This window comes from Paenibacillus sp. GM2, assembly GCF_900069005.2.
Lineage (GTDB): Bacteria > Bacillota > Bacilli > Paenibacillales > Paenibacillaceae > Fontibacillus.
Genome location: NZ_LN831279.1, coordinates 2,326,930 through 2,384,600 on the forward strand (window position 1 = coordinate 2,326,930; position 57,671 = coordinate 2,384,600).

At 49.0% G+C, this 57,671-nt stretch carries 55 protein-coding genes (1 of these 55 running past the window's edge); 9 read left to right on the forward strand and 46 right to left on the reverse strand.

Annotated features, from left to right (window positions below):
- Positions 1-391: 391 nt before the first annotated feature.
- The 6 genes from BN1360_RS20210 to lepB form a co-directional block, all read right to left on the reverse strand.
- Positions 392-1,822 carry an N-acetylmuramoyl-L-alanine amidase family protein gene (locus BN1360_RS20210; protein ID WP_068781674.1) on the reverse strand — a complete coding sequence of 477 codons (1,431 nt, stop codon included), beginning with the start codon at positions 1,820-1,822 and terminating at the stop codon, positions 392-394.
- Between the two features lie 196 nt (positions 1,823-2,018).
- Positions 2,019-2,609 (reverse strand): GerMN domain-containing protein, encoded by a 591-nt coding sequence (locus tag BN1360_RS20215; RefSeq protein WP_068781675.1) that lies wholly within the window; start codon positions 2,607-2,609, stop codon positions 2,019-2,021.
- Between the two features lie 51 nt (positions 2,610-2,660).
- Positions 2,661-4,265 (reverse strand): N-acetylmuramoyl-L-alanine amidase family protein, encoded by a 1,605-nt coding sequence (locus BN1360_RS20220; RefSeq protein ID WP_324254280.1) that lies wholly within the window; start codon positions 4,263-4,265, stop codon positions 2,661-2,663.
- 304 nt (positions 4,266-4,569) lie between these two features.
- The gene (gene leuD / locus BN1360_RS20225; protein ID WP_068781676.1) at positions 4,570-5,160 is read right to left on the reverse strand and encodes a 3-isopropylmalate dehydratase small subunit; all 591 of its coding nucleotides are present in this window, start codon (positions 5,158-5,160) and stop codon (positions 4,570-4,572) included.
- Between the two features lie 73 nt (positions 5,161-5,233).
- Positions 5,234-6,661 carry a 3-isopropylmalate dehydratase large subunit gene (gene leuC, locus BN1360_RS20230; protein WP_068781677.1) on the reverse strand — a complete coding sequence of 476 codons (1,428 nt, stop codon included), beginning with the start codon at positions 6,659-6,661 and terminating at the stop codon, positions 5,234-5,236.
- A 983-nt stretch (positions 6,662-7,644) separates the two neighbouring features.
- Complete coding sequence (gene lepB / locus BN1360_RS20235) at positions 7,645-8,199, reverse strand: signal peptidase I (protein WP_068781678.1); 555 nt, start codon at positions 8,197-8,199, stop codon at positions 7,645-7,647.
- A 200-nt stretch (positions 8,200-8,399) separates the two neighbouring features.
- On the opposite strand from lepB, the gene BN1360_RS20240 reads away from it, so the two are divergent.
- Positions 8,400-9,311, forward strand: a complete 912-nt coding sequence (locus BN1360_RS20240; protein ID WP_068781679.1) for a LysR family transcriptional regulator — start codon at positions 8,400-8,402, stop codon at positions 9,309-9,311.
- On the opposite strand, the gene BN1360_RS20245 is transcribed toward BN1360_RS20240, so the two are convergent.
- A complete protein-coding gene (locus BN1360_RS20245) occupies positions 9,299-10,081 on the reverse strand; it encodes a carbon-nitrogen family hydrolase (RefSeq protein ID WP_068781819.1) in 783 nt (260 codons plus the stop codon). The genes BN1360_RS20240 and BN1360_RS20245 overlap by 13 nt on opposite strands.
- A gap of 162 nt (positions 10,082-10,243) precedes the next feature.
- On the opposite strand from BN1360_RS20245, the gene BN1360_RS26050 reads away from it, so the two are divergent.
- Positions 10,244-11,149, forward strand: coding sequence for a cupin domain-containing protein (locus BN1360_RS26050; protein WP_229521064.1), 906 nt, complete (start codon positions 10,244-10,246; stop codon positions 11,147-11,149).
- 214 nt (positions 11,150-11,363) lie between these two features.
- On the opposite strand, the gene BN1360_RS20255 is transcribed toward BN1360_RS26050, so the two are convergent.
- On the reverse strand, positions 11,364-11,588 hold the full coding sequence (locus BN1360_RS20255; protein WP_148466627.1) for a hypothetical protein: 225 nt from the start codon (positions 11,586-11,588) through the stop codon (positions 11,364-11,366).
- Between the two features lie 416 nt (positions 11,589-12,004).
- Between BN1360_RS20255 and proB the strand changes: the two genes are divergently transcribed.
- The 4 genes from proB to mtnB all read left to right on the forward strand — a co-directional run bounded on the left by proB (position 12,005) and on the right by mtnB (position 16,650).
- Positions 12,005-13,111, forward strand: coding sequence for a glutamate 5-kinase (gene proB / locus BN1360_RS20260; protein ID WP_068781680.1), 1,107 nt, complete (start codon positions 12,005-12,007; stop codon positions 13,109-13,111).
- Positions 13,112-13,144: 33 nt separating this feature from the next.
- Positions 13,145-14,392 carry a glutamate-5-semialdehyde dehydrogenase gene (locus BN1360_RS20265; RefSeq protein WP_068781681.1) on the forward strand — a complete coding sequence of 416 codons (1,248 nt, stop codon included), beginning with the start codon at positions 13,145-13,147 and terminating at the stop codon, positions 14,390-14,392.
- 457 nt (positions 14,393-14,849) lie between these two features.
- Positions 14,850-15,719 (forward strand): pyrroline-5-carboxylate reductase, encoded by an 870-nt coding sequence (gene proC, locus BN1360_RS20270; protein WP_068781682.1) that lies wholly within the window; start codon positions 14,850-14,852, stop codon positions 15,717-15,719.
- 283 nt (positions 15,720-16,002) lie between these two features.
- Positions 16,003-16,650 carry a methylthioribulose 1-phosphate dehydratase gene (mtnB, locus tag BN1360_RS20275; protein WP_068781820.1) on the forward strand — a complete coding sequence of 216 codons (648 nt, stop codon included), beginning with the start codon at positions 16,003-16,005 and terminating at the stop codon, positions 16,648-16,650.
- 210 nt (positions 16,651-16,860) lie between these two features.
- On the opposite strand, the gene dhaK is transcribed toward mtnB, so the two are convergent.
- Together dhaK and BN1360_RS20285 are read right to left on the reverse strand one after the other, a co-directional pair.
- Entirely contained in the window at positions 16,861-18,621 is a 1,761-nt protein-coding gene (gene dhaK, locus BN1360_RS20280) for a dihydroxyacetone kinase subunit DhaK (protein ID WP_069188391.1), read from the reverse strand.
- Position 18,622: 1 nt separating this feature from the next.
- A complete protein-coding gene (locus BN1360_RS20285; RefSeq protein WP_068781683.1) occupies positions 18,623-19,759 on the reverse strand; it encodes a glycerol dehydrogenase in 1,137 nt (378 codons plus the stop codon).
- Positions 19,760-19,961: 202 nt separating this feature from the next.
- On the opposite strand from BN1360_RS20285, the gene BN1360_RS20290 reads away from it, so the two are divergent.
- The gene (locus BN1360_RS20290; protein ID WP_068781684.1) at positions 19,962-21,014 is read left to right on the forward strand and encodes a PocR ligand-binding domain-containing protein; all 1,053 of its coding nucleotides are present in this window, start codon (positions 19,962-19,964) and stop codon (positions 21,012-21,014) included.
- A gap of 42 nt (positions 21,015-21,056) precedes the next feature.
- Here BN1360_RS20290 and BN1360_RS20295 read toward each other — a convergent pair whose 3' ends face one another.
- The 12 genes from BN1360_RS20295 to BN1360_RS20350 all read right to left on the reverse strand — a co-directional run bounded on the left by BN1360_RS20295 (position 21,057) and on the right by BN1360_RS20350 (position 31,054).
- On the reverse strand, positions 21,057-21,395 hold the full coding sequence (locus tag BN1360_RS20295; protein ID WP_068781685.1) for a DUF1801 domain-containing protein: 339 nt from the start codon (positions 21,393-21,395) through the stop codon (positions 21,057-21,059).
- A 41-nt stretch (positions 21,396-21,436) separates the two neighbouring features.
- Entirely contained in the window at positions 21,437-21,841 is a 405-nt protein-coding gene (locus tag BN1360_RS20300; protein WP_068781686.1) for a VOC family protein, read from the reverse strand.
- Between the two features lie 157 nt (positions 21,842-21,998).
- Positions 21,999-22,412, reverse strand: a complete 414-nt coding sequence (locus BN1360_RS20305) for a YciI family protein (protein ID WP_068781687.1) — start codon at positions 22,410-22,412, stop codon at positions 21,999-22,001.
- 231 nt (positions 22,413-22,643) lie between these two features.
- Positions 22,644-23,510, reverse strand: coding sequence for an undecaprenyl-diphosphate phosphatase (locus tag BN1360_RS20310; RefSeq protein WP_068781688.1), 867 nt, complete (start codon positions 23,508-23,510; stop codon positions 22,644-22,646).
- 51 nt (positions 23,511-23,561) lie between these two features.
- Entirely contained in the window at positions 23,562-24,176 is a 615-nt protein-coding gene (locus BN1360_RS20315) for a DedA family protein (protein ID WP_068781689.1), read from the reverse strand.
- A gap of 69 nt (positions 24,177-24,245) precedes the next feature.
- The gene (locus tag BN1360_RS20320; RefSeq protein ID WP_229521065.1) at positions 24,246-26,171 is read right to left on the reverse strand and encodes an ABC transporter permease; all 1,926 of its coding nucleotides are present in this window, start codon (positions 26,169-26,171) and stop codon (positions 24,246-24,248) included.
- A 4-nt stretch (positions 26,172-26,175) separates the two neighbouring features.
- Positions 26,176-26,949 (reverse strand): ABC transporter ATP-binding protein, encoded by a 774-nt coding sequence (locus BN1360_RS20325; RefSeq protein WP_068781691.1) that lies wholly within the window; start codon positions 26,947-26,949, stop codon positions 26,176-26,178.
- A 123-nt stretch (positions 26,950-27,072) separates the two neighbouring features.
- Entirely contained in the window at positions 27,073-28,053 is a 981-nt protein-coding gene (locus tag BN1360_RS20330) for a sensor histidine kinase (protein ID WP_068781692.1), read from the reverse strand.
- Entirely contained in the window at positions 28,050-28,751 is a 702-nt protein-coding gene (locus tag BN1360_RS20335) for a response regulator transcription factor (protein ID WP_068781693.1), read from the reverse strand. The genes BN1360_RS20330 and BN1360_RS20335 overlap by 4 nt, the downstream gene beginning before the upstream one ends.
- Before the next feature lie 161 nt (positions 28,752-28,912).
- Positions 28,913-30,022: a DUF6677 family protein gene (locus BN1360_RS20340; RefSeq protein ID WP_068781694.1), complete on the reverse strand. Its 1,110-nt coding sequence runs from the start codon at positions 30,020-30,022 to the stop codon at positions 28,913-28,915.
- A gap of 40 nt (positions 30,023-30,062) precedes the next feature.
- Entirely contained in the window at positions 30,063-30,518 is a 456-nt protein-coding gene (locus BN1360_RS20345; protein ID WP_068781695.1) for a hypothetical protein, read from the reverse strand.
- A complete protein-coding gene (locus BN1360_RS20350) occupies positions 30,518-31,054 on the reverse strand; it encodes an RNA polymerase sigma factor (RefSeq protein ID WP_229521066.1) in 537 nt (178 codons plus the stop codon). Before BN1360_RS20350 ends, BN1360_RS20345 begins: the two co-directional genes overlap by 1 nt.
- Positions 31,055-31,677: 623 nt before the next feature.
- Here BN1360_RS20350 and BN1360_RS20355 point away from each other — a divergent pair.
- A complete protein-coding gene (locus tag BN1360_RS20355) occupies positions 31,678-32,511 on the forward strand; it encodes a lytic polysaccharide monooxygenase (protein ID WP_068781696.1) in 834 nt (277 codons plus the stop codon).
- 85 nt (positions 32,512-32,596) lie between these two features.
- On the opposite strand, the gene BN1360_RS20360 is transcribed toward BN1360_RS20355, so the two are convergent.
- The 22 genes from BN1360_RS20360 to BN1360_RS20465 all read right to left on the reverse strand — a co-directional run bounded on the left by BN1360_RS20360 (position 32,597) and on the right by BN1360_RS20465 (position 54,572).
- Positions 32,597-33,286: a DnaD domain-containing protein gene (locus BN1360_RS20360; RefSeq protein ID WP_082790148.1), complete on the reverse strand. Its 690-nt coding sequence runs from the start codon at positions 33,284-33,286 to the stop codon at positions 32,597-32,599.
- 14 nt (positions 33,287-33,300) lie between these two features.
- Positions 33,301-34,596 (reverse strand): asparagine--tRNA ligase, encoded by a 1,296-nt coding sequence (gene asnS, locus BN1360_RS20365; RefSeq protein WP_068781697.1) that lies wholly within the window; start codon positions 34,594-34,596, stop codon positions 33,301-33,303.
- 47 nt (positions 34,597-34,643) lie between these two features.
- Positions 34,644-35,849 carry an acetate/propionate family kinase gene (locus BN1360_RS20370; RefSeq protein WP_068781698.1) on the reverse strand — a complete coding sequence of 402 codons (1,206 nt, stop codon included), beginning with the start codon at positions 35,847-35,849 and terminating at the stop codon, positions 34,644-34,646.
- Positions 35,846-36,718, reverse strand: a complete 873-nt coding sequence (locus BN1360_RS20375; RefSeq protein WP_068781699.1) for a 3-hydroxyacyl-CoA dehydrogenase family protein — start codon at positions 36,716-36,718, stop codon at positions 35,846-35,848. The genes BN1360_RS20370 and BN1360_RS20375 overlap by 4 nt, the downstream gene beginning before the upstream one ends.
- Before the next feature lie 136 nt (positions 36,719-36,854).
- A complete protein-coding gene (locus BN1360_RS20380) occupies positions 36,855-38,357 on the reverse strand; it encodes an AAA family ATPase (RefSeq protein WP_068781700.1) in 1,503 nt (500 codons plus the stop codon).
- Positions 38,350-38,883 (reverse strand): hypothetical protein, encoded by a 534-nt coding sequence (locus BN1360_RS20385; RefSeq protein ID WP_068781701.1) that lies wholly within the window; start codon positions 38,881-38,883, stop codon positions 38,350-38,352. Before BN1360_RS20385 ends, BN1360_RS20380 begins: the two co-directional genes overlap by 8 nt.
- Positions 38,884-39,155: 272 nt before the next feature.
- Positions 39,156-39,641 (reverse strand): cell wall elongation regulator TseB-like domain-containing protein, encoded by a 486-nt coding sequence (locus BN1360_RS20390; RefSeq protein ID WP_068781702.1) that lies wholly within the window; start codon positions 39,639-39,641, stop codon positions 39,156-39,158.
- A gap of 38 nt (positions 39,642-39,679) precedes the next feature.
- Positions 39,680-40,978 carry an amidohydrolase gene (locus BN1360_RS20395; protein ID WP_068781703.1) on the reverse strand — a complete coding sequence of 433 codons (1,299 nt, stop codon included), beginning with the start codon at positions 40,976-40,978 and terminating at the stop codon, positions 39,680-39,682.
- Entirely contained in the window at positions 40,968-41,618 is a 651-nt protein-coding gene (locus BN1360_RS20400) for a redox-sensing transcriptional repressor Rex (RefSeq protein ID WP_068781704.1), read from the reverse strand. Before BN1360_RS20400 ends, BN1360_RS20395 begins: the two co-directional genes overlap by 11 nt.
- A 33-nt stretch (positions 41,619-41,651) precedes the next feature.
- The gene (dinG, locus tag BN1360_RS20405; RefSeq protein WP_068781705.1) at positions 41,652-44,516 is read right to left on the reverse strand and encodes an ATP-dependent DNA helicase DinG; all 2,865 of its coding nucleotides are present in this window, start codon (positions 44,514-44,516) and stop codon (positions 41,652-41,654) included.
- Between the two features lie 210 nt (positions 44,517-44,726).
- Positions 44,727-45,356: a tetratricopeptide repeat protein gene (locus tag BN1360_RS20410; RefSeq protein ID WP_068781706.1), complete on the reverse strand. Its 630-nt coding sequence runs from the start codon at positions 45,354-45,356 to the stop codon at positions 44,727-44,729.
- Positions 45,357-45,486: 130 nt separating this feature from the next.
- The gene (gene panD / locus BN1360_RS20415; protein ID WP_068781707.1) at positions 45,487-45,870 is read right to left on the reverse strand and encodes an aspartate 1-decarboxylase; all 384 of its coding nucleotides are present in this window, start codon (positions 45,868-45,870) and stop codon (positions 45,487-45,489) included.
- On the reverse strand, positions 45,863-46,777 hold the full coding sequence (panC, locus tag BN1360_RS20420; RefSeq protein WP_068781708.1) for a pantoate--beta-alanine ligase: 915 nt from the start codon (positions 46,775-46,777) through the stop codon (positions 45,863-45,865). The genes panD and panC overlap by 8 nt, the downstream gene beginning before the upstream one ends.
- Positions 46,774-47,643, reverse strand: coding sequence for a 3-methyl-2-oxobutanoate hydroxymethyltransferase (gene panB / locus BN1360_RS20425; protein WP_068781709.1), 870 nt, complete (start codon positions 47,641-47,643; stop codon positions 46,774-46,776). The genes panC and panB overlap by 4 nt, the downstream gene beginning before the upstream one ends.
- 369 nt (positions 47,644-48,012) lie before the next feature.
- Positions 48,013-48,990: a biotin--[acetyl-CoA-carboxylase] ligase gene (locus BN1360_RS20430; RefSeq protein ID WP_068781710.1), complete on the reverse strand. Its 978-nt coding sequence runs from the start codon at positions 48,988-48,990 to the stop codon at positions 48,013-48,015.
- A 1-nt stretch (position 48,991) separates the two neighbouring features.
- A complete protein-coding gene (locus BN1360_RS20435) occupies positions 48,992-50,320 on the reverse strand; it encodes a CCA tRNA nucleotidyltransferase (RefSeq protein WP_068781711.1) in 1,329 nt (442 codons plus the stop codon).
- 150 nt (positions 50,321-50,470) lie between these two features.
- Positions 50,471-51,628: an N-acetyl-alpha-D-glucosaminyl L-malate synthase BshA gene (bshA, locus tag BN1360_RS20440; RefSeq protein WP_068781712.1), complete on the reverse strand. Its 1,158-nt coding sequence runs from the start codon at positions 51,626-51,628 to the stop codon at positions 50,471-50,473.
- 45 nt (positions 51,629-51,673) lie between these two features.
- Positions 51,674-52,387 carry a bacillithiol biosynthesis deacetylase BshB1 gene (gene bshB1, locus BN1360_RS20445; RefSeq protein WP_068781713.1) on the reverse strand — a complete coding sequence of 238 codons (714 nt, stop codon included), beginning with the start codon at positions 52,385-52,387 and terminating at the stop codon, positions 51,674-51,676.
- Positions 52,387-52,806 carry a methylglyoxal synthase gene (gene mgsA / locus BN1360_RS20450; RefSeq protein WP_068781714.1) on the reverse strand — a complete coding sequence of 140 codons (420 nt, stop codon included), beginning with the start codon at positions 52,804-52,806 and terminating at the stop codon, positions 52,387-52,389. The genes bshB1 and mgsA overlap by 1 nt, the downstream gene beginning before the upstream one ends.
- A 13-nt stretch (positions 52,807-52,819) precedes the next feature.
- A complete protein-coding gene (dapB, locus tag BN1360_RS20455; protein ID WP_068781715.1) occupies positions 52,820-53,626 on the reverse strand; it encodes a 4-hydroxy-tetrahydrodipicolinate reductase in 807 nt (268 codons plus the stop codon).
- A 22-nt stretch (positions 53,627-53,648) separates the two neighbouring features.
- Positions 53,649-54,182: a tetratricopeptide repeat protein gene (locus BN1360_RS20460; RefSeq protein ID WP_068781716.1), complete on the reverse strand. Its 534-nt coding sequence runs from the start codon at positions 54,180-54,182 to the stop codon at positions 53,649-53,651.
- A gap of 57 nt (positions 54,183-54,239) precedes the next feature.
- On the reverse strand, positions 54,240-54,572 hold the full coding sequence (locus BN1360_RS20465; RefSeq protein WP_068781717.1) for a nucleotide pyrophosphohydrolase: 333 nt from the start codon (positions 54,570-54,572) through the stop codon (positions 54,240-54,242).
- A gap of 319 nt (positions 54,573-54,891) precedes the next feature.
- Between BN1360_RS20465 and BN1360_RS20470 the strand changes: the two genes are divergently transcribed.
- Positions 54,892-55,749: a YitT family protein gene (locus tag BN1360_RS20470; RefSeq protein ID WP_068781718.1), complete on the forward strand. Its 858-nt coding sequence runs from the start codon at positions 54,892-54,894 to the stop codon at positions 55,747-55,749.
- Between the two features lie 46 nt (positions 55,750-55,795).
- On the opposite strand, the gene BN1360_RS20475 is transcribed toward BN1360_RS20470, so the two are convergent.
- Both BN1360_RS20475 and BN1360_RS20480 read right to left on the reverse strand, forming a co-directional pair.
- On the reverse strand, positions 55,796-56,683 hold the full coding sequence (locus tag BN1360_RS20475; RefSeq protein WP_148466628.1) for a sporulation protein YpjB: 888 nt from the start codon (positions 56,681-56,683) through the stop codon (positions 55,796-55,798).
- A 562-nt stretch (positions 56,684-57,245) separates the two neighbouring features.
- On the reverse strand, positions 57,246-57,671 hold the 3' portion of the coding sequence (locus BN1360_RS20480) for a DUF1405 domain-containing protein (RefSeq protein WP_068781720.1). It continues 201 nt past the right edge of the window; 426 of the gene's 627 nt are visible here — the last part of the coding sequence; its start codon lies off the right edge, out of view; the stop codon is at positions 57,246-57,248.

The following is a 57,671-nucleotide window of genomic DNA, read 5'->3' on the forward strand; positions in this document are numbered from 1 at the left end:
AGAAGTGACTCGACATCGAATCTTGAATTCACCCGGTTCTTCCGGTGCTCACGTACCCACTTCGTACGCTCCGCTCCTCATAACCTAGCTTCATCCAACCTTCTCGGTGCTGAAATTCAGTCGTTTTGAACATTTATTTAATCTGGTAGTTCAAAAAGTCCGATTTTGTCTCAAAGCGAATCAAGAAGTGGCTCGACATCGAATTTTGAATTCACCCGGTTCTTCCGGTGCTCACGTACCCACTTCGTACGCTCCGCTCCTCATAACCTAGCTTCATCCAACCTTCTCGGTGCTGAAATTCAGTCGTTTTGAACATTTATTTATCTAGGTAGTTCAAAAAGTCCGATCACGATCGAACTTTTTGAACTCAGACTATAAGTAATTCGTATGATTACATGCCGAAATACTCTTTAATTCCTTTTACAATCCCGTTAGCTACACTATCCTGAAATTGCTCCGTATACATCTTGGATTCATCACTGCTATTGCTAAGGAATCCACATTCCAGCAGTACGGCTGGCATCTTCGTTTCCCGGGTTACATGCAGACTTTGCGTTTTGACTTTACGATCTGCGAGCCCACTGGACTCCAAGAGATACTTATGCATAATATTAGCAAGCTGTGCGCTATCTGAGCGTGTATAATACGTCTCTACGCCTGACGCTGTTGAAGGTCCTGAGTTGCCATGAATAGATATAAAGATATCCGCATTCAGCTTATTAGCAAGATTGGAGCGATCACTCAAGGTCGGATATGTATCGCTATCCCGCGTCATAACCACTTCAATTTGCGATTCCTTCTCAAGCAACGCCTGTACCTTCAGGGCAACAGCCAGGGTAAAGTCTTTCTCATTTTTCTTGGTTATACTGATTGCTCCCGGATCGCTTCCTCCGTGGCCAGCATCAATGATAACTAGCTTCTTACCATTGTCACCGCCCCCCGGGGTAGTTCCCGGAGATGTAGAATCATCAGCATTAAGATCAATAATGACAAGTCCATCATTGTTGTTCACAAGCTTATATTTCTTGGCACTGTCCATATCCATTACAACCCTTACGGTCGAAGGATTGTCGCTAAACAACGAATAGCGTATTCGTGATATCCCCGGATAATCGCTCACTTCCTGTGATCCGTTCTTGTTGCTGTCCAGGTTCTGCCCATTCGCAAAGCTGTCGCTGAAGCGAGCATTCGGAATATCGATCACGATCCGATCCGGGCCATTCATCGTGAACACACTTGGCTTCACATTCTTGTCCACTGCAATCATAAGCTGATTGTTACTAAAGCTGATTCCATTGATGTTGGCCAAATTCTCTACCTGCCCAGGATTGGACGGTTGATTGCCACTGCCGGCGTTTCCACCGCTTCCTGAGCCTGATCCGGAATTTGGAGATACAAGATATGCGGTTTTCGTTTTATTATCCCAACTTACCTCTAGACCCATCTGCTCCCCTACAAAGCGAAGCGGAACGATCACCGTGTCACTCACTAGCTTCGGAGCCATCGGCAGGCTTACGCTATCACCATTGACGATAGCCGTGCTCTGATCCACGACCAGTTTCAATACAGTATCTAATTGCTGTATGGTTACCGTGCGCGTCTTTTTCTCCCAATTGACGTCAAAACCCAGTTCCTCCGAGACGACACGAATTGGAATCATTACATTGCCCTTTAGATTCTGAACCTGACCGTTCGCCGGCAAATTCAGCGTTTTTCCATCCAAGACGATGCTTGTACCACCCGAGGCGGCATGTCCAGTCTGTGGAAGGACTAACATAAACATTACAAAAAACATCAACACACCGAAGCCAATTTTTTTCATCCTTCACCCCTACCATTCAAGTATTTTGACTTATGATGTCGGGCAACTGACAACAGCCCCGGCCACCATCAGACGAAATATTAGACGTCCAAAACTCACAAAAGTTGCGATAATATGCCAATTTTCTTATTTTGCAAAATACAAAAAAATAGTTTCCGAGATTCTCGGAAACTATTGCTATCAGAATTTGGGACGATCATCTAATAATTGGATGGTCTAAGTCAACATGCCCCATCAGCGACTCAAGCTGCTCTCCATCCACCGTCACTTCGATGCTCTCCACCTCATCGAATTGGAACATCGTCTTCTTCAAAGCTTCGATCGCAAGCGATTCTCCACCAGCACCAAGCCTCGCCTCAGGCGGAAGTGTAATATCAATCACGAGCTGCCCTTTTGAGAAATCTAACGCATTCAGTTCAACCTTATCCCACAGCGATATCAATCCCTCATCGGCCATCTGCAGAGCTTTAAAGGCTGTCTCATACTTATCATTTGCATCAGTATATGTGATTTCACGCTTAATCGGCTTCAAATCCATAATATCCTCATCGGTAAAATACACCGTTATATCAGCCTGCAATTGCTCCGGGGTGCCCGGATCGGTAATCCCGCTCTGGCCGTTCTGCCCGGCATCGTCCCCACCGCCATTTGAATCCGGAGTCGCAGCTACCGGGTCCTGGATTGATGAGGTTTCATTTCCTTGCGGCGAAGTCCCCGGTTTCTGTCCACAACCAACAGCCGCGATAATTAATATTGCCAGCAATCCTGAAAGCCATAATTTCTTCATCCTACATTCCCCCTTTGGGACTTACGCATTTTCAAATATCTAAGTGAATAATTACAGTCCTAAATATTCCTTAATACCTGCAACGATTCCCTCGGCAACATTTTGCTGGAAATCCTCAGTATACATCAGAGCTTCATCCTTATCATGACTCAAATACCCCACCTCAAGCAACACCGCAGGCATCTTTGTCTCTCTCGTAACATGAAGACTGCTGTAGCGCACCTTACGATCAGCAAGCCCTGTCGCCGCTACCAAATGCTTATGCATAACATTTGCTAAAGGGATACTCTCTTCTCTAGTATAGTACGTCTCGGAGCCGCTAGGGTTAGCGGGCGGATCAATGCTGTTCCCATGAATTGATATAAATATATCCGCATTCAGGTCATTCGCTAGCTTGGCTCTGTCCTGCAGGCTTACTGTGATATCAGTTGTTCTCGTTAGAACGAAATCGATATCCGGCTCTTGTTCCAGCAGAGCTTGTACTTTTAACCCGACCGCCAAGGTGAAATCCTTCTCCTGCTTCTTGCTCTTGCTTATAGCCCCTGGTTGAGTCCCGCCATGGCCAGGATCAATAACAACGATTCTCTTTCCGCTGCCACCAACAGGGGGCGGTGTAACTCCCGTAGATTCCGTCAAATCTATCGTGATCAGCCCAAGTCCATCTCTAGTAACCGAAAATGGGCTTGGTGCCTTGAGATCAAGCACGATGCGAACCGTATCGGGATTACGGGTAAATAGAGCATAGCGAATCTGAGATACGCTAGGATGATCCGTAACAGCAAATTCCCCGCGCATGGTATCATCCAGCGGCAAGGCACTTGCGAACTGTTCGGAGAAAGAGGTCTGCGGCAGATCGATGACGATCCGATCAGGCCCGTCCATTTTGAACACACTTGGCTCAATATCGCTAGAAGCCGAAAGTTGCAGACGATTATCGCTGAAGCTGATCCCATTCAGCATCGCATGGGGAGCTGAAGGGACAGCGCTTCCTCCATTGTTTGAATTACCTTGCTGCGGAACATTCTCCGGAGTCCCGCCCGCCTCATTAGGATTCGAAGCGGATTTGCCTCCTCCGACGCCCGAACCCGATCCGCCGTCAGGACTATGTAAATGAGCCGATTTCGTCTTATTATCCCAGCTTACCTGAAGCCCCATCTCTTCGCCTACGAAGCGAAGCGGGATGAGGGTAGTATTATTCTGCAGAAACGGTGCCGCCTTTAGAGGGATCTCCCGATCCCCGGATTGTGCCAGCTTCTCGCCAATTACGAATTTAAGAGTAATGTCAGCCTGAGAGACCATAACGCTTCCTGTCTCCTTCTCCCACGCAACATCGTATCCAAGTCCCTCCAACACAACGCGCAATGGTACCATCACATTCCCATCAACGATGCCGGCCTGCGCCTTCTCAGGCTGCGCCAACTCGTGACCGTCAAGGTAAATATGGGTGCTGACCGGGGATGCCGCCTGGCTGATTCCCGGAATAGCGAACAAACAGAGCATGAACAGTACTATGAACCTCAATTTCTTCATCATCTTATCCCTACCATTCTCGTAATTTACCGCGAGGTCGCAGCAAGTGCGAGCAGCACCAACAACTTCTGCAGCAAGATTCTGACAAAGCAAATTTCCGGCATCCGACATTCCATCACACGACATCCATCCGACCTACGACAAATTCCTGACAACCGTCCGACAAACCAATAATCAATAACCGCACAGTTTGCTAATAACTTCCATGATATCAGATAATAGCGTTTTCTGATAGACTCCTATTTCATAGAATGACAAATGCATACAAAATTCATAACGAACTTCTCATGAAGAAAGTTTCATGTTGAAGGGTATTCTTACCCAATCCACTTGTCGTTAAATTCGGGGCATTCTATTAACATAAAAAAGCCGACTCCCTTCTTCTCCGGAATGGAGGGAAGGGGAATCGGCTATCGCTGGAATGATCAGCTTAAGCGAATTTGCGCTGCTCGTAGGCCGTGATCAGTTCTTCATGCTGCAGTGTCAGACCGATATCGTCCAGCCCTTGCAACAGAAATTGTCTACGGTGCTCGTCAAGATCAAAGGAGAGGCTTAACCCGAACTCATCAGTAATCGTCTTGCTCTCCAGATCGACGCTCAGCTTGTAGCCTTCATGCTGTGCTGTGCGCTGGAACAGTTCCTCCACTTGCTCCTCCGACAATTTAATCGGCAGAATACCGTTCTTGAAGCAGTTATTATAGAAAATATCCGCAAAAGAAGGTGCAATTACACAACGGAACCCATAGTCAAGGATCGACCATGGCGCATGCTCCCGGGAGGAACCGCAGCCAAAATTGGCACGGGAGATCAGAACCGATGCGCCGCTATAACGCGGCTTATTGAGTTCGAACTCCGGGTTCACATTGCCTTCTGTGTCGAAGCGCCATTCATAGAACAGAAATTGTCCGAATCCAGTACGCTCAATACGCTTCAAAAATTGCTTTGGGATTATCGCATCCGTATCCACATTCACCCGGTCTACCGGACCAACGATACCCGTTACTTTATTAAATGCATCCATGATAATGCTCCCCTCTTACTTATAGTACATGTTCAAAAAATTCGATTTCCGCACCGAGTTTGAACAAACTATTTTAGCTCACGATTTCGCTGTTGACATTCCACTCACGTACATCCACGAAGCGGCCTTTAATCGCCGCAGCTGCAGCCATTGCCGGAGAGACGAGGTGAGTTCTGCCACCGCGGCCCTGACGACCTTCGAAGTTGCGGTTCGAAGTAGAGGCACAGCGCTGACCTGGCTGCAATACGTCCGGGTTCATCGCCAGGCACATGCTGCATCCAGCTTCACGCCATTCAAATCCGGCTTCAGTGAAGATCTTATCCAGTCCTTCCTTCTCAGCCTGCAGCTTCACGCGACCGGAACCCGGCACAACAATTGCCGTAACTTTATTGGACACCTTGTAACCGCGGGCGATTTCCGCTGCTGCACGCAGGTCCTCAATCCGACCGTTCGTACAAGAACCGATAAACACATAATCGATCTCAATTTCTGTCATTGGGGTGCCTGGAGTAAGCCCCATATACTCAATCGCCTTTTCGGCTGCTTTGCGCTCATTATCTGTAGTAAATTCAGCCGGATTAGGTACAGTTGCATTCACATTAGTACCCATTCCCGGGCTCGTTCCCCAAGTTATTTGCGGAACCAATGAATCCACGTCAAATTCAACAACACGATCATACGCAGCACCTTCGTCCGTGTTCAAAGCAGACCAATCAGCTACCGCGCGATCAAAATCCGCTCCTTGCGGTACATGCTCGCGTCCACGCAAATAGTTGAAGGTCGTCTCGTCAGGTGCGATTAATCCCGCTCTTGCTCCGGCCTCGATCGACATGTTGCAGACCGTCATCCGCTCTTCCATTGTAAGCGAGCGGATCGCTTCACCGGTATACTCAATAACATAACCCGTTGCAAAATCGGTTCCGTACTGGGCGATGACGCCGAGAATCAGGTCTTTGGCTGTAACGCCCGGCTTACGCTTGCCGACGAAACGTACTTCCAGCGTCTTCGCCTTCGCTTGCTGCAGACATTGGGTTGCCAAAACATGCTCAACCTCGCTCGTGCCAATCCCGAAAGCCAGCGCACCGAAGGCGCCATGTGTTGAAGTATGGCTGTCTCCGCACACGATCGTCTTGCCCGGATGTGTCAAGCCAAGCTCAGGTCCCATAACATGAACGACACCTTGGTCGATCGTATCCAGATCATATAGCGTAACACCGAATTCCTTACAGTTCTGCGACAGCGTGTCGATTTGCTGCTTGGAGATAGGATCAGTAATATTGTAACGGTCCTTCGTAGGAACGTTATGATCCATGGTTGCGAATGTCAAATCCGGCCGACGCACCTTGCGTCCATTCAATCTCAAGCCTTCGAAGGCTTGCGGTGACGTTACCTCGTGAACGAGATGCAAATCGATGTACAAAATGCTAGGCTTGCCTTCTTCCTGATAAATTACGTGATTGTCCCAAATTTTCTCATACAACGTTTTCTTTTGGTTGCTCATTAAAATTCACCCCACACAAGGATTCGAACATTGAACAAGTCAGCTACGGCACTTCTGCCACTAGCCAGCGACTTGTATATTGAAATCAATATATCACTTAATTCTTCATTGTTCCAAGATATTATAACTATAATGATGATAGGTTTAACCTATAAGCAAGGACTGGATAAAGCAGGTTAATCTGCACTTGAGCAGTGGTTGAGAGGAAGGTTCTTAGGCGTAAGGGAGTTACCAATTGCTAATGACTTCTAAATGAAACTGAGGATCGTCTTGGAACGGATAGGAGCAGGTTGCTAAGGAATTAGGAATCGTCACTTGTGCAGATATGGGCTGTCCTGACTTCGAACAAAACTCAGGATTCCTATTAGTGCGGATAAGATCCATCCTGATTGCTAATCAAACTGGTTATCGCTATTGATGATAAGTGCCCATCCTGGTTGCTAATGAAATTGAGGAACGCTATATTAGTGCTAATAAGTACTATCCTATTGCTAACGAAACTGGGGATCGTTATTAGTGCCGATAGAGTCTGGCCTATTGCTAACGAAACTAGGAATCGCCACTAGTTCTATATGGGCTATCCTGACTTAGAACCAAACTCAGAATTCCTATTAGTGCTGTTAAGAGCCATCCTGATTGCTAATCAAACTGGTTATCGCCATTGGTGCTTTTAAGAACAACAAAACTAGGGATCGATATTGGTGCTTTTAAGAGACATCCTGACTTCTAACGAAACTAGGGATCGCTATTAGTGCTAATAAGGGCCCTCCTGATTTCTAACGAAACTGGGGATCGTTATTTCACCAAATTAATGGCTTTCAGACTGAATTTAGCCCAATTAACGTTATGGTGTTTCGTTAAAAATAAATTATCGTGGTTTATGGCGAAATAGCGATATGGTGTTTCGTTACAATCATAAGCGCATAGGCACCTGGAAAATCAAAACAGGCACCCCAACGGATGCCTGATAAAAGTTTCAAAGTCTACTTAAAATCAATTCCCATCACATGATCCAGCGGTACGGGGCCGATGCTGCGGCTGTCATTGCTATGATTGCGGTTATCGCCCATCACAAAAACATCACCTTGCGGGACGTCCCAGGATTGAGCCGGACCCAGGTTCATTTGTTCTTTAATGTAAGGCTCGCTGAGCTGAACCCCGTTGCGATACACATAGCCGTCCTTAACCTCGATCGTATCCCCCGGCAGTCCGATAACTCTCTTGACATAAAAAATTTCATTATCCGCTTGGCCGGAAAATAGATTAATGATCGGATGCTCTAATAAATCGTCCATAAAAGTACGGCTCCGGTCCACGCGACTGTCTACAATAACGATATCTCCATACTTAGGCAGCTTATCTAGCGTATGCTTGATCTTCCAGGCATAGATCCGTTGACTGTCCTTCAGCGTAGGCTCCATGGAATGTCCATCCACTTTATAGGGTTGAATCACGAAAATTCCAATTAATATGCTAAGCACAAATCCAATGATGATTGAAATGCCCCAGCCTCGAACCTCTTTCCATACTTTTTGCACACAAAATACCTCCCATGAGTTCTACTATCCCTATTATACATAGAATGAATCGCCTATAACAAACATGATCGACATTTATTACCGGAACAGGATATTCTATCTGACTAATCAAGCCTATATATCATATAATAGTTATAGGTAAAACAAATAAGACAGCAAATCCGCACAACGCTAAATCTATAAATCAGGAGAGATATCGGATGGAACTAAGACAATTGCAATATACCCTACAAATTGCTGAGGAGAAAAATTTCTCGCGGGCGGCCGACAAGCTGCATATCGCCCAGCCTTCGCTAAGCCAGCAGTTATCGAAACTGGAGCAGGAGCTCGGTGTCAAATTGTTTCAGCGCAATACTAGTACGGTGGAGTTGACCTATGCTGGAGAAAGCTTCATTGAGCATGCCCGAAAGATAATGGATGCCGTGAAGGAGCTGCGCCAGGAAATGGACGATATCTCCCAGCTTCGCGCCGGCCGCGTTGTCATCGGCAGTATGCCGATTACCGGCTCGCATCTGCTTCCGTATGTACTGCCCGCGTTCAAGGCCGCTTATCCGGATATTGACATCGTACTGCGAGAAGACACTTCGCTCCATTTAGAGAAGCTGACGGCTGGCGGCGGTACGGATCTGAGCCTGCTCTCTCTGCCGCTGCAGGAGCCGACGCTAACCTATGAGCCGATTGGCGAGGAGCCAGTCGAACTGGCGGTCCCCCCCCAGCATCCGCTGGCAAGCAGGGCCGGAGAACGCGATGGAATCCCATTGACGGAGTTGAAGGATGAGCCTTTCATCGTCCTGAAGAAAGGACAAGGCTTCCGAAAAATGACGATAGATCTGTGCCGTCAAGCCGGCTTTGAACCCAACGTCGTATTTGAGAGCAATAATATAGAGACCATCCAGTCTTTAGTGGCTGCCGGGATGGGAATTACACTCGTCCCCCACTTCATAGCGAGAGCCCGGCGCAGTGAGCTGATTCCTGTATATCTACCGTTGGCCGCCCCGCAACCTAGCCGGACACTCGTGATCGCCTATCGTAAAGGACGCTATTTATCAAAAGCCGCGGAGGCCTTCATCGAGACATTTAAGCAAACGCTAGCAGAACGCTACAATTCATAAGCCGACGGTCGACGATCCTTGAACACGGGAATCCGTTCTCGCACCTGCTGGACGAGGGTTAAATCAAGATGGCCGGTAATGATCCCCTCTGCCTCCCCGCCCTCGGCGATCCACTCCCCCCACGGATCAATGATCGCCGAATGTCCGAAGAAATGGTCATCGCCATTTCTCCCTGTCGTATTGCAGGCGATCACATACATTTGATTCTCGATCGCCCGCGCGGTCAACAAAGTGCGCCAGTGCTGCAGCCGTGGGTGCGGCCACTGGGCCGGCACGAACATAATCTGCGCCCCATTCAGCGACAATGTACGAGCCAGTTCGGGGAAGCGGATATCATAACAGATCGCCGCCCCGGCTCTTATCCCGTCCAATTCAAAGGTAACCGCCTGATCTCCTGCCGCCAGGTACTTGTCTTCATGCATCAGCCCGAACAAATGAATTTTGGAATAGGCCGCGACTTCCTCGCCCGTCCGATCGAAGACCAGCATCGTATTATATACCTTATTTCCTCTCTTCTCAGCTATGGACCCGGCAACGATATGAACCTTGAATTTGCGTGCAAATTCTGAAATCCAGCGCCGGCTTTCCCGCCCCTCTGGGTCGGCAAGCTCCCCCATTTGCTCAAGCGCATACCCCGTATTCCACATTTCAGGCAGAACGATCATATCGGGCTTTAAGGCGGCTTCCGCAGCCTGCTGTATTTTACTTTGCAACATTTCCCGGTTTCGATCCGGCTTCCCTGCCATGATGTCCGTTTGAATTAGAGCCATTTGCCACTTGGTCTTAGCCTCCACTTTTTTATCCCCCTTATATAAGGAATCTGCCAACAAAGCAATCCATGATTCTATCAAAATAAAGCCCAATCACTCTTCTCTGGGCGAATGCATAGAATACTCCATCAATCTCAACCGGAAGGATGGAGAGAACATCGTATGTCGATCTCCTACATGGATTATACCTCACCTAATGTCCAATTTACTTATGACTTGAAGAACAACCCGTTCTTTAAAAAAGACAATCAGAATTATATTAATGTCCTGTCAATCAATCAGTTGAATACGCTTGGGGACAACTCACTGCTCGATATATTCCTTAGCAATGGCGGGACGGTAGAGCCCCATTATCATCAAAATGCTTCCGAATTAGTCTATTGTATTGCCGGCTCGGCTGTCGTCTCACTAATCAATCCTTTCACGAGCCAATTGTTGCATTTTCCAATCAGACCGGGTCAGGTTGCCAATGTGCCGCAAGGCTGGTGGCATTATGAAATTGCAACGAGGGATAACACCCATCTGTTAGCCGTGTTTGATGCACCGATTCCTGAGGTTATTTTTGGTTCGGATATTCTCAGATTAACTCCTGCCAATGTGCTTGCCGACACGTACTGTCTGAATGAAGCCGAGGTCAAAGAGACGCTGGCTCCTATCACTTCAACCGTCATTGTTGGCCCGCCCAAAGATTGTAAACCTACTGGCCCTTCAAGCTCTTCAAACAATCAGAAACGAAGCACCCCGCCCACACAAACGGTACAATTCCAGCAGGTGCCAGGCTCAACTCAACGACACGCAGAACGAGCCAGGTCTCAGTGGAGCCAGCCAAACCAAGCTAACGGCGTTCCGGAACTTTCTCAACCCGTCACTCCCAGGTTCCCCTCCCCATACCAGACTATGCCGCAGCAAATGCAGACCTATCCGATATCAGTTAGGCCTGGATGGACAGTAATGGCAAGCAGTTATCCGGCCTATGGAAATCCGCAAGCAGGACAACAATCGCAGCAAGCAGCCCCGCCCCCATTCCCGACTTATCCGGGTCTCCCGATGCAGTCATTCCCACGCTAAACGGAAGTAAGATCATATACTCTACTCCAGACATAAATAGAAAATAGCTGCAAGTGAGCAGCTTTTTTCTATGTTCAAGTAAAGTAATGCTCTCTAGTGAAGTATAGAGCTAGTAGGCTAACTTCAACGTAGAGGCGGAGGCTAAAGGGCTTGCAGATGCATCCCAGGAGGAGCCCGGTCTGTGCTCTACCTCTAAAGACTTCGGGTGACCGGATCAAGCAGCCAACACATATCTACCATGATTACAAGTCCCACAGCCAGCAATCACTGTTGAATCTACCGCGATTCCCCTCAGACTGCCGTCACCCGGACGGTCGAGCGGCATCACCTTACCGCTTATAGCTGAGGACGCTTCGCAAACAGTACCCAGACTTTTCTCCGCACGCCTTCTTGCAGCACTAATGACCCTGATTTTCCCAATCGTCAATAGACCCTTCAAAAAATATCACATCCGTAAAATCTAAGTGTGTTCAGGAACAGTTTGGCCAGCGCTTCTTTTCAAGCCCGGCGACACATGGTATTCTAGCATTAACAAGAAAACCTCTCCCGGATATTCTCCGGAGAATGACCGACTACATACGTAGAATATATAAACGTGTTGACGGGACCAAGTACAAGAGCGATGCGAACCATAGAGAGCAGATTCCTCGGCTGCAAGAATTTGCACTTCGCACTCTTCGAAACCTACCCCCGAGCGGCCGCCTCGTCAAGAGCGGACAGCGCCCCTGTTACCGGGTAATCAAGTTGGATGAGCAATCATCAATTAAGGTGGTACCGCGGAAGTGAAACTTTCGTCCTTTGCAAGCAAAGGCGGAAGTTTTTTTGTATATTAACTTATCTTTGGGAGTGAACTCCATGCTAAGACGCATCGTTGTCAAAATAGGCAGCAGCTCATTAACCTCTTCGGAAGGGGAACTAAACCGGAAAGCAATCGACTTCTTCTCCTCCGAGCTGGCTGCCCTGAAAGCTGAAAATTATCAGATTCTGCTCGTCACCTCCGGAGCGGTCGCAGCGGGATTCCGCGAAATCGGATATGCCGAGCGGCCGAAGCTGCTGCATGAGAAGCAGGCCGCGGCAGCTGTCGGCCAAGCGCTGCTGATGCAGAACTATCGCGAGGCCCTGACTGTACACGGCGTATCAGCCGCACAAGTTCTGCTGACACGCTCCGATTTTCAGAACCGCAAGCGGATGGGCAACGCCAGCATGACGCTGGAGGAACTGCTTGGCCGAGGCGTCCTCCCCATTATCAATGAGAACGATACGGTCTCTATCGATGAATTGAAATTCGGTGATAACGATACGTTATCTGCCCTGGTCGCCAATTTGATTAAGGCCGATCAGTTGATCATCCTGACGGATATGAACGGATTATATACGAAGGATCCACGTATTGATCCGTCAGCTCGGCGTATTGACCGTGTGCAGGAAATCGATGATGACATTTATAAAATCGCTGGCGGTGCCGGAACCGCTGTCGGAACCGGCGGCATGCGCTCCAAGATCGATGCGGCCAAGATCGCCTCGCGCGGCGGGGTTCCTGTCTTCATCGGCAAGATCAATCAGCCGGGGCAACTGGCGCAAACTGTAAACGGGCAAGGACAGGGAACCTACTTCGAAGCCAATGACTCGGCGCTGCCGCGCAAGAAGCAATGGCTTGGCTTCCTCTCGATTCCGATCGGCACATTGACGGTCGATGCCGGCGCAGAGGAAGCGCTGATACATGGAGGGCGCAGCCTTCTGCCAGTCGGGGTACGTGAATCGACCGGACATTTCCAGGCCGGGGATGTCGTGGAAGTAGTGAACCCCGACGGCGAGGTTCTAGGGCGCGGCATTGTGAACTATGATGCTGATCAAATGCAGGACATCATGGGATTGCCCAGCTCGGAGGTGGTGAAGACGATGAACAGCGTCCATCGTCTGGAGGTTATACATCGCGACGAGTGGATTTCATTGAAAGCTTGATCATCATATATAAATACTGAGGAGGTATTTCAAATGAGTGAAGTGAGACAGAAAGCACAACTTGCAGGCAAGGCCTGCTCCGCCCTGAGCGGACTGACTACCGCGCTGAAGAACGAAGCGCTGCTTGCCGCCGCCAATGCGCTGGTGGAGAACAACGAGGCGATCATTGCCGCCAACCGGGAGGATCTTGACCGCGGACGCGACAATGGAACCAATGAATCTCTGCTCGATCGGCTTGCTCTGAATGAACAGCGCATCGAAGCTATCGCAGAAGGATTGAGACAAATTGTCTCGCTTCCGGACCCCATCGGTGAATTGCTGGAGACATTTGAACGCCCAAATGGATTGCATATTGCGAAGCGCCGCGTTCCCCTCGGCGTCATCGGAATGATCTATGAAGCGCGGCCAAACGTGACGGTTGATGCCATCGGCCTCTGCCTGAAGACGGGCAACGCCGTTGTCCTCAGAGGCGGATCAGCGGCCATTGCCTCTAACCGCAAGATCGTCGAGATCATTCATGAAGCATTGGATTCGACGTCTATTCCGCGCGATGCGGTGCAATTGATCGAGGATTCCAACCGTTCCTCGGTGGACGAGATGCTGAAGCTGAATGGCCTGCTTGACGTCGTTATTCCTCGCGGCGGCAGCTCGCTTATCCAGAACGTTGTCAACAACGCCACCGTTCCGGTCATTGAGACAGGCGCAGGCATCTGCCACACTTATCTGGATGCCACCGCAGATGCAGCGATGGCGACAGACATTGCGCTCAACGCCAAGGTACAGCGCCCTTCCGTGTGCAACTCGATGGAGACGATGCTCGTTCATCAGAATTTCGCCGCTGCGCATCTGCCTGCTTTGGCGCAGCGCTTCAGCGAAGCAAACGTGGAGCTCAGAGGCTGTGAACAGACGAGAGCTCTCGTCGATTGGGCTAAACCGGCAACCGATGAGGATTATGCCACTGAATACAACGACTATATTCTTAATGTCAAGATCGTCAAGGATCTGGATGAAGCGCTGGCCCATATCGCCCGCTTCAGCACGAAGCACTCCGAGTGCATCGTAACCGAGGATCTGCAGCATGCCGAACGCTTCCTGCAGGAAGTAGACGCGGCTGCTGTCTATTATAACGCCTCCACTCGTTTCACGGATGGCTTCGAATTCGGCTTCGGCGCCGAGATCGGCATCAGCACACAGAAGCTGCATGCCAGAGGTCCGATGGGGCTTCCAGCCTTGACATCAACCAAATATATCATTCACGGCAATGGTCAAATCCGTGGATAATGACATGGGCTGCAGCCGTGTTGTCCAATTTCAATCATAGATTGACATCGGATAATCATAGCTATGATTAATAGGAAATCTCTCTTCTTCTGGACAGAACGTTTAACAATGATATGGAGTTGTCAGGCTCAGCGCGGCTAAATGGATCTATCTGATAGGTAACGGAAATACGGTACGTTATGGTTGCTGAAAAGCGAGTTAAGACAAATCTAACGGAAATTGGGGACCTTATTACAAAACAATAATGCTAAAATCATCTGTTGGAACAGCGAATAGCGGAACCTATTTCCGTTACTTTTCCGAAAGGCCTGAAATTTGCAATATAGCGGCTGTCTGTTCCGTTAGAGGTCGGAAATCAAGTCCAAGCTACGCTGATGCTGCTCCTCCGCTTTACTTAGCCCCACTTCGGGCATACTTAGACAATATCAATCCAGTAATCCACAGTGGAGGTCATACCATGGTCACTAACGAAAACAAAAACTCTTCGAAGCCAGGTACGATCAGCTTTTATGGCGCAGGTTCCATGGCTGAAGCGATCGTCCGCGGACTCATTCATAAGCAGGTAGCCAAGCCTGCCTCGATATCGATGCTGAATCGCAGCAATCAGGAGCGTCTGGCCTATCTGACGAATCAATATGGAGTGGTCACGAGCAATCAGGAGGAACAAAAGAACCAACTGTTGGAAGAAGCTTCAATCATCGTACTAGCGATGAAACCGAAGGACGCCAAAGACGCGATTACTGCGATCGCTCCTCACCTCTCGGAGAAGCAGCTGCTCGTCTCCGTTATCGCTGGCTTGTCCATCGAGACGATTCAGCAGCTGCTTGGCTTCGCCGCCCCGATCGCCAGAACGATGCCGAACACTTCAAGCTCCATTGGTTACGGGGCAACTGGGATCGCCTTCTCTGACGAAGTCAGCGAAGAACAGAAGCAGCAGGTGCTGACGATGTTCGAAGCGGTCGGAACCGTCTCGGTCATTCCGGAAGAGAAGATGGAAATTCTGACCGGTGTTTCAGGCAGCGGCCCGGCTTATGTCTACTTCATGATGGAAGCGATGATCGCTGCCGGGATTGAGGGCGGACTGTCGCCAGAGCAAGCGCGGGAATTAACGATACAGACCGTGCTCGGCGCGGCTGTCATGATGCGCGAGACCGGCGAGGAACCGGCCAAATTGCGCGCAGATATTACATCTCCAAATGGCTCGACCCAGGCCGCATTGGATGTTCTGCGTGAGGGCGGTTTTACAGAAGCGGTTAAAGCCGCCGTCCGCAGAGCAGAGGAACGCTCGCGTGAGATGGGGCAAGCTGTGAAGGACACATTGCAATAAGCTGCTCCGGATGACTGGCAGCTTGCCGCATCTGCAAGGCCAAGCCAGTTCCAGGCTTGTGCTAAGGAATGGCCGAACCCTGAAGTCGGCTCGATGATGCTGTCCTGGCGGATCGGGCCAGCTTCAGGGTATTATGGCCAGCAGGAATACATAAACGCTGGCTACTATGCATTCACTTCAAATCAGCTAGGGCCTTGGCGCGCAGACAGCTATGCGTACAGGCCTATATTGGATCCTGCGAGTTAGAGGAGAATGGCACTTTAAGGAGGGACATTAGTCCATGATGGCCTTTGCACAAATTGCCTTGGAAGAGAAGCAAGCCAGGCTTGCCGAGCTTAAAGAAGTGAAAGAACTATTGGCTGCCAAGGGCTGGTTCCCGGGTACAAGCGGCGATTTATCCGCTCGTGTCGGCAAGTATGCGCCAGACGAATTTTATTTTGCGATCACTTCCCGTGGCAAGGATAAAGCGATGCAGCACACACCGGAGGATTTTCTGTTCGTTGACGCTGGGGGCAATGCTTGTGAGACAACCTCTCTTAAGCCAAGCAGGGAAAGCTTGATCCACGCTAAAATCTACCGAATGACCGGCAGCAGCGCTATTTTTCATGTACATACAGTGTTTAATAATTTGATTAGCGAAGTTTACGGAGATCAGGGATTTATTCCGGTTCACGGCAACGAACTGATCAAAGAGCTCGGAATCTGGGAAGAGCGTGCAGCGATTGAAATTCCCGTACTGCCTAATTATGCAGATATTCCTTCCGTCGCCAAGCTGGTGCCCGGAGCGATCCATCCCGATATTCCCGGTTTCGTATTGCGAAATCATGGCATTTATGCCTGGGGCAGCAGCATTCTTGAAGCCAAACGGCACCTGGAAGCCTTTGAATTTATGATCGAGCTGGAATATCGACGCCTCGCCCTGCTTCGATAATCGCTATCAAGCACCTCTTTTTTTTAGCGGTACACAACTGTAGATACATCTTTACATAACTTCGAAGGAAATAGGCAAAGAGGCTTGCCCTTTGTCCCATCTGTATAGCTAACAGAACAGCCCTCGCTGGATGACTCCCAGCGAGGGCTGTTCTGTTAGCTATACAGGTATTCATTGGAACTAGGCGAAGCTTCTCAAGGACAATTCGTATTACTTCATTGCCTTCGCCAACTCCGTGAAAATAACGCCTAGCGCGTACGCCCCCGCATCCGGGTAACCGATGCTCCGTTCGCCTACCGCACCGGCCCGGCCCATCCGCGCTACGATTTCCGCTGTCTGCTGCGCGCCTTGAACCGCAGCCTCGGCCGCCTTAACCGCCGCTTGCTTCAGGTTATCGCCTTGCTCAGCGCTTTTCGTCCACTCGTCAGCGAGCGGCGCCAGCGCATCGATAAGCGTCTTGTCGCCAACGACGGCTCCCCGGCCAAAGGACCTTTCCCCCGTATCCTGGATTCCTTTGACTACGGCATGCATCATTTCAGCAACCTCGCTGATGGACAGCTCCTGCTTCTGCTGAGCATACTTGCTGGCAGCCCGGAAGCCCGATCCCCAGATCGGTCCAGAGGCACCACCGCAGTGCTCCATAATAACGAGCGAGCAGGCATCGAGGAAATCACCGATATTCTGCTTATGATGAGTGATAATCTCTTTCCATTCCACTTTCAACTGCTTGAAACCTTTGGCCACGCTCATTCCGAAGTCGCCGTCCCCTGCGTGAGCGTCGAGCTCACAGAACGGAACTTCATTTTCGATAATGACCTCACTCATTTGATCGACGAGGTAGACGATATTTTGCAACGTTAGCCGATCTTTCTGAATAACCGCTGCCGCAGGGTCGGTCTCGTTCTTATACGATACCTCGTCTGCCGCTTTCTCCTCACGAATGACCTCGGTATAATTTACCGGTTCGAACGGAGCTTTAACGGCTAACGCCAACGTGTCGCAGGGGGCAGACAACCATTTCTTCAGCGTATCATCGAGCTTCATTAGGGTCACGGAGGCACCCGCCATATCGATGCTTGTCATGTAGTTGCCGACAAACGTCTTGAACACCCGCTTGTTCTTCGCGGTTAATTCCCGAATCACCGAATTGTTCAGCAGATACAGCTCTTGAAGCGGCGTGGCACCAAACCCGTTAATTAATACGGCAACCTCCTGCTCCGTCGAATCACTCAGCTGCAGATTGTCCAATAACGATTCGATCATGCGCTTTGCCAATTCATCCGCAGACACCAGCTCTTCCCGGCGAATGCCCGGCTCACCGTGAATCCCCACCCCGTATTCCATCTCATGATCTTCGATTTGGAAGGTAGGTGTACCTTTGGCTGGAACCGTGCAGGAGGTAAAAGCAAAGCCGAGACTGCGCACATTATCAATCGCATGCTGCGCCGCTTCCTTTACTTCAGGCAATGACAAGCCTGCCTCCGCTGCCGCTCCAGCAACTTTATGAACGAGTATCGTTCCGGCGACGCCCCTTCTCCCTACCGTATAGAGACTATCCTTAACAGCGATATCATCGTCCACCTTGACATAATCCACCTCAAGGCCGTCTTCGCTGGCAAGATGAGCTGCATTTTTAAAATTCATAACATCGCCGCTATAGTTCTTAATAATTAGCAGCGTTCCTTTGCTGCCTGCCGTATTCTTAATCGCCTGATATACCTGGATTTGCGATGGAGAAGCGAATACGTCGCCGCATACAGCCGCATCCAGCATTCCGCTGCCTACAAATCCGGCATGAGCGGGCTCATGCCCGCTCCCGCCGCCACTGATCAGCGTCACTTTATCAGGATTGTTTTTCTTTTTGGAAATGACCTTGAATTTGTAGTTGAAATCCAGCTCAGGATGCGCTAAGACAAGCCCATTGCACATTTCCCGAACCAAGGTTTCAGGCTTATTCATTATTTTTTTCATCTTAAATCTCCTTGGTTAATTTATATTGGCGTCCCAAATGGTCCGCAGCCATAATCGCCGACGCAACCGCATCCTCGGAAATCGGGAACGGCATCGAGTGGATGGACTCTTCAGCGATACATGCTTTTTTAGCCACCTCAAGCAATTCCTCATAGCTCACATGCTCTACACCGATATCTGCCAGACATACCGGCAGACCGATAGAGAGGGAGAAATCCAACACTTCTTTCATTTCGGCCCGATCGGCATTTTCTAGTACCAATTGGGCAATCGTACTGAAGGCTACCTTCTCCCCATGATAATAATGATGCGTTCCTTCCAGAGCTGTTAGGCCGTTATGAATGGCGTGAATCGCAGCCAGCCCGCCGCTTTCAAAACCTAATCCGGATAGCAGAATATTCGTCTCGACGATATTCTCCAAAGCCGGAGTTACAATGTTCTGATCACAGGCCAGCTTGGCTTTATATCCGTTCTCCAGCAAGGTCTCATAACATAGCTTGGCGAGTCCCAGCGCTGTAATCGTCCCTTTGGCATCACCGCATACGCCTTCGCGAACCCCGCACGGCAATCCGGCGTTCACATTGGAATACGAATTGGCCGTAGCTCTGGCCTCAAAATAAGTTGAGAGCGCATCTCCCATCCCGGCGACGAGAAATCTTGTCGGCGCTTGGGCGATGACTGTCGTATCGATCATGACTACGCTCGGACTTTGCTTAAAATACGCATAATCATCGAATTCTCCCTCTGGAGTATAGAGAACAGCGGAATGGCTTGTAGGCGCATCGGTAGCCGCAATCGTAGGCACGATGATCAGAGCTTCGCCTTCGGCTACACATTTCGCTGTATCAATCGCCTTGCCGCCGCCAAGACCCACCGTACATGCACAGTTGTGCTCCTTGGCCAACGCCTGCAATCTTGCTACTTCCTGACGCGAGCATTCCCCATGGAATCCGCTTTCTACAAAGGTAATATTGAATTTATGTTTAGTTGCCTCAAGCTTATCCTTCACGCGGGCCACATCATCAGGATGTGCTATTAACAGCGCAGAATCACCAAAGGTCTTCACAAAATAGCCCAGATTTAACAGTTCATTTTCCCCTTGCACATATTTCGTTGGACTAATAAACGCTCTTCTCATCTTACATCCTCCTCAAATCATTTATACACTAATTATAGGATGCACTATTTTGAGAAGCATGAAACAAAGAGCTTGATTTAAAGCGTTTTCTTATCGTATTTTCTTGCCATTGGGCAATATAATTGTATTTTCTTGTTCTGCAGTAGAACTATTCGCTATAATTGTTATAGTGTTTCTATTACTTCGATAGGAGACTACGATCATGTCCAAGTCCCGATTTGACTTAGAGGAAATCATAGATCTGGAGAAATGGGAGAAGCTGCAGGATGCTCTATCGCTTGTAACGAAAATGGCTATTTTAACGGTCGATTATAAGGGGATTCCCGTGACCCGACACAGCTACTGTCAGCCCTTCTGCCAAGGGGTACGTCAGGACTCCCACCTCTCGCAGTATTGTCAAAAATGCGATGCACGCGGCGGGCTTGAAGCCGTGCGGCAGAATAAACCTTATATCTATTTATGCCATTTCAATATTATCGATATCGCCATACCAATCATTATCAACAATCAATATCTTGGTGCCATTATGGCCGGCCAGCTTAAGCTGCGCGAACCGGATATGCCTCTGCTGGAACAGGTCGTATCGCGACCTCCCAATGCGGAGACGCATCGCAAGTTTCAAGCGCTGGAGGAGCATTACAAGGCTTTGCCGGTCTTATCCTATGATGAAGTAACGAAATGCGTGGACCTGCTGCTGCAATTAAGCACTTATATCGTGGAAGAAGCGATTCAGAAGCATACCACCGTCGATTTGTACAAAGGAATGCTGACCTCAAATTTGGACGCTTCCGCTCCCGCCTCTAGCCAGGTGCTGGACCCAGCCGACCGTACCTATCGTAAAATTCAATCGATCCAGCAGGAGTTGTCGGGGGCGTTAATCAACACGAAGCTAAAAAACGGAGCCGACCGATTCATCTCGTCCAATGCCGTACTCCAGCCTGCCTTCGATTATATTTATGCGCATAAGCAGGAAAGCTTCGGCTTAAAGGAGATGGCCAAGCTCTGTCATCTCAGTCCCAGCTACTTCAGCCGGATCTTCACCAAGGAGACTGGAGAGAATTTCTCGGTTTTCATCGCCAGATTGAAGATTGAATGGGCCAGACAGCTGCTTGAATCAACCGATTTGTCGGTCAATCAAGTGAGCGATGACCTGGGCTTCTGCGATGCGGGCTATTTCATTAAGACATTCAAGAAATTCGAGAGCCTCACCCCTGCCGCGTATCGCAGCATGTACAAGGAATTGTCCGCAAAATAACCCTCCGTCATAAAATGATCGAAGGGTTATTTATGCGGAGGTTTATATACTCGTAGCCGCGGCCACAAGATTCGCCAGCTGCTCCGGGTCATAAGTCTGCCCCTGGCGCAGCTTCAATGTTTTTCGTTCCGGCGGGCCATCGAATATTCCTTCGGGAAATTCAATCCCCGCCGGATTAAAAATCGTAAAGCTGACCGCATCCTTGGATGTAGAAATTACAGCGGCATATTTTCCATTCTTCAAGAAATGAGGTTTCTTATATTGGAGACGCTCCTGGGCATCCGGGATAACCTGATACACCAACTCACGCAAGCTGACCGCCGCTTCCCTTTGCCAAGTCTCCTTAATTCCATTGATAAAATTCGTGACCTCTTGATTCATATCTTCTTCTCCTTTGGGTACAAAATAGCGTTCTTCGAATTTTATGCTCGGATGGTTGTAGCAAACTGCCACGTCACACCGAACCGGTCCAGGATTTCACCATAACAGGCTCCCCATGGCTGAAGCTCGAACGGATAACGGATTTCTCCGCCTTCCCCCAGCTCTGCAAAGGCCTGCCTTGCTTCCACCTCAAGCTCGAAAGTCAATGACAGACTTATGTTGCGGCTGCCCTCCACAGGTTCAAAAATATCGCTCATGAATAACGTATTTCCGCCTGCCAAAGATAAAACCATATGCATCACTTTATCTTTGATCCCTTGGGGAGTCCCCGGCACCTCACCATATGTTTTGATGGCCAGAATCTCGCCGCTTAGCACTTTTTTGTAAAACTCCGCCTGAGATCTTGCATCCTCCGACATCAGATAAGGAACTAATTTTGCATTCATTTCAACGACCTGCCTTTCCCCGTAAATTAGATGGAAACCGGCATGCTTCAACCGCTTGGATGCCGTTTCTATCTTAACAACGAACGGGAAATCGCAAAATCGACAACAGTCAATCCTATTTTCCAAAAAAAATTTCTTGTTCCATTCTAAACAACGTTCATCCTCCGAAGTGCCCTCTGATCTTGGCTTGGGTGTCCGCGTCCGACGATAACTCTTCCGGGTCAAATATTTGCCGCAGCTCAATCTCCCCTTGCCCTTGACCATGCGGGTCCGGCATCCGCAGCGCCCATTTAATCGCCTCTTCCCGTGAATTCACCTCGATCAGGGTGTAGCCAGCAATAATCTCCTTGGATTCGGTGAACGGCCCGTCTATTATTTGGGGCTTCCTTCCGGGCTCCGGATAGGAAATGCGGATTCCGCCCGAGCTTGGCTGCAGGCCGTCTGCGGCCACTAGAACGCCAGCCTTTGCCAATTCCTCGTTATACCTGAGCATCGCTTCCAGAAGCTCTGGACTGGGCTTCACACCCGCCTCGGAATCGGATGTAGCCTTGACAATCATCATAAATCGCATGATTAGCCTCCTTCCCGTATACATGTCATTCAAATCCTTAGACGCATGTTCCACTCTATCTATTTCTTTGCCCGGAAAATAAATACCTGCATTTTTATTTTAAATTCAGGGCTCTTGCCTAATATAAAGGTTTATTTCTAATGCACGAACCCCCTGCCGGATTTTCCGACAGAGGGTTCAAAGAACGGGATAGAGATCATCTTTTCATCAGAAATCTTTCCTGGAACTATGCTAGAAATATACTAACCAGATGACGACTGCCAGTACGATTCGATACACCGCAAACGGAACCAGCTTCACCCGGTTAATCAGCTTCAGGAAGAAACGGATCGACAGCAAGGCGAACAGGAAGGCCGCGATAAATCCAACGATGAAGAAGGGCAGAGCGTCAGGGGTAAAGTACTGCCAATTCTTAATTAAGGAGAGCGCACTGGCACCGGCCATGATCGGCACCGCCATAATGAATGTAAAGTCCGCCGCCGCCCGATAGCTAAGTCCAAGCAGCACGCCGCCGGATATGGTCGATCCGGAGCGCGAGAAGCCCGGCCAGATGGAGAGACATTGGAACAAACCTATAGAGAGAGCCTGCTTGTATGTAATCTGATCCACCGTCTCGATCACCGGACGTTTCGGGCGGAAGCGATCGGCCGCGATCATCAGAATTGCTCCAACGACCAGACCGATCAATACTGTGCCGGTAGAGAACAGATATTCATCAATATAATTCTCCAGCAGCACGCCAAGCAGCCCTGCCGGGATCAAACCGACGATGACATGACTCAGCTTCAAGCGTCTGCCCTGGTACCGCCCGGGCATGCTCTCACTCCTCCGCTCTCCCCGGCCCCCGGCTTTGAACCGTGACAGCCCAAGCATATCGATGAAGCGATCTTTAAACACGACGAGCACGGCCAGAATGGACCCGAGTTGAATTACTACCTTGAACGTATTAGCGACATACTTGGAGGTGAAGATCAGATCGGTCTTCAGCCACATATCGTCGACGATAATCATATGCCCTGTAGACGAGACCGGGGCAAATTCCGTCAGCCCCTCTACAATGCCGAGAATAAATGCTTTGATAAGAGAAATGATATCCATTGGCTTTCTTTCGCTCCTAAGCTATATAGATTGATGGAGTGGCAGGTTGCTCTAGGACTGCACTTTTTTTCGCTTACGCCAGAACAGCACGGCAAAGGCGAGTACACCGACAGCGATCACTGCATAGGCGATATGGGAATAGACATCCATAAACCCGACGATACTCTCCCAGGAGCCGCCGACAGCTGCACCTAGACAGACAAGAATTACGTTCCAGGCCAATGTCCCGATGGTCGTAAAGAGCAGAAACAAGCTGAATTTCATCTTGTTCATCCCGGCCGGAATAGAGATCAGGCTGCGGATCAACGGCACCATCCTGCAGAACAATACGGTCCAGTAACCGTATTTATCGAACCAGGAATCGGCCTTGCGTATATCCTCCTTTTTTACTCTTAGATAACGTCCGTATTTTTCGATTATCCCTTCAAGCTTATCTACATTAAGCAGATAGCCAATTCCATACAAAATCACGGCGCCCAGCACCGAACCTAACGTGGAGGCGATAACTACGCCTGTTACCGTCATGCTTGTAGAAGTAGTCATAAATCCGCCAAACGTTAAAATAACTTCCGAAGGGATCGGCGGAAACACATTTTCAAGAGCGATCAGAAATAAGATGCCGAAGTATCCGAATTGTTCCATAATGCTCGTTATCCAATTTTCCATGTATACCTCCGAGAAAACTATGTTTTAAATTTGAAGCGGGCCCTTCTCTCTGCCCCGGCTTCATTTCAATTAGTAAATTCTGATCGCTTTCTGTAAATTGCGCAAATAACGGGCCCGGATGAACAGGAAATAGACTACCTGTACCAGACAGAAGCTGCTCAGAATCAGCCCGGCTTCCCAGGCAATGGACATATATAAATAACTCTGCAGAGCAATAAATGCAAACAGGCTGTGGATCATCGCCACCCCGATCGGAACGAAAAACAATAAGGCCAGCTGCTGTGACACGACCTTCTCCATCTCCTGGTGGGTTAAACCAAGCTTCGTCAGGGCAGCATACTGCCTGCGGTCGTAATCCAAATCGCTGTATAGACGAAAGTACAATACGCTGCCTGCGGCAATGTAAAATACGGTCCCGACGAGGAGTGCGAAGAACAACAGCGCACCATACGAGCTCCTCTGCACCTCGAACAGGGTTCCGCTTACCGTCAATGCATAGGGCTTACCCGCTTCATAATCCATTTTGCCATGCTTGGTCAGCTCCATAGCCATTCCTACGGTCTGCTCCTGCTGATCGGCATAAAAGCCTGTAAATCGCTCCGTTCGTTCCCTCTGCTTGAGGTTTTGCAGCAGCGAATCATTCACAACCAGACCGGAGAAGGTTCCCTCGCGACTATTCCCAAGCTCGGGAGTTAAATATTCCGGCACGGCAACATGCTCAGTAATCCCCGTCTCTCGCAAGCGGATTCCCCGTTCCTCCAGCGTATATTCCGCTGGCTTACGCTCCTCCAGCAACAGCCTCTCCCGCTGCGAGCTAAGCAGGATCAGCGCTTCCTGCGCTCCGGGCGGATGCTCATTTACCTTAAGACCGGCCGCCTTGACCGCTGCTTCATAATCCGCGAAGCCGACCAAGGCCATGGTGCGCGGCCCGGAATCAAGCGTGGATTTCTTCACCTTGACATAGATCAAGTCCATACCGCCCATCTGATACGGTACTTGCCTGGCTTGAAGCTCGGAGCGGATTTGCTCCAGATGCTCGGAGGCAAGCCTGCTTCCTGGCTTGGCTACATAGGCGATATCCGCCGGATAATCCGCCTCGAATTCATCCGACAGCCGGTTGATCGAAGCAAACACGCCGATCGCACAGAAGGTAACTGTGGAGACAATCGTAACGAGAAAGAACATTCTCGAATTATCCTTCAAGCGATAAGACAGATTCGAGATCGTGACCAGGTTCGTCTTTTTCCAATAAAATTCAATCGTTCTCTTGGCCCATTCGAGCAATGACAAGCTAAGCTGAGTGTACAAGAAATAGGTCCCCACGATCGTCATACACGTAACCGGCACCATACGAATTAATACGGTGGATGCCGTAGCCGAAGCTGCCAGATAGTAGCTTGCCATCAGCAATAGAGCAGCGAATAGCGACAAAAGCTTGGAAGCTTGCGGCGGTGCTCCCCGGTGACGATCCGACTGGAAGAGATCGATGAGACGGGTAGAGCCAAGCAGCATCATCGTACATAGAGAAATGACGAGAAACAGCAAGGCAAAGGCCCCGATTGTAAGCAATAGACTATATAGCGAGACGTGGAACGGAAGCGAGACAATCCCTAACAGATTGGAGCCTGCCATGAGGAATAGCTTGGCGGTGAGCAAACCGCCGATCATCCCAACGACAATCGCACCCGCGCCGATCAGCATATTTTCATAGAACAGCATCTTACGGAGCTGCTTATCCGTCATGCCCAATAGCAGTAATGTTCCAAACTGATGTCTTCGTGAGCGGAGAAAAGAACCGACCGAATATAACACAAACAGGAAGCAGAATACATACATAATCGACACCGCTTCCGCAAGCACGACCTTGGCCGGAGTATACAGCGGCTGCTTCGCAAGATCGGGATGGAACAAGAACAATGCGCAGACAAAGAAGATCAGAACCGAGAAGGAGCTGCTTAAGAAATAGGCGGCATAAATCCGCTTATTGCGCAGCACATTGCTATAGGCGAACTGTCGGAAAGTGATGAGATTCCCCTCCCAGCAGCGACATCATGTCAATAATCTTTTGAAAGAAAACCTGTCTGTTATCCCCCCGATAAAGCTCGTTGTAAATTCTTCCATCCTTGATGAACAGGACGCGATGACAATAACTGGCGGCTATAGCGTCATGTGTGACCATCAGAATCGTCGTCTTATCCTCACGGTTAATAAGCTCGAACGCTTCCATCACTTCACGCGAGGATCTGGAATCCAGATTGCCCGTCGGCTCATCCGCGAGCAACAACGAAGGCTTGTGAATCAGAGCGCGGGCGATGGCTGTCCGCTGCATCTGTCCACCTGATATTTCACCTGCATACTGCTTCATAATCGCTTCGATTCCTAGCCTGGCGGCGAGCGACTGGGCTCTGCTCTTCATCTCATGGATGGGCAGTCCCTCCAAGGTCAGCGGCAGCACAATATTCTCTTCCACCGTCAAAGTATCAAGAAGATTGAAGCGCTGAAATATGAACCCGAGCTGACGTCGGCGGAACAGAGCTGTCTCATCCTTGTTCAGCTTTTGCGGGTCCTGTCCGTTCAGAGTCAGCGTTCCACTTGTCGGCTCATCAATCGTAGCGATCACATTCAACAGCGTCGTCTTGCCGCTGCCGGAGGGCCCCATAATCCCAACGAATTGTCCCGCTTCGATTTTGAAGGACACATGATCCAGCGCTCTCGTTGATATTTTTTTGCCTTCGTAAATTTTGGACAACCCGTTAACTTCTAGAACCGGCATGAACTGCGCTCCTTTTCCTTCGCTGATTTGAGTATACTAAGTGGCAGATCATCGCTGCCATTGATTAATCTTACACTACCTTACTTGTTTGTAAGGTTAGAGGCGTCTCCCCCTGAGATACAATTACGCTTCAAAAATAATCCGTACCGTCGTCCCTTGATCCGGCTTCGATTCAAGCTCCAGCCGGTGCCCCAGCTTCCCACAGATTTGCTTCGCCAGATACAAGCCCATTCCGGTAGACTCCTGGAAGCTGCGTCCGTTCTCCCCGGTAAAATAAGCATCAAAGACACGCGGCAGATCGCTCTCTTGAATTCCGACTCCTTCATCTGTCACTTCCAAGACGGTGTGACCTTCTTGAAGAAAGCCGCGGAAATAAACTTTTCCTCCAGCCTTGACTGTATATTTCACAGCATTTGTCATTAGCTGCGTGATAGTAAAGGTCAACCACTTCTCATCCGAATGTACATACAATAAGTCAGGTACCGCGATGTCCGGATACACCCTGCCGCGGATAAAAAGCCTTTTCTGCGTAGATACAACCGTCTTGATCAAGCCGCTCAGCGACAGCTGCTCCACGACAAAATCATGCTCGAACGCATCAAGTCTTGCCGTATAAAGCACCAGATCAAGTCCCTTCTGCAGGCGGTCCAGCTCATCTCCAAACGCATGAAAGCGAGGGTCATCCTCGTCCTGAAGCATTAAATGCATCACAGAAAGCGGTGTTTTCATCTGATGTACCCATTGATTCATGAATTGCACCTGATGGTGGATTTTCTCCTCCTGAACGTTCAGGCTGGCCAAGTAGCTGCGGTATTGCGACTTCAACAACTGATATACCGCTTCCGATAACGGCGTGCCGGGGTGAATCTCCTTAAATAGATCCAACGCTGGGCCTGTCCGCTGCTCCAGACTTCGGTATAAGGTGCGCTGGGTGATGTAGCGGTAAGTCAAGTAGAGCAGCAATACAGCGCCGCTCAGCAGCGCGGCGTACAGGATCACAGCTATATTGCGGTATCCATCAAGCCAATAAACAAGTGATATGACAGATAGCTGCAATAAATAGATGAATATAAGCGGACGCTGCTCCTTCAGAAACAATCTCACGCTTCGCCCTCCCAATGGGGCACCAGTCGATATCCTTGCCCACGCACCGTTTGCAGCGCATCCTCTATACCTAACATCTGCAGCTTCTTGCGTACGCGGGTGACATACACATTAAGGGTATTGTCATCCACAAACTTCTGGTCATCCCAAATTTTCTCCAGCAGCCGATCCCGGCTGACGATCCGCTCCATCCGCCCCATGAGCTCATCAAGAATCTTCATCTCGGTTAGGCTCAGCTCCACCTTGGACTCACCAATGGACAGAAATAACCGCTCTTTATCCAGTGACAGTCCAGCCACGGATACCGTCCTGTCCCCGGCGCTAGAAGCATATGATCCATAAGCCCGACGCAGCTGGCTCATTACCTTCGCAATCACGATGTCATAGTCGAACGGCTTTGTAATATAGTCATCGCCTCCGTTTTCAAGCGCCATCACCTGATCCATCTTGCCCTCGCGAGCTGAGATGAAGATGATGGGGCATGTCGATTGACTGCGAATCTGTCTGCACCAGTAATAGCCGTCAAATTTGGGCAGATTGATATCCAGCAGCACCAAATGCGGCTCATACCGCTCGAATTGCTGCTTGATCGTATCGAAATCGTCCGCCGCATATGTATCGTAATCGAAGCGATGCAAGTACTCCCTTAGCCTGCCAGCAATGCCTGGATCGTCTTCTACAATGAATATTTTGAACATAAGCAATCTCCTTTTGTCCGACTCTTACCTCTGAATGGTAACAAAAATAGACATACATATAAAAATAGAGAGGCAACAGCTCTTTGGGAGCGAAGCCTCTAATTATAGACGTTTATGTTCTGGTTAAAGTTAGCATAGTTATGTCCCCTCGGCTTATCGCCTCAGAGTACCGATTTATTCCGCGTGCCCGCAGACAAAAGCTTCAAGCCCCCGCCGATTAGCAGGAAGGCAATCAGGACAGGACGCAAATATTCGTATACGAAGTATGTGATGCGCAGTCCCGGGAAATATCTCTCGATCATGGGAACCAAGAGATCCATAGAGACATAATAGACGCCTAACAGAATCAGGATGATGCCAAGCCAGTGCTGGTAACTTCCTTTGCTATCGATCAAGGGCCGGTCCTCTAGCGGCAGAACACCATAACGACTAATATGCTGCAGCCCATCAAACAAACTAAAGAACCAGATGATCGGAATCACGAATAGAAACACTTTTAAACGCAGCACATCGATCACATAGAAGCTGCCGAGGAACAGCACCATTAATTGCAAACCGCGCTTCTGAAGGCCGAGATACATTTGACCCGCGCCTGGAAAAGCCGATAGCAAGGTAGCCAGAATTTTGCTGCGTCTGCCGTCGATCCGGCCGGATTCCCATTCATCAAACAAATTGCGGTCCTGGATAAGCTCCCCCGCCTGCTTGCGGTGAACGAGCCCAACTGCATCGAACATTGAATAGAGCCAGATGATAGGCAGCAGCCCAAGAAACAGAAGAAACACCGACTCATGAGTAATGCCTGTCACGAACAGCAGCATCGTAAACAGCCCGAAGAACGAGATCAGGAAGGACAGCCCCCTCTGCATCAGTCCCAGCTGGAAATGGCCGAGGCCAGGCACGAACGAGAGCAGAATAATGAAGAAACGCTCCGTGTCCTTATCTTTTTGACTCATCGGTGGAGGGATAATTCCCAACGGATCAAGCGGATCTGCAATAACAGGCTGCTGAACGGCAGCCGGCTCCCGCAGCAGCACGATGATAAGATCGAGCATGGAGATGCACCAGAGAATAAACGCTGCAATAGCCGTTACAGCAAGGAACACTTCCTCTCTCGAAGCTATAGCTAATAGAATTCCGAACAAAATTCCCCCGAAGAAAAATACCGGGTAGAGCACGCCTCTTACCTTCTTCCCCCAATAAAGATGCCCCAGGCCGGGAATCAGGTTTAAGATAAGCGCAAGCAAACGATTGCGATAATGTACCAATGTCATTCCTTCCTTTCTGTATCAAGTATTAGTCATGTTATCTCATTTACTTATTCCATTTATCGAACCAACCGGTAGTCGCCTTCATGAGCCTATCGCTAACTGATATCTCCTGATTAGGTCGGTGGATTGCCTCATTAGCCCTCGAGAATAAATGATCGAAGAAACCGCCGGTCATCAGCAGCATAGTAATCGACGCAGCGATCACGTATTGCAGCCAAGCCTGGTTGAACCATCTGCCGATTGAGCCTTGCTCCTTGTCAGGGTTTGCAGCTTTATCCGAAGAATCCGGCAATGAGGCCATCAGTCCCTCCAGCCAAGGCCCATCCTCTCTCATCTCCGGCAGTTCACTCTCTAACGATGATAGAGCCTCAGAATAGAGGAGTGCAGCTTCCTCATCTTCAAGCAGCATATTCTCCAGCCGCTTTTCTTCTTCCCAAGTTAATTTTCCTTGAATATACGCCTTCCAGATCTGCATGGAAGCTTGATCCAGTGGTCTCACTACCATTCCTCCTCCTTCCAATGCTCTCTCATCCATCTTCTCGCGCGATACAGCTTGGATTCCACCGTTTTCTCGGTGATATCCAGCTCAGCGGCGATCTGCCCATAGCTTTTGCCATTCAAGTAAAAAGCCGTAATGATCGTCTGATGCCCGTCCGGAAGCTGCTTGATTTTCTGTCTCAGCTCATCCCTCTGCTCCTCGGCGAGCAGTCCTTGCAGGATATGCTCCGATTGGATCGGCATTTGCGAAGCCAACTCGATTACGTCCCCTTGCTGTTCCCTGCGGCGCTCTCGCTTGCGCTTCAGATCAATTGCTTTATGTAGAGCTATTCGGGTCAACCAGGTCTTGAAGCCTTGCTCACGGTATTCGGAGAGAGAGTTATAGATTTGCAGAAAGGTTTCCTGCGCAGCGTCCTCGGCTTCCTGCTCATCGTGCAGTACAGAGTAAGCTATTCGATAGACATGGTTCCGGTAAGTCTGCACAAGCTCGCGGAACGCTTCCCGGTCCCCTTGTCTGAGCTTCTGAATAAAGCGCACTTCATCCTTTTCACCAATCTTTCTCCCCTCCTTCCCTATAATAGACGTTGGCTACCTGGGCAACCCCTGCATCATTTACAAATTTTTTTCGTTGTCGTCGACTATATTTTTTCTGCGATTTGTTCCCTGTACTATGTAACGGATATATAGCAACTTAGTTAGCATTCTGAATAGAATTTCATAGAAAAGAATTATTTGTAGAATTATGTCACCATAAACGCGCTACCAAATAACATATAAAGAAAAATGTATCTTTTTTTGTAAAGTAATTGACATTTCCAGTATTTTGGAATAATATATAACAAATTTAACTATTAAAAATTTTAATATACGACATATGGATATAGCGTTTATTTTCATAGCTTTAGTAGATTCTTCTACAGACTACCGACATCATCTCCTGAAGAAGCTCGACTCCTATTATCGGTTGAATTGGGGATAGAGCCTTGTTGGCTTCGGAGTTGATCATAATTGCCAGTCCGGAAAGGAGGAGAGCGGTTCACTGCTGCGAATGCACTTCTGAGATCTACATGATCCTAGAATTCAGTCATATGTAAGCGCTAACTTTGTATTAACTAGAATAAAGAGGGATTTATTTTATTTAAACGAAGGAGGAGATTAATATGACGGTTCAAGCTTTTGCTGGTACTCATTTCTCAAGACTGAAGATGCTCTACGTTACAGCAGGTACCTTATTTCTCATCTTTGCATGCTCTCTGATCTTCGCAAATAGCGCTTCTGCACATGGCTATGTTGTAGATAGCCGTGCACATCTGTGTTCTACGGGACAAAATACCAACTGTGGTGCCATCGTCTACGAACCCTTTAGCGTAGAAGGCCGTGGTGATTTCCCTGAGTTTGGCGTGCCTGATGGCAATATAGCCAGTGCCGGGAAGTTCCTGGAGCTTGATGCACAAACATCAACTCGCTGGAGCAAAGTGAATATGACCGGCGGTGAACATACCTTCCACTGGAAGATCGTCGCTAACCATAGCACGAACACCTGGGACTACTATATTACCAAGAAAGGCTGGGACCCGAATTCGCCGCTCAAGCGCTCCGATCTGGAGTTGTTCTGCAGATATGTTGATGATGGCGCAATCCCGCCGGATGACGTCTATAATGATTGCTTCGTTCCTAATGACCGTGAAGGATATTATGTTATCGTCGCTGTATGGGATATCGCCGATACGCCAAATGCCTTCTATCAAGTGATGGACGTGAATTTATCCAAGAATCCGTCTGCGCCTACAACTCCGGCTCCAGGCTTCCCTGGCGATCCTGACCGCTTCGGTGAATATCTCGTCTGGAATAATGTCAGAGTATACACAGAAGGTGAGATTGTCCTGCACAACGGACAGTTGTGGGAAGCACTCTGGTGGACGCAGAACCAGGAGCCAGGTACGACTGGACAATGGGGACCATGGAGATTGATTGGTCCCGCGCCTAATCAGTAACAGCTATATAACAAAGAGCCAGGCTCCTTAGCGGAGACCTGGCTCTTCTTATGCATTTCATTATTGCTTCCTATTCCTGTCCATCTTAGCGGGACCCGGTACGGAATTTCTGAATATGGGCCTTCGCATCCTCTACCGTCTTGACGCGATTACGGCTCCATTCCAGGAGAATCCGGTCGATGTAGCGGAAATGAACCTTGCCGGCAAATACCGCTTCTTTCAGAGCCAGCAGGATCAAGTCCTCCGGATAACTGTCCTGATCTACCCAGCCGGAGATCGTCTCACATTCCATCGGCGATAGCGGACGAGCAAATTCCTTCTCGAAAATAACGAATAAGTTACGCTGCTCTTCCTCCTTCGGCGCAGGTGCCGAGGCTTGCGCTTCGGCCTGCCGGCCGGCGGCACGCTGCTCAGCCAGGCATTTCCCCAGCTTTTCATACATCCCCGATAGATTGTAACGCTCCGATTGAATCCCGGTAACCTCATCCATGAAGTCATCGATACTAAGCCAGCCTTCCTTCATCAGCCGTCTGATGACAGGGGAGAGCCCGCCGGGCGCTGTGCCCATCCGCAGCTCCAGTTGATCGATAGAAGGAAAATCATTATGCTCCACCTGCTTGAATGAAAGCAGCTGAACAAGCAGCATGACTTCCATTTCATCTAAATGCAGCTGCCGGTAATGGACGAACAGAACATGAGGAATATTCACCATCGCCGCCTCAAGTCCGAAGGAAATCCCTTTGGACCATACTTTCCAGCTATCGTTCATCTCCATCTTAACCACCTTGCTTATGGATATAAGCGGTACAGCATCCGCGGGAACGGAATCGTCTCACGGACATGCTCGAGTCCGCAAATCCAGGAAACCGTACGTTCCAGGCCCAGACCGAAGCCGGAATGTGGTACAGAACCATATTTACGCAAATCCAGATACCATTGATAGGTTTCTGCCGACAAGTTATGCTCCTTGAAGCGCTCTTCCATCAATTCAGGATCATCAATCCTTTGCGATCCCCCGATAATCTCGCCGTAGCCTTCTGGCGCGATCATATCCGCGCACAATACAACTTCAGGACGGTTAGGGTCAGGCTTCATGTAAAATGCCTTGATGCCGGCCGGATAATTCGTAATGAACACCGGTTTGTCGTAACGTTCCGCAATGGCGGTCTCGTGGGGCGCCCCGAAATCCTCGCCCCATGGGATATCGAAGTTTTGGGTATGCAAGTATTCGATCGCTTCATCATACGAAATGCGAGGGAACGGCGCCTTGATATTCTCCAGCTTGGAGATGTCGCGATCCAGCGTCTCCAGTTCAGGACGACAGTTCTTCAATACCGATTGCACAATATGAGTAACGAAGTTCTCCTGGATGACAAGACTTTCCTCGTGATCCGTGAATGCCATCTCCGGTTCAATCATCCAGAATTCAATCAAATGACGGCGAGTCTTCGACTTCTCTGCCCGGAATGTCGGCCCAAAGGAATATACCTTACCCAAAGCCATTGCTGCAGCTTCCATATAGAGCTGGCCGCTTTGAGTCAAATAGGCATCCTCATCAAAATATTTTGTATGAAACAGATTCGTTGTCCCTTCCGCCGAGGTCGGAGTCAGGATTGGCGGATCCATTTTTGTAAATCCGTTCGTATTGAAGAACTCCTGGACCGCGCGGATGATCTCTGCCCGGACAACCATAACCGCACGCTGCTTAGGACTGCGCAGCCATAGGTGGCGATGATCCATCAGGAAGTCTACCCCGTGCTCCTTCGGCGTAATGGGATAGTTCTCGGTCAAATGAATAATCTCAATATCCGTTACTGTCATTTCGTAGCCGGATTGGCTGCGGGGCTCTTCACGAATCACTCCGGTCACATACATGGAAGATTCCTGGGTCAAGCTCTTGGCCTTCTCCCATACCTCTTCGCCCACTTCACTCTTCACGACAACGCCCTGGATATATCCGGTACCGTCGCGAAGCTGCAAGAATTGAATTTTGCCGCTGGAACGCTTGTTATTGAGCCAGCTGCCAATGACGACAGTCTCGCCAACATGTTCGCCAACTTGACGAATCACGCTTTTGTTCGCCATGCCCTTATCTCTCCTCTTAATAGGTTGAACACTTACTTTTAAGTAAACTAGTGATTCTCCTGAACGATGCGGTATGTGTCACGCGCGATCATCAATTCCTCGTTGGTCGGGATAACCAATACTTCCACCTTTGAATTTGGCGTAGAAATACGGCGCGGATCGCCGGAGCGTACCTTGTTCAATTCCGGATCAATCTCAACACCGAGGTAAGTCAGGTTCTCACATACCTTCTCTCTGACGACTACAGAGTTTTCCCCTACACCTGCTGTAAATACAATTACATCAACGCCGTTCATCGCTGCGGCATAAGACCCGATATACTTGCGCAGACGGTATTCATACATTTCAAATGCCAATGTTGAATTTGGCTCGCCCTCCGCCATGCCATCCGTAATATCGCGCATATCACTGCTGCTGCCGGAAATCGCCAACAAGCCGCTGTGCTTGTTCAACATGGAGTTAACTTCGCTTAGCGACAGCTCTTCTTTGTTCATAACAAACGTTACGACAGCTGGATCGAGGTCACCGCTGCGAGTTCCCATCATAAGGCCTTCAAGCGGCGTCAAGCCCATAGAAGTGTCCATAGACTTGCCGTCTTTGACAGCTGTTAGGCTCGCGCCGTTGCCGATATGACAAGTGATAATCTTCAGATCTTCGAGCGGACGGTTCAAGTACTCTGCCGCTATCTTGCTTACATAGTCATGAGATGTACCGTGGGCTCCATAACGACGAACCCGATGCTTCTTATATAATACTTTCGGGATCGGGTACAAATATACCTTCTCGTCCATCGTTTGATGGAAAGCTGTATCAAAGGCAACAACCTGAGGAACCCCAGGCATATTTTTCTCCGCTGCGTTAATCCCTAGAATAGCTGGGGGATTATGAAGAGGAGCCAAATCGAACAGACGGCGGATTTCCGATTTCACATCGCCTGTAACAAGCGCAGAGCCTTTGAACGCTTCCCCGCCATGAACGACGCGATGGCCTACGGCTTGAATTTCTTCTACGGAGTTCAGAACACCATGCTCTTTATCAGTCAATTTATCAAGCACCTTACGGATCGCCGTTGTATGCTCGAGGATTTCACTAACTTCAGTAACTTCCTCTTTGCCTGTTGGCTTATGATTCAGAATTGAAGAATCCATGCCAATCCGTTCAACCAGGCCTTTAGCTAATACCGATTCATCGGTCATATCATACAATTGATATTTCAAAGATGAACTACCTGCATTAATTACGAGCAATTTCACACCCGGTCACCATCCTTATCGTATTTGAAAAATCCTTCACCAGTTTTCACACCGAGAGATCCGGCGCGAACCATTTTCTTCAACACGAAGGAAGGGCGATATTTAAGTTCGCCGAATTCACGGAACATGCGCTCAAGAGCAGCCAGGACCGAATCGAGACCAAAGCGGTCGGCCATTTCCAGCGGACCGTATTGGAATTGATAACCGATGCGCATTGCATCATCAATATCCTCAGCCGTAGCTACGCCTTCTCCTAGCACATGCAGCGCTTCATTAATCATCAAGCAGATGATTCGGGAAGTCACGAAGCCAGGGGATTCATAGACCATAATTCCGTGCTTATCAACAACTTCTTCCACGAAGCGTTTTGTCTCTTCGAAGGTGGATTCCGAAGTTTTTAATCCGCGAATAATTTCAACCAGATTTATCTTAGCTACCGGATAGATGAAATGCATACCAATCACGCGTTCCGGATATTTCGTGGAGCCGGCAATTTCAGTCAAGCTGAGTGTGGAAGTATTGCTGGCCAGAATAATATTGCTCGGGCATACCTGATCCAATTGCTTGAATACCTTTTTCTTGGCATCCAAATCCTCCGAAATGGTCTCGATGACCATATCGCAGGTACCGAGTTCGGCAAAATGAGTTACTTTATGAATTTTGGATAAGATCAGTTTCTTCTCCGCCTTGGTGATAGCCCATTTTTCGAGCTGCTTATCAAGGCTCGTCTCAATCATGCCGTAAGCATGGTTCAGCTTGTCGTTCGTTTCTTCAACGAGCAGTACGTCCAGTCCTTTGGCTGCAAGCATCTCGGCAATCCCTTGCCCCATTGTGCCGCCGCCTATGACACCTATCTTTTTGAAATTCATGGTTCTTCCGCTCCATCCTTTCATGATCTTACGTAATATTGTACCCCAGATGTCGAATAATACATCTTTTTATACCCAACATATAATAATATCTTAGCACGAAGAAAAAGTAAAAAAAAATAACCGGCATCAAGTTTTATGCCGGTAAATAACTGATTTCACTAAATTGACATCGGAATTGTTCTCCAGACAGCCGTTCTTCCTTTAAAAGGATTTCCAAGGCATTGTCGAATATCGCCGAGTGGTCGGTTAGAATTTGCTTGGATTTGGCAGCAAGCTCATCCAGTATTCTGGAATTCTCTCTCATGAGCACTTCCTTCGTCACCATATCCATATTCATAATTCCCAAAGAGGTAAGGCCGGAGGTCATCATCGTCTGAACAATGTTCAAGGCCTGCTCAAAGTCATTGCTTGAACCCGTGCTTCGTCCTCCGTAATAGATTTCCTCCGCCGCCGCTCCCGCCAGAGCGACGATAATCTGTCCTTCAAGATAATCTTTGGTATATAAATATTTCTCGTCTTGCGGATTATGCCGAACATAGCCAAGCGCCCGGCCGCGCGGACTTAACACGACTTGATTGACGCTGCCTGGCGAGACAACCTCGGCAGCAACGGCATGCCCAAGCTCGTGCACAGCAACCCGCCGCTTTTCCTCCACGGTTGACTCGCGATCCGTCTTCTCCCCAAGCATGACCTTATCGATCGCTAACGACAGGTGCAGTTGTGTGATCAGGTCCTCGGAATCACGCATCGCATAGATCGCCGCTTCGTTCATCACGCTCTCCAATTGCGCGCCCGAGAAGCCAAATGTCTCCTCAGCCACCTTCTCCAGATCGACATGGTCGGCCAGCGGCTTATTCTGGGCATGGAGCTGAAGAATATGCACCCGTCCTCTTTTGTCAGGCAGATCGACTTGAATATGACGATCAAAGCGGCCCGGGCGCACCAGGGCACTGTCGAGCATCTCTTTGCGGTTGGTAGCCGCCATTAACAGAATACGAGGTGTATCCGAAGTATAGATCCCATCCATCTCCGTCAGCAGTTGGTTCAATGTCTGATCGTATTCACGCTGCTGTCCACCCTCGCGCTTACCGCCGATCACATCAATCTCATCGATAAAGATCACGGCGCTTTCTTTATTTTCCTTCGCGGCACGGGTGCGCGCATCCTTAAATAAATCGCGGATTCGGCTTGCCCCAACCCCGACATACATTTCAACAAATTCACTGCCGGAAGCAGCCACAAATACGGAATTCGTGTATTGAGCAGCGGCTTTGGCCAGCAGCGTCTTCCCGGTTCCTGGCGGCCCTGTAAGCAGGATACCTTTGATGGGCCGAATGCCAAATTTCGTTATTTCCTCATAACGAACCATAAAATCAAGCGCCTCGATCAATTCTTGCTTGGCGCTCTCCTGGCCACCGATCTCTGCGAACGTCAGCTTTGCCGGTCCATCCTTTCTGCGTCTGCGATCTTGTGCCGCGCCTACAGCAATCCCACCGCGCATTTTAGCCAGAACGAACAAACCGCCAACGATCAGGCCGATGAACACTACAGGCAATATATTAACGCCGATAAACGCTAGAAAGATAAGCAGTACGGGAACCACACCAATGATAATTTCCGTTATTCTCTTACGCATTTGGCCATGCCCCCATTCGCTCCGGAACGCGAGGCAGGATTATAAATTTGCTGGCTTTGCCGTCAGTAAGCGTAATATACACATTCTTATCATCCATCTCAGCCTTCGCTGTAATCGATTTATTTTGCTGCTGAAGTTGATCAAGCGCTGCATGAATATCGGTATATTGCTTGTTCTCCATCGCTTGGGCAATCGGGAACAAAACCTTGTTCCATGCTCTGTTCAGATCACGATTCGATTGATCTTTAATCTCAAATGACAACTTACGCTGCCCTACCCATTTCTTGCCATCCTCTTGAATATACTTGACCAGCTCGCCCAGGTCAGTGCCGGGCTTAAGGTCCAGCTTCAAGGCTACTTGCTGCCGGTTTATATTGGATTCGACGCTGTTCACGCCGTCAAATTGCTTCACGGTCTTCTCGAACGGGCTCTCTACCACCCAATGCTGATAAGAATACCAGCCGCCAAACAATAGCAGTGCGGAAACCGCAACACTAGCTGCGATCGTTCCAATTCGCAGTTTCACGAGATGTCCCCCTTCAATATGATATATAAATAGTATATATTTTAATCTATCAAAACAACTGAATTTAGTATATCACATCTTATACAAGAGAAGAAAGCGAAGTGTGAACACTCTTTTAAATCTAAGATATTAAATGTTTCCATATCCCTGGCTACTCTCCTCTTTTATAAAAAAAACAAGCCCTGTTCAAAAGAGAAACAAAGCGTATCATCGCATATTCATGCTGCGATTTCGCTTTTCTTTTGGAACAGGACTTGCTATCTGTCTTACTTCTAACGATTTGGCAATGTGAACATTTCTGATAGAGACTCCCCATTGCTGAAGCTATAGAAACGGTAATAGTAATGTGAGTGATCTTTATAGAACAATTGCCATACATATTGATTGTTATATATACCCGGAGTCAGTCTGACAATATTGATTCCAGGCAGCTGATCTTGAATAATCTTGCGAATCTGCGGCTCGGATACCCCTTCGGACAAGGGCTTCTCTACGGCCGCTTTCCCTTCGGGCAACCAGACCATGACCTCAACGCCATCCGCATTTTTACCTTGAACGACCCAGCACACCTCATCCCAGACCGACTTCCATACCTTGTCCGATTCAACAAGCCCGGTCTCTTGTCTGGCCTGTGCAACCGCCGCATTCTCTCCCTGCCATATATCCTCTTGAATATATAAATAAAAGCGGTAAAGGCCAAAGAAGATGATCAGCAGGATCACAATGGAGAGCAGAATCCATTTGGTTCTATTCTTCAACCTTCTCTTCCTTCCCAGTTAGAGTTCGAGTTCCTGCCTTACCGGCCGAGAAGTCCTTCAAAGGCCGTTTGCGCCTCATAACGAATGCGCTCCTCATCCAGCGTCAGACATTGGCCATGACGGACAATCTGCTTGCCATCGACCCATACATGCTCTACATCCTTGGGACCTGCTGAATAGACGATATGAGAGATATAATCAGTCCGCGGCAAGAAGTGAGCCTGGTCGGTATTTACGGCGATCATATCGGCCTTCATTCCGGCTGCCAACTTGCCGGTATTGTCCAGGTAGAGCGATTTTGCCCCATACTCTGTTCCCATGCGTAGAGCTTCAAGGGCAGGTACTGCTGTTGGATCGCCGGATACTCCTTTATGAATCAGAGCAGCCAGTCTGATCTCCTCGAACATGTCGAGATTGTTGTTGCTCGCAGGGCCATCTGTCCCCAGCGACACCGTAACGCCTGCTTTCAGCAGCTCCGGCACCCGTGCTACCCCGCTAGCCAGCTTAAGGTTGCTGCCCGGGTTGTGGGAGATAGCCACCTTATGAGCGGCAAGGATCTCAATCTCCTCGCCGGTCAGGTGTACCGCATGAGCGACCAAAGATGGACGAGAGAAAAAGCCCAGGTTAAGCAGATGTTGAACAGGACGTACGCCGTACTGATCCACATTTTGCTGGACCTCCGCTTGTGTCTCGGACATATGCGTGTGTAACGGCAAATCAAGATCATGCGCTGCCTGTACAAACTTCTCAATATAATCCGGCGGGCATGTGTACGGCGCATGCGGCGACATCATTGTTGTAATCCGCCCTTCGGCCTTGCCATGCCAATCGCGAGCGATGCGAATCGCTTCGGCCAGCTTCTGATCCTGTAGTTCAGGTGGGCAGAGGCCGATAACACCGCGCGTTAGAACACCGCGGATACCCGATTCCTCCACGACCTTTCCGACTTGATCCATATGATCATACATATCCAAGAAGGTCGTGGTTCCACCTTTGACCATTTCCAGGACGGATAAAGAAGCACCCCAATAGACATTCTCAGGAGTGAATTTTGCCTCCATCGGCCACATCTTCTGCTCTAGCCATTCTTGAAGAACCATATCGTCTCCAAAACCACGCAGCAATGACATCGCCGTATGCCCGTGTGAATTGACGAGGCCCGGCATGAAAAGCAGGCCTTTGCCATCAAAAGTCTCCGCACCTTCTACGCCTTCCGGGCGCTCTTCGCCGATATAAGAGATCGTATCTCCTTCGATCAGCATATACCCGTGGACGATCGGATTTTTCTCGTCCAGCACTGCAAATGTGCCATTCTTAATCAACCATTTACGACTCATCTTCCGGTAATTCCTTTCCGCTCTGCAAATAATAAGCAAGACTAATAAGGTCTGTTGTGAAATCTGCCGCATGGATACGCACGTCAGAAGGAACCTTAATAATTGTAGGCGCAAAGTTGAGGATCGCCCCTATACCTGCGGCAACAAGCTGGTCAGCAACGCGCTGCGCTTCCACATCAGGCACCGTAATAATCCCGATCTGAATATGCTTGTCTCTAACCGTCTGCTCCAACTCCTCGATCGGCTGAATCGTAATATCTTTGATCTTCTTGCCGATCTTGTCCGGGTTGGCGTCAAAAACTGCGATAATCCGCATATTGTCCTTCACATAGGTATTGTAATTGGACAAGGCTTGCCCCAGATTACCGGCTCCGACGAGAGCCACATTAATCTGCTGGTCCAAATTCAGAATTTGCCGTATTTTCTCGATCAAGTATGAGACGTCATACCCGATCCCCTTCCGACCAAAATCGCCGAAATAAGCGAGATCTTTGCGGATTTGAGCTGGATTTAGATCCAGCTTCTGTCCGAGCTCCTGGGAAGAAACCGTCAAGACCTCGCGATGGCTTAATTCATTAAGAAACCGCAAGTATACAGGCAATCTGCGTACAACCGCATCTGAAATTTTTTCTGATTTCATATATTTTCCCCCTACAGGCGCATTTCGAAGAAATTACGACTCTTCGTCATCGTTTAACCACTCCGAGATCCGTGGGACCATCTGCGATAATGTCATATGTTCCATCTTCGGTCCCGGTAAAGAATACAAAAAGTATTTGCCATAATAAGATTCCAAGATGCGTGTATCATATACAACGACAATTCCTCGATCCGCGGAAGACCGGACCAGACGCCCGAAGCCTTGCTTGAAGCGAATGACCGCCTGAGGCACCGACAGCTTCATGAATGGGTTCTTCTTCTCTCTCTGAAGCCGCTCGCTCTTAGCCTCAACCAGCGGATGATTCGGCGGCTGGAACGGCAGGCGAACAATCGCCAGGCTCGTTAACGCTTCCCCAGGAATGTCTACGCCTTCCCAGAAGCTGCTCGTCCCGAGCAGTACCGAAGCTTGCTGCCCTTGGAAACGACGGGTCAGCTTCGTTCTGCTGCCACTATCCATCCCCTGTCCAATAACAATGATGCCTTCATCAGACAGCAGCTCTTTTAACGGGTCATAGACTTGTCGCAGCATCCGATAAGATGTGAAAAGAACAAGCATCCGCCCCTTGGTAGCAATGGCGGTATCGGCTAAAGAACGCACCAGCGTCTGAATAAAATAATTATCGCCTACACTGCCCTTAACGCTCGGGAAGTCCCGCGGTATAAGCACCAAGGCTTGCTCCCGATAATTGAAGGGAGAAGGCAGCATTGCGGTCATCAAGCGGTCTGTATTAGCTGCTTCCTGAAGACCGAGCTGTTCAATCACATATTGAAACGATTTATCAACGGTCAAAGTCGCCGATGTCATCACTACACTCTTCTTCTTGTCGAAGAAATAGGCCTTTAATTGAGCGCTGACATCAATCGGTACGGCAAAGATCTGCAATGAACGATTGCGGTAGTTCCCATTAGCTTCAAGCCAGTATACCGTATTCTCATCCTCCAGCTTCATAAAGAAACGAAGCGTCTCACGTTCATTAGTCAAATCCTTGAGCAGTCCGCTGATATCCGTAATCAGGCTTTCTGCACCGTAATCATCCTGTTCCTCGCGAATTTCGGCTACCATCCGCTCCCCTTTGCGGAGAATATCCCCCAAGGTAATGTAGATCGAGTTCTCTAATGTAGTCAGAGCATCCCAGGCTTTGGGCTTCTTATCGGGTAAAAGTCGGGTTACGAACTGCCCCGGATCTCCAGGGGCGGCATCGGAACGCTCTGGTATTAAAGCGAACAACAATTCGCTCAGTTTGTCCCAATTCTCCTTCACCTCGATCAATGACGGATACATCTCGTCTATGACCGTCATCCATTTCATCGCCGCTTCTGCCCCGGTTTGCTGAAGCATGAAGTGCAAGGATGGAAGCTGCCCCGTCTTGCTGTCTTTGAACAACCGGGTCAAAGTATGGATAACTGTAAAATATTTAAGCTGCAAGCCGAGATGCTTGCCGGCCACATCCTCAAGATGATGGGCTTCATCGATGACCAGACGATCGTAGCCCGACAGAAGTTGATGTCCGGCTTGAATATCGGTGAACAACTTGGAGTGATTCGTTATGACGACATCGGCTACCCCCGCTTCATGCTTGGCACGGTGATAGAAGCATTTGCGGAACCAAGGGCAGGAACGTCCAAGACATGAATCGGACTCACTGGCCACGGTTTCCCAGAAATCGCCCCCGCGATTTCCCAGATTCAGCTCCTCATCATCCCCGGTTTCCGTCTGAGCGAGCCACACGATCATTTGTGCGGCCGTCATCACCTCTTCTTTTGGGGTTGTGAAATCTCTTCTATTTATTTTATGTTCAAATTTGCGCAAACACAAATAATGCTGCCTTCCCTTGAAGATAGCGGCCTTGAACGGAAATGGCACGACCTCCGTTAACAACGGAAGATCCCGCTCCCGGAGCTGCTCCTGCAAGTTAATGGTATGAGTGCTGATCATGACCTTCTCATCCTGCTTCACACTATGGTAAATGGCAGGCAGGAGGTATCCGAGCGACTTCCCGGTACCTGTACCAGCTTCAATCAAGAGATGCTTGTCCTCGGCAAAGGCCTGCATCACCTGATCCAGCATCATGGTCTGGGCTTCTCGCTCTTCATATTCAGGCAATTTCAGCTGCAGTTGTTCCCGAACCTGCTCCATGAACTGTTCATAGGACACATCTTTGAGCGGATTCACCAGCATATGATCCCGAGCCGGCTCAATATCCATCCAGTCATCAACCTGGAGGGCAAACTGCCGATAATACGTGAACCCTTCCGGATTAACGCCAAGCTCCTTCTGCTGCTTCTCCTGAAGCATCGCATCAAAGAACCAGGCCAGATCGCTGTCCTCGTTGTCGAACAGATCAGACAGCCGCTGCAGCGTCAGCAGAGGCAGCTGCTCGATCTCATCCAGACATTTGAGAAAGATCAGAGCCGTTGCAAGCGCATCGCTATCTGCCTGATGAGGCCGATCATGCTGCACATTGAATTCCTGCGACACCATACCTAGCTGATAGGTGGATAGCGAAGGAAAGAATATTTTCAGAAAGTCCATCGTATCGAGAATGCGTCCGGAAAAAGGCAAATATCCCGTCTTATCGAGAGCGCTCTGTAAATAATTGAAGTCAAAAGCTACATTATGTCCAACCAGAACTGCATCATCGAGTAATGGAACCATCTCCATCATAACCTCGTCCAACCCGGGCGCATCTTTGATATCTTCTTCCGTAATTCCGGTCAAGCCTGTAATAAATGGAGGTATCGGGATTCCCGGATTTACATAAGAGCGATAAACTTGTGAAATTGTCAAATCATGGTCTATAATGGCCAGCCCTGCCTGAATAATCTCATCCGAGGACTGATTGCCTGTAGTTTCAAAATCAAGTACCGCGTATTTCATTTTCTCGTTCCAAAGTCCCTTCCATCCAGTCTCATAAACAGCATAACAGAATATAGCCATTTTGAAAATTAACTGACATTTTAAATAAAAGACAAGAAAACTTTGAACGAGGTCCGTTTAAGGTTCAAAAACAAAGCGATGCCTCGGCATATGTCGAGTGCATCGCTGACAATAAAACGCTGATAAGCTCGGCTCGATTCATTCTGTACGTTACATTAAGGGAGACAGTTCATCTCCAAATTTCAGCTTCCCTGTACTGCTGTCGCAGGCCTGCAGGTTCATCAACGGTTCAGGAAGCGTCGGATCGCTCCGATGAGCGAGAGCGAAGTATTCCTTCGCCTTTGCGCGCTTCCCCCGCTGAGCCTCGATACAGCCTAGCGCATTATAAATAATGGAACGAAGCCGATTGCTGGTCGTCTTCTCCAGCACGGCAATAAAATGTGAAGAAGCTTCGGATAATTGCTGCAAATGCAGATGACACATCGCTAAATAAGTTCGGCCAACCAGACCATCCGGATAATCATGCACCACGTTCTGGAATTGTTCGAGTGCATTTGAGAACATCAGGAGCTTATAGTAGCCTTCCCCTTTCTCATAAGCATCGCACTTCATTTCAGGAAGAACAAAGCCTGCAGGCTCAGTTTCACTCCAGCTTTGCCTGACCGCTCCCATCTTCTCTTCAAAATTCAGCCATTCTTCAATAATTTCGTCACTCATGTGCTTGAGGAGATTCCATTTATGCGTGAGTTCCTGCTTCTGTGTTCCTTCGGCCATCGGATAAAATTTTGAGATCTCATCCAACATTTCGTTCATTTCCGCAAACATATGTTGAAACATCATCCGCATCCCACCCCTTAAAAAATGAAATCAGTGCGAGCCTTAAGTTCATTTTTTGTTTCGGGGGGACTTTTCATTCCCGCAGGCATTAATTGCATACCCATACTCAGGAATCAGGCTAAGCGCCGCCGGATTAACGAACGGTTGAATGCAGCTCTTTGGATGCCGTCTCCACGGGTTTATTATCTTCTCCGACAAATACGACCGTCGGCTTGTAGCTCTTGATTTCTTCATCCGACATTTGGGCGTAAGAAATAATAATTACGGTATCCCCTGGCTGAACTAATCTGGCTGCCGCTCCATTAAGGCAAATGACTCCGCTGCCTCTCGGCCCTGGAATGACATAAGTCTCCAGCCTGGCCCCATTGTTATTGTTGACGATTTGCACCTTCTCGTTCTCCAGCAGGTCGGCGGTTTCCATCAAATCTTCATCAATGGTAATACTCCCAATGTAATTCAGATTTGCTTCGGTAACCGTTGCACGGTGAATTTTGGACTTCATCATCGTTCTATACACGGATAGCCTCCCCCTTTCCCGTTAGCAATACATTATCAATCAGTCTTGTCGTGCCGAATTTAACGGCTACAGCGACTAGAATCGCGCCGTGCGCCTTCAGTTCACTGTGGAGGGAGTTCGTCTCCTGAAGCGCAGTTAAGCCTGGAAAGGCGGCGATCTCTACATAATCGATCTCTGCCAAAGGTTCACTGTCAATCTTCTGCAAAAGCTGCTGGCGTGCTTCCAGCACGGTTATCGCTTGATCACTGTATACCTCTTCCTCCAACTGCTTCAAACTGCTGGACAGAATTAGCGCTGCCTCGCGTTCCTCAACACTTAGGTATACATTCCGAGAGCTTAATGCCAAACCATCGTGCTCACGAACGATTGGACAGGGAACGATCTCAACCTCGAAATTGAGGTCCTTGACCATTTGTGCGACAACAGCGACCTGCTGGGCGTCCTTCTGACCGAAATAAGCACGGTTTGGCACAACGATATGAAACAGCTTGCTAACCACCGTCGTTACCCCATCAAAATGACCAGGGCGGGTTGCTCCGCATAAGCTCGAGGTCAGCTCCGCAACAGCGACCTTCGTCTTCGTTGGCTGTGGATACATTTCTTCCACACCTGGCATAAATACGGCATCGACGCGCTCGTGTTCAGCCAAGGCCAGATCGCGCTCTGCATCCCGCGGATAACGATCCAGATCCTCATTTGGGCCAAATTGAATCGGATTAACGAAAATGCTCAGTACAACCAAATCGTTCTCCGCCCTTGCTCTCCTCAACAGGCTGGCGTGGCCTTCGTGCAAATACCCCATCGTGGGGACCAGTCCAATTTGTAGTTCCTTGCCATCCCTATCGGCGGTATTTCGCCCGAATTTCAGAAATTCCTTTAGCTCAGATATCGCTGTGAAGACTTTCATGAATGAGTTTCCGCCTTTCCTTTACCATACAGATTATCCAATACTCCCTCTTCAGCGGTAAATACATGCTCCTCTGCAGGGAACTGCCGCATCTTAACCTCTTGCACATAAGCGGAGATGCCCGTGCGGATTTGCTCTCCGATATCTCCGAAGGTTTTAACAAACCGTTTGTTGCGGTAGTTCGAAGTATATTTTAGTACATCGTGATAGACAAGCACCTGACCGTCACATCCGCGGCCAGCACCAATTCCAATAGTAGGAATAGACAACTCGGACGAGATATAAGCTGCGACCTCTTCCGTCACAAGCTCCAGCACGATGCCAAATGCACCTGCTTGCTCCAATGCTCTGGCATCTTCAAGCAGACGCTTCGCATCAGCTTCATCCTTGCCTTGAATCCGGTATCCACCGATTTGATTGACAGATTGCGGCGTAAGTCCGATATGGCCCAGCACCGGAACACCAGCCTGAACGATTCGCTCCACCGTATCGGTGATCTCCGCCCCGCCCTCCATCTTGACGGCTTGGGCATGGCCCTCCTGCATAAGCCGGCTTACCCCGCGCATCGTCTCATCGATGCTTCCGTGATATGTCATAAACGGCATGTCGGTCACGATGAACGTATTCCTGGCTCCCCTCGCCACTGAACGGGAATGGTATACCATATCATCCAGTGTAACGGGAATCGTCGTGTCATAACCCAGCACAACATTGCCAAGCGAATCCCCGACCAAAATAATATCAACCCCGGCTTCTTCAGCGAGCACCGCTGAAGGATAGTCATAAGCCGTGATCATAGAGATCGGGTCGCCCTCCTGCTTCATCCGTTTCATTTTCACAATGTTCAACATTTGTTTTCCAGCCATAATCCTATCTCCTCCTGGTTTGTCGTTTTCGATGCGGTATCTCGAACACAACAAAAAAACCTTTTAGTTACGCACTAAAAAGGTCCGAATCCAAAGAAGAGTCACTTTCGATCGTCCCTTCTGTCTCGGTCCTCTTCGGCTCAGAGCAGAATCCAACGCATACTGACGTTATATTCATTTGTAGAGCTAACACGCACTAATGCTACATGCCCATAGCTTGTGTAACAAGCTATTCGTTGATGAATACTTAAATCTGCTAAATCGCCATGCTATACCGCTCGAAAAGAGTGCAGTTCGATAAACTCGATACCGCCTCCTGCGAACAGTATAACAAATTATTTTTTATCAATAAAGAGGTTAGTTCAACCTCTATATCCTGCCCAACTGAATTTCCCCGGAATAGATCGTTCGCTCCTGCCCATGCTGATCGGTGATTAGCAAAGCGCCTGACGAGTCCAAACCTGTAGCAACCCCGCTGCTCTCTCCCTGCGGTGTTCGGATCTGCACCTGACGACCGATCGTTACGGATAAGGCTTCCCATAAATGACCGATCGGAGCAAAGCCTTCCTCATTATACAAATGGTATAACTGCTCCAGTTCATACAGTATTTCCGCGATCAGAAGAGCACGGTCTTGCTTGCTGTCGCTCTCGATTCGAAGCGAAGTCGCAACGGAGCGAAGCTCTTCCGGTATATCCTCCAACTGCAGATTAACATCGATGCCAATTCCGACGATACAATATTTGAGCAGCTCGTCCTCGCTAATCGATTCAACCAGAATCCCGCACAGCTTCCGGCCTTCAATAAGCAGATCATTGGGCCACTTGATGCCAACGTCAACCCCGCTGACCTTGCGCAAGGCGCGGCATACAGCCACAGCTGTCAATAGCGTAAGCTGAGCTGCAAAGGAGATCGGCTGACGAGGCTTCAGCAATAAACTCATCCAAATCCCCTTGCCGGACGGAGAGTACCACTTCCGCCCTTGCCTTCCCCGCCCTACGGTCTGCTCTTCAGCAATCACCAGCGTTCCTTCGGCTACACCCTGCTCGGCCAAGGCCCTGACTTCATCCTGCGTCGTCTTAACGACATCCATAACATGAATTTGGCGTCCAAATGTTACAGTCTGCAATCTCGACAGTACATCTTCTTTTTGGATTCGTTCTGGTGAATGAACCAGACGATATCCCTTGCGCGAGACCGCCTCAAATTCATAGCCGTCCTGTCGCAGCTTATTTATCTGCTTCCAGACCGCTGTTCTGCTGATCGACAGGCGCCGGCTTAGCTCTTCGCCTGATATATATTGTCCCGGGTGATCCAGCAGCATTTGCAATAAGCGATTAGATTCCATCTCAATTCACCACGTCTTTCACATGCTTCAGCAAGACTTCACGGTCGTTGACCATTTCGCCCATAGCTACGGACTCCAGCATTTGCTTCATTAACTGTCCAAGCCAGGGTCCTCCCTTGTTACCAGTACACTGTATCACATCACTTCCAGCTATCGCCAGATCACGCAGCTCGTATACGGTCATGCCTTCATGCCACTCTCTGGCTTGATCTAGCAGCCGGTTCAAGATGTCTAGCTCAGCAGGCCGCTTCCATTCAGGAACAGGATAGCTGGCTTGGGCAACCTCTTGCAACAGCGCCTGATGACATTCCAGCCAGTTAACCACCGTCTCGCTGCCATATGCAAGCTCCAACATAATCCAGGCGCGTCTTAATTCCTTTATATCTTGCTGATCCGCCGGAGATAGAGCAAACCGACGATCCAGCCATTGTTCATCGAAGCTGATCAGTTTGGTCGTCCGCTCCACGATCCGGTTAGAAAACGTCCACTGCCGCATCAACCCTTCTGCTTTTTCCGCATGGATATTAAGTCCTCTTAACAGCAAATACAGTCGCTTCACCTGACCGGACACCAACGGATGCTCCATTGCTCTTATATAGCTCTCCCGAAATGGCCCGCGAGCAGACACCGGATATTTCACTTCATTAATCACACCGCTTCGCTGAATCAGAGCCAGTCCGCGCAATGGACGCGGCCCTTCTATAACCCGCTCGAATTCCGCCCGAATTCGTTCCATGGCGACGAAGGACAACCTGCCTCTTCCGGCTATAAGGGCTCTCCATAAGCTCTTTACTGGCCTGAAACCAAATACAGAGGCAAAGCGAATCGCCCTCATCATTCGTAAAGCGTCCTCTTCGAATCGCTCCCCTGCCTGACCCACACAGCGAATCAAGCCAGCCGCGATATCCTCCCGTCCGCCAAATGGATCAATCAGTCGCCCATCCAGGCCAGACGCCATTGCATTCATCGTGAAATCGCGTCTTTGCAAATCTTCTATGATCGCATCGACAAATTCGACCCGAGAAGGCCGACGATGATCCTCATATTCCGATTCTTTGCGGAAGGTTGTTACTTCAAATGAATAATCGCCCATGAGCACCATCACAGTTCCATGCTGGATCCCCGTTGGCACCGTACGGTCAAAGAGTTCGATAACCTGCTCCGGTCTAGCCGAAGTAGCGATATCCATATCATGAACCTCGCGGCCCATTATTTCGTCACGCACGCATCCTCCAACAAAATAGGCTTCAAAATTATGCGCGACCAGTGTTTGTAACACCGCTTCCCCCTGACGATACATCAGGGGGTCTACCTGTTTCCATGATTCCATTCTATTATAAGCCTCCATGCTAATTAATCGATGAGAGGTTGTTCAAAAAGTCCGCTTTCGATAAGAAAACCGATCGGAGTCAATTCAAAAATGAAAACCGCGATTCAAAGCATTACCCGGCATCATCCAATGGACAAGCCGCAGAGATGATCAGCTCACCGATGTAAGGCCAGGCACTTCGCGATTCAGCACACGATAATAAATAGCTTCATAAATAGCGGTAATGCGGTCGCTGCTGAAATCATTTTTCGCGCGATCCAGGCAAGCCTGCTTCATCTGCTCCGCCAGCTTGGCATCGGAGAGCAGCGAGACACAATATTCGGCCATTTGCTCCGTGTCGCCAATAGGGGCGAGGAATCCGCTTTCTCCATGCGTAACAAGTTCAGGGATCCCCCCGGCTACCGATCCGACTGTAGGCACACCGCAGGCCATCGCCTCCAAGGCGACGAGCCCAAAGCTCTCCTTCTCCGATGGCAGCAGCAAAACATCAGCCATCGAGATAACCTGAGCGATATCATCCTGTTTGCCAAGAAAGTGCACCTTGTCACTAAGGCCCATCTCCTTGATCTTGCATTGAATCTTCGGCAAGTCAGGACCTTCGCCGACAAGCAGCAGCTTGGCAGGGATCTTTCTGGTGACCTTCTCGAAGATATCGATTACATCGCTGACCCGCTTGACGGGACGGAAGTTGGAAATATGCATGAGCACTTTCTCTTCAGAAGCGGCAAAGTCATCGCGGCACTCCAGACAAGGTCTAGGATAATACACGCGTTCATCTACGAAATTGTACGCCAAATCGATATCTCTTGTGATATCAAGAACCTCGCGGGTCTCCTTGATTAAATCCCGCGATACGGAAGTAACTGCATCGCTCTCATTAATAGCAAGTCGGATCAGATCCTTAAGCGATTCATCTTGAGCGAGCACAGTGATATCCGTTCCATGCAGCGTCGTAACTACCTTCAATTGCTCCCCAACCATCTGTTTGGCCAGAAAGGCGCACACGGCATGCGGCATTGCATAGTGTACATGCAATATATCAAGATTCTCCGTCTTGGCAACCTGGGCCATCTTCGTAGCCAGGGACAGATCGTAAGGCGGGTAGCGGAACACATAATAGTCGCTGACTTCGATCTCATGATAAATAATGTTCTTATGGAAACTTCCCAGTCTGAAAGGTACTCCGTGACAAATGAAATGAACTTCATGTCCCTTCTCTGCCAAGAGTTTACCGAGTTCGGTCGCAACAACCCCCGAACCTCCCAGTGAAGGATAACATGTAATACCAATTTTTAGATGCTGGTTCATTGGCGGGGGCCTCCTTATAATTTAGTCGGTGTGTTCCTGTATAATTTATGAACTCCGAGTTCCAAATAGATTAACAATATACGGAGTCTTGACCGCAAACCCCTCAGCATAAGGAATAAGCTTACGCTGGCCAATCAATGAATCCCGGGCCTTCACCCGCTCAACATAACCTTGATTCAGCGGCGTAAGCGCGATCTCTTCCTCCCGCGGCTCCGTACCGAACTGTGAACGGTAGCAACCCAGGGCTTGCACTTTCAATGTATAATTATCCGTCACATCTACGAGCAAATCGGGAGCTCTCCAATCGTTAATGAAATAGAAGTAGAGCTCCGGTACAGCTACCGCAGGCTTGTCCGGCATATAACGCCGCAGTTTGCTATTAAATGCCGCATCCTCCACAAGCTTGCTGCAAGCGATATGATCCGGATGGCGATCTTCCCAATAGGGCGCAAAAATGATGGACGGCCGATATTCGCGGATTACCGACGTTATCGCCGCAATCTGTTCCGCAGAGCCGTTCAAGCCACGATCGGGCAGTCCGAGATTCAGGCGCACCGTGACCCCGAGTAGCTGGGCAGCCGCAGCAGCCTCCTGCTTGCGAAGGACGACATTACCGTTCGAGGATAGCTCCGCTTCCGTCAAATCGCAGAGGCCAACTTTGTATCCGGCAGCCACTTGCTTGGCAATGGTACCGGCCATTCCTATCTCTGCATCATCTGCATGAGCGCCAAAAATTAATATATCAAGCGGTTCACTCATTATTTTAACTCCGGTTTGAGGAGTTCAACCAATTCACGCCAAGCAAAATCACCGCGATCCAAGGCGCGAACCAGAATTTCTGCCGAAGCCATATTCGTAGCAACCGGAATACCATGCACATCACAAAGGCGAAGCAGCGCTGTAATATCAGGTTCATGCGGCTGGGCCATCAATGGATCGCGCAAGAAAATGACAAGATCCATTTCATTCTGGGCAATCAGCGCCCCGATCTGTTGATCGCCGCCGAGTGGGCCCGACAAGAAACGGTGAATATTCAGATTGGTAGATTCCATAATTCGTTGTCCCGTTGTCCCTGTTGAATACAGATTTTTACCTTGAAATACATGCTCGTAAGCTACTGCAAAATTGACGATGTCTTCTTTCTTTCTGTCATGAGCTATAAATGCGATGTTAAGCATCCTGTGTCATCTCCTACTCTTCCATAAAATGTTCAAAACCGTAAATCATCCCTTTACAGTTCAAAACCTTCTTCACTGCTATATTAACACCAGGCATGTATCCTGCGCGATCATAAGAATCATGGCGAATTTTCAAAGTTTGGCCAAAATCCCCGAATACGACCTCTTCTTGCGCAAAAATGCCCGGAAGTCGAACGCTATGAATGCGGAAGCCATTATAATAGCCGCCACGCACCCCTTCAATGGTCTCCTCTTCATTCGGATTGCCCTGTCTATGTTCTTTTCGGTTCATCGAGATCAATTCGGCCGTCTTGATTGCTGTGCCGGAAGGCGCATCGAGCTTTTGATCCCCGTGATATTCGATAATCTCCACATTTGGAAAATATTTAGCCGCTTCGGCCGCAAATTTCATCAGCAGAATAGCGCCGACGGAAAAATTGGGAGCGATGAGCCCGCCTAGCCCTTTATCATGGCATAGCTTGTCCAGATGCTCGATCTGCTCCGGTGTAAAACCGGTCGTACCGGTCACCGGAGACACGCCAAGTCTGATTGCCAATTCCGTATTGGCATAAGCGGATTGCGGTGTCGTAAAATCTACCATAACCTGCGGCTTGCTCTCCAGCAGAGCGAGCTCTAGATCAGAGGTAATTGCCACTCCACACTGCGGCTTGCCAACAAATGTTCCTGCGTCCAATCCTTCTTCTGACGGACTTACGGCAGCTACTAATTGAAGCTCTGGATCCTCAAGCACCATCTTAACGACTTCTTTACCCATTTTGCCAGTTGCACCGACAACGGCTACTCTAATTTGTTCCCCCATTTTTAATCCCCCTTCACTTGAACTAAGATGATGACTGATTCAATTTGTTCTCCAATTGTCGTTCCAATTCAGTCAACTGCCTCGTAACCACTTCATCCTGTGGCAAGGCGTAAGCATCGCGCAGAGCGGACAGGGCTGTATCATATCTCCCCATCTCTCCGTAAGCGATCGCTAACCATGCCTGCACATCAACGGATACAGGGTCCAGCTCCCCGGCTCGTTCAAGCAAGCGAACGGCCCTTTCAGAGCGATTCATCTTATCCTCTGTCTTTCCCTCCAGATGCCTTCTTGCAATCCCCAGCAGCTCTTTGGCTCTCAGGCGGTCGAAATGAAGCATATATTCTGCATGATCGGGCGCAAGTGTCGCTGCGAGGCGGGCATGTGCCAGAGCCTTATCGAGGCAGTTACTGCGGGCGCTAGTGATGGAATGGCGATAATGAATATCGGCATTATCCGGTTCAACGCTCAATGCCTGTTCGAACCAATAAAGCGCCTGCTCAAAATCATTCTCATAAATGCTGCGGTAAGCTTCGTTTAAGCACTGTTTTGCCTTCATTTGCTGTCCCCCTTGCCAGATGGGCTGATTCACTATTACAGCATATGAAGGCGCTACTTATTCGGTGTCCTTTTTCGTCCAACGATCCGCATCGCGAGTCGAGAATTTAAGCATTACTTTATCATGGGCCTCCGTAAGATCAATTCCAAGCGAATTGGCGAAGCAAATCGTAATAAAGAGAATATCTCCCAACTCCAGCTCAATCGAACCCTCCGGTTCATCCAGCTTCTTAGGCTTCTCTCCATATGTATGATTGACTTCACGGGCCAGTTCGCCGAGTTCCTCGCTCATCCGTGCAATTAAAGCCAGCGGACTGAAATACCCTTCCTTGAACTGTGATATATACTTGTCCACTTCACGCTGCATTTCAGCTAGAGATTTCTCATCCATCCTATCATCCCACCCTGTTATCTAAATTAATTATTATGTTATCGTAACAGGAAATTGAAAACAAATTCTTTTTGGAGATATACTATGAGTGCGTGTTCAAAAAGTCCCGCTAATTTTCAATTCACTTCCTGCTTAGATATAGAATTTATTCGGTATCAGCAGAGCTGATGAATTCTATATCATAAGAAAATCTCTGGATCGCAATCGCTATCCGTGGCATCGAAGGTTTTCTTCCAAAAAGCAGACTTTTGGGACTACCGCTATGAAAGAATGCGTAAGTTGATTATACTACTCACCAGTAAAGGAAGAAACGAGTATTATGAAAAATATCACAAATTATGCGCGATCCATTGTTCCGATTATTATTGGAACAGCCATCTATGCCTTTGGCCTTCTGTATTTTATCATTCCGAATCAACTCATGGAGGGCGGCGTTACTGGTATTACGATCCTGTTGAAGTATGCCTTCGCCATCTCTCCATCCATCTCGAACCTGGTCATCAATATCCCCTTATTCCTGCTCGGCTGGAAAGTACTCGGCGGCCGGCAGATGATACTGACCGGTATCGGAATTTGCTCCCTGTCTTTCTTCTTATGGGTATTTGAACATATTCTTAGTCAGGGCTGGATCGAAATGCTCCAGACTGATTATATTCTGGCCACGATGTATGCCGGCGTTACGCTCGGCTCTGGCCTTGGCATCGTCTTCCGCTTCGGCGGCACAACCGGCGGCTCTGATATTATCGCCCGGATTCTGGGTCGCAAATTTGGCCTCAGCATGGGGCAGGTCATCCTCAGCATAGACGTTGTCATCATTGGCTTATCTCTCTTTTATGTACGTAAGGAAAATATTCTATACACGCTCGTTGCTGTATTCATCGCCTCCAGGGTGATCGATTTCATTCAGGAGGGCGCCTATTCCGCCAAAGCATTTATGATCATCAGCGATCATGCTGAAGCGATTGCAGATATTATCACCAATGAGATGGAGCGCGGCGTCACTCTGATCCCCGCCAAAGGAGCCTATTCGAAGCAGGATAAGCCGATGGCTTACTGCGTCGTATCGCGGCAGGAGATCAGACGGCTTCAAAGCATCGCCAAATCGGTAGATCCGCGGGCTTTTATTATCATTAACGATGTGCGCGATGTTCACGGAGAGGGCTTCCGCGAAGAATAATAAAAGAGGTGCCCCGGCACAATAGGGGCACCTCTTCTTTCATTAATCAGAAGCGAAAACGATCATTCTTCTCATTCTTGCCAGGAACCGAGATCACGGTTTGGTTCGCTCGATATTTCCTGTAAGCCGTGTAGAATAAGGCCAGCAAAATCCAGCCGCCGATCAGCAAGCTCCAGTTCCACGGATTTCCGTATCCGCCAATCGGGAGAAAGGCCGGTTCATCTCCTTTTTTGCCGAACAATTCCTTAATGAACCCTTCTCCTTGCTGTAAAGCACTAGCCAGCGCGGACATATCCGCTTCCTTCTCTTTCGTCAAGCTATCCGTATAATACAACCAAGAATCAAAACGGCTGATCTCCGTAATGTCCTTACGGATCACTGCTGCTGGACGAATTAATTCATAATGCGATTTCAAGCTAAGATAAGCTTCTCTTAGTGCAGCTCCGCTCCCGGCAGTACGAGCCTGATTCATACGCTGCAGATCCTCGCCAAGTACTTTGTAATACTGATGCCATAAGGCCTGCTTCGGATGTGTAAGGCTGTTCACGGCAAGCCTAAGCCGCGCCGATGAGCTAATCCACTCCTCTTGCCCATCTACGGCCTTGGCTAATGTCTCTTTAACATCCATTATGCTCTCAGCCAACGCATGAATTCCTTCTACTGAAGTCAATCCCTTGAAAGATAGGCGCTCCAACGAATCGATGACCTGTTCCATATCCTGATTCGCTTTTTGCGTATTTCCCTGCTGCATGTCCTGGTACAGCGATTCTGTAGCCGTTTCCAACTGCCGCAGCTTGTCAGCCCTTTCTTGCTCCGTTATTTTGATATCCGCGGCCTGTGCGACTGGTAGCCCGTCAGCATAAGCCTGGGATCCTTGCAGAAGCAGCAGGATCATCGATAAGGCGACTAATAGACAAGATCCTTTCCATTTCACGGACATCCCTCCCTACCATCATGTTATGGCAGGCTGTCCAAGCTTAGAACCTGGAGGTAGTTCAAAAAGTCTGCTTTTGATCACGAAGTGGATTGAGAAGTATTTCGACATCGTATCTTGAATTCAGCCGGGCCTTCCGGTGCTCATGTACAACTTCGTACGCTCCGCTCCTCTGACCCCAGCTTCATCCAACCTTCTCGGTGCTGAAAACCCGACTTTTTGAACCTTTATTTAGATGAGGTAGTTCAAAAAGTCTGCTTTTGATAAGAAAACCGATCGAGGTCATTCAAGGGTGAGCGACCGCGATTCAGAGGTAGGTTTTCTTGCGATATAGAATTTCATCAGCTCCGCTGACCACTTATAAATTCTATATCTAACACGAAGTGGATTGAGAAGTATTTCGACATCGAATCTTGAATTCAGCCGGGCCTTCCGGTGCTCACGTACAACTTCGTACGCTCCGCTCCTCTGACCCCAGCTTCATCCAACCTTCTCGGTGCTGAAAACCCGACTTTTTGAACCTTTATTTAGATGAGGTAGTTCAAATAGTTCGCGAAGCCCGCTACCACCTTTTGGCTGCCCGAAGGGCGATACAGCCGGCTAGTGCGCTGGCACAAGTTAGCGCGAAGGTGAAGATCATCACCGCGTTCACATCATTCCACAGAACTTCCGGCAACCAAGGGTAAACTCCGAAGCTATAATCAATAATATCGTTCAGTATCGTCCAGCTCCACGCACCGATCAGCATTAAGGTGCCAAATTTAAACAGACGAACATACAGCAAAGCTTCAACCGCCATAGCCAGATGGGATGCCACCAGCATCCAATCCTGCCATACCAGCGTATTCCCCTGAGCAGCTCCTGCAAATATAATCGTGACCGCCCAGATTCCGTATTTGATGCTTGTTACGACGGCCAACCCTTCAATAATGGTTCGGATAAAATAGAACTTCCCCAATTTCTCGGGGAACAACAGAAATAATAAAGC

Bases quoted from the DNA above. Each gene is read 5' to 3' on its own strand.
- BN1360_RS20210 (WP_068781674.1), bottom strand. From the start codon at position 1,822: ATGAAAAAAATTGGCTTCGGTGTGTTGATGTTTTTTGTAATGTTTATG.
- BN1360_RS20215 (WP_068781675.1), bottom strand. From the start codon at position 2,609: ATGAAGAAATTATGGCTTTCAGGATTGCTGGCAATATTAATTATCGCG.
- BN1360_RS20220 (WP_324254280.1), bottom strand. From the start codon at position 4,265: ATGTCGTGTGATGGAATGTCGGATGCCGGAAATTTGCTTTGTCAGAAT.
- leuD (WP_068781676.1), bottom strand. From the start codon at position 5,160: ATGGATGCATTTAATAAAGTAACGGGTATCGTTGGTCCGGTAGACCGG.
- leuC (WP_068781677.1), bottom strand. From the start codon at position 6,661: ATGAGCAACCAAAAGAAAACGTTGTATGAGAAAATTTGGGACAATCAC.
- BN1360_RS20240 (WP_068781679.1), top strand. From the start codon at position 8,400: ATGGAACTAAGACAATTGCAATATACCCTACAAATTGCTGAGGAGAAA.
- BN1360_RS20245 (WP_068781819.1), bottom strand. From the start codon at position 10,081: ATGGCTCTAATTCAAACGGACATCATGGCAGGGAAGCCGGATCGAAAC.
- BN1360_RS26050 (WP_229521064.1), top strand. From the start codon at position 10,244: ATGTCGATCTCCTACATGGATTATACCTCACCTAATGTCCAATTTACT.
- proB (WP_068781680.1), top strand. From the start codon at position 12,005: ATGCTAAGACGCATCGTTGTCAAAATAGGCAGCAGCTCATTAACCTCT.
- BN1360_RS20265 (WP_068781681.1), top strand. From the start codon at position 13,145: ATGAGTGAAGTGAGACAGAAAGCACAACTTGCAGGCAAGGCCTGCTCC.
- proC (WP_068781682.1), top strand. From the start codon at position 14,850: ATGGTCACTAACGAAAACAAAAACTCTTCGAAGCCAGGTACGATCAGC.
- mtnB (WP_068781820.1), top strand. From the start codon at position 16,003: ATGGCCTTTGCACAAATTGCCTTGGAAGAGAAGCAAGCCAGGCTTGCC.
- dhaK (WP_069188391.1), bottom strand. From the start codon at position 18,621: ATGAAAAAAATAATGAATAAGCCTGAAACCTTGGTTCGGGAAATGTGC.
- BN1360_RS20285 (WP_068781683.1), bottom strand. From the start codon at position 19,759: ATGAGAAGAGCGTTTATTAGTCCAACGAAATATGTGCAAGGGGAAAAT.
- BN1360_RS20290 (WP_068781684.1), top strand. From the start codon at position 19,962: ATGTCCAAGTCCCGATTTGACTTAGAGGAAATCATAGATCTGGAGAAA.
- BN1360_RS20295 (WP_068781685.1), bottom strand. From the start codon at position 21,395: ATGAATCAAGAGGTCACGAATTTTATCAATGGAATTAAGGAGACTTGG.
- BN1360_RS20300 (WP_068781686.1), bottom strand. From the start codon at position 21,841: ATGAATGCAAAATTAGTTCCTTATCTGATGTCGGAGGATGCAAGATCT.
- BN1360_RS20305 (WP_068781687.1), bottom strand. From the start codon at position 22,412: ATGCGATTTATGATGATTGTCAAGGCTACATCCGATTCCGAGGCGGGT.
- BN1360_RS20310 (WP_068781688.1), bottom strand. From the start codon at position 23,510: ATGGATATCATTTCTCTTATCAAAGCATTTATTCTCGGCATTGTAGAG.
- BN1360_RS20315 (WP_068781689.1), bottom strand. From the start codon at position 24,176: ATGGAAAATTGGATAACGAGCATTATGGAACAATTCGGATACTTCGGC.
- BN1360_RS20325 (WP_068781691.1), bottom strand. From the start codon at position 26,949: ATGCCGGTTCTAGAAGTTAACGGGTTGTCCAAAATTTACGAAGGCAAA.
- BN1360_RS20335 (WP_068781693.1), bottom strand. From the start codon at position 28,751: ATGTTCAAAATATTCATTGTAGAAGACGATCCAGGCATTGCTGGCAGG.
- BN1360_RS20340 (WP_068781694.1), bottom strand. From the start codon at position 30,022: ATGACATTGGTACATTATCGCAATCGTTTGCTTGCGCTTATCTTAAAC.
- BN1360_RS20355 (WP_068781696.1), top strand. From the start codon at position 31,678: ATGACGGTTCAAGCTTTTGCTGGTACTCATTTCTCAAGACTGAAGATG.
- BN1360_RS20360 (WP_082790148.1), bottom strand. From the start codon at position 33,286: ATGGAGATGAACGATAGCTGGAAAGTATGGTCCAAAGGGATTTCCTTC.
- asnS (WP_068781697.1), bottom strand. From the start codon at position 34,596: ATGGCGAACAAAAGCGTGATTCGTCAAGTTGGCGAACATGTTGGCGAG.
- BN1360_RS20375 (WP_068781699.1), bottom strand. From the start codon at position 36,718: ATGAATTTCAAAAAGATAGGTGTCATAGGCGGCGGCACAATGGGGCAA.
- BN1360_RS20380 (WP_068781700.1), bottom strand. From the start codon at position 38,357: ATGCGTAAGAGAATAACGGAAATTATCATTGGTGTGGTTCCCGTACTG.
- BN1360_RS20395 (WP_068781703.1), bottom strand. From the start codon at position 40,978: ATGAGTCGTAAATGGTTGATTAAGAATGGCACATTTGCAGTGCTGGAC.
- BN1360_RS20400 (WP_068781704.1), bottom strand. From the start codon at position 41,618: ATGAAATCAGAAAAAATTTCAGATGCGGTTGTACGCAGATTGCCTGTA.
- dinG (WP_068781705.1), bottom strand. From the start codon at position 44,516: ATGAAATACGCGGTACTTGATTTTGAAACTACAGGCAATCAGTCCTCG.
- BN1360_RS20410 (WP_068781706.1), bottom strand. From the start codon at position 45,356: ATGATGTTTCAACATATGTTTGCGGAAATGAACGAAATGTTGGATGAG.
- panC (WP_068781708.1), bottom strand. From the start codon at position 46,777: ATGAAAGTCTTCACAGCGATATCTGAGCTAAAGGAATTTCTGAAATTC.
- panB (WP_068781709.1), bottom strand. From the start codon at position 47,643: ATGGCTGGAAAACAAATGTTGAACATTGTGAAAATGAAACGGATGAAG.
- BN1360_RS20430 (WP_068781710.1), bottom strand. From the start codon at position 48,990: ATGGAATCTAATCGCTTATTGCAAATGCTGCTGGATCACCCGGGACAA.
- BN1360_RS20435 (WP_068781711.1), bottom strand. From the start codon at position 50,320: ATGGAATCATGGAAACAGGTAGACCCCCTGATGTATCGTCAGGGGGAA.
- bshA (WP_068781712.1), bottom strand. From the start codon at position 51,628: ATGAACCAGCATCTAAAAATTGGTATTACATGTTATCCTTCACTGGGA.
- bshB1 (WP_068781713.1), bottom strand. From the start codon at position 52,387: ATGAGTGAACCGCTTGATATATTAATTTTTGGCGCTCATGCAGATGAT.
- mgsA (WP_068781714.1), bottom strand. From the start codon at position 52,806: ATGCTTAACATCGCATTTATAGCTCATGACAGAAAGAAAGAAGACATC.
- dapB (WP_068781715.1), bottom strand. From the start codon at position 53,626: ATGGGGGAACAAATTAGAGTAGCCGTTGTCGGTGCAACTGGCAAAATG.
- BN1360_RS20460 (WP_068781716.1), bottom strand. From the start codon at position 54,182: ATGAAGGCAAAACAGTGCTTAAACGAAGCTTACCGCAGCATTTATGAG.
- BN1360_RS20465 (WP_068781717.1), bottom strand. From the start codon at position 54,572: ATGGATGAGAAATCTCTAGCTGAAATGCAGCGTGAAGTGGACAAGTAT.
- BN1360_RS20470 (WP_068781718.1), top strand. From the start codon at position 54,892: ATGAAAAATATCACAAATTATGCGCGATCCATTGTTCCGATTATTATT.